Here is a 57,671-nt window from a genome sequence, read left to right as displayed (position 1 = left end):
GCCATGGGGGTCCGGTTGAGCAGACTTTATCTGTTGCGGCATGCCAAAGCCGGCTGGGCGCTGCCCGGCATGCGCGATTTCGACCGCCCGCTCGACGAATCGGGCATGGCCGATGCCGAAGCGATCGGAGAGGCCATGCGGGCCCGCAACTATGTGCCGGACGTCACTCTTTGCTCCAGCGCCAAGCGGGCCAGGCAGACGCTGGAAGGCCTGGCGGGGCGCACCGACACCGGCCGGGTGCTGTTCTTCGACACGCTCTACAGCGAGGATGCGGCCGGCTATCTGGAGATCATCCGCAAAAATCGGGACGCTGGCCAGCTTCTGGTGATCGGCCACAACCCCATGACCGAAGATCTGGCCGTGGCAGTGTCCGGAGATGGCGAGCAGGCGGCGCGCGGCATGATGAATCATGGTTTTCCGACCTCCGGTCTTGCCGTGGTGCGCTTTCCCGGCAACCTTGCCGAAGCGGCCCAGGGCAACGGCTATCTCGAAGCCTTTCTCACGCCGGCCGACCTCTGAGGCCATTTCAAACGCGCGGTGCAGGGCCTATATCGGGCGCTGACGCGCAACCAGAGGCCTGATTTGGCATCATCGCTGACCAGTTTTACCGACGAGGCGAGGATTGCGCTCGACACGTTGTCGGGCCGCGCCGCCGGGCTCTTCTCTCCCTCAATGCGCCTTGGCGTCACCGGCCTGTCGCGCGCCGGCAAGACGGTGTTCATCTCCGCCCTCGTCCACAATCTCATCCATGGCGGTCGCCTGCCGTTGTTCGAGGCGCAGAAATCCGGCCGCATCGCCCGCGCCTTCCTTGAGGAGCAGCCGGACGATGCCGTTCCGCGTTTCCAGTATGAAGATCATGTCGCGGCTTTGGTGAACGAGCGCGTCTGGCCGGACTCGACCCGCGCGATCTCCGAGCTCCGGCTCACCATCGAATATGAGTCGGCTTCCGGCTGGAACCGGTTGTTTTCAGCCGGAAAACTATCTGTCGACATCGTCGACTATCCCGGCGAATGGCTGCTCGACCTGCCGCTGCTCGGCAAATCCTTCGCCGATTTTTCGCGCGAGGCGCTCGAGTTGGCCGCCCTGCCCGTCCGCTGCGACCTGTCGCAGGCCTGGCGTGAGTTGGCCTCCACCATCGATCCCGATGCCGACGCCGACGAGATGACCGCCCGGCGATTGGCCGAAAGCTTTGCCGCCTATCTCAAGGCGTGCAAGCTCGACGACCGCGCGCTGTCGACGCTGCCGCCAGGCCGTTTCCTGATGCCGGGCGATCTCGAAGGCTCGCCGGCGCTCACCTTCGCGCCGCTGACGACGCTGTCGCAAGGCCGGCCGCGCTCCGGATCGCTACGGGCGATGATGGAGCGCCGTTACGAGGCCTATAAGACGCATGTCGTCAAACCGTTCTTTCGCGAGCACATCGCCCGCCTCGACCGGCAGATCGTGCTGATCGACGCCATGCAGGCGCTCAATGCCGGCCCGGCCGCGATGGCCGATCTGGAGCGCGCGGTAACCGAGATCCTGTCCTGCTTCCGGCCCGGACGGGGCAATTTCCTGACCGACTTCTTCTCGCGCCGCATCGACCGCATCCTGGTGGCCGCGACCAAGGCGGACCATTTGCACCACGAAAGCCATGACCGGCTGCAGGCGATCGTGCGCCGGCTGACCGACCGGGCCGTCGCGCGGGCGAATTTCAGCGGCGCCGCCGTCGATGTCGTCGCCATGGCCGCCGTTCGCTCGACCCGCGAAGGCACGGTGAAGCAGGGGCGAGAGACGCTCCCCGTCATCATCGGCACGCCGCTGAAAAGCGAGAGGATCAACGGCGAGACATTCGACGGAAAGGCCGAAACCGCCATATTCCCGGGCGATTTGCCGGAAAAGGTCGACGCGGTGTTCGACGTTTCCGGATCGCCGGCGGACAACGCCGAACCGGCGATCCGCTTCGTGCGTTTCCGCCCGCCGAAGCTTGAACGCACCGCCGAAGGCGTCACGCTGTCCCTGCCGCATATCCGGCTCGACCGCGCGCTGCAGTTCCTGATCGGAGATCATCTGGCATGACCGCGCCCCGCAAACCGGCGGCCTTCCGCATCGAGCCTGAGACCGAAGCGCCGCCGCAGCCACAGCGAAATAGCGCCGCCGAGGAGCCGCCGGCGCGCAGGCCACGTGCCGCGAGAGCGGATATAGCAGTCGTGATCCCCTTGGAAGTCGACGTCTTCGATGAGCCGGATATCGAGGCTGCGGTTCCGCCGCCGACGGCGGCGCCGAGAAAGCGTTCGCTGCTTTCCCGGCTGTTCTTCGGCGCTCTCGGCGTGCTCGTCTCGCTGGCGGTCGGCCTGTGGGCCGACCAGCTGATTCGTGACCTGTTCGCGCGCGCCGAATGGCTCGGCTGGCTGGCGGCCGGCATGGCGGCGATCGCGCTGCTCTCGCTGCTCGTCATCCTGATCCGCGAATTCCTCGCCATCGCCCGCCTTGCCGAAGTCGAAAAGATGCAGAAACGGGCCCTGGATGCCGTGGCGCGCGACGACCCGAAGGCGGCGCACGCCTTGGTCGACGAGCTCTCGGCTTTCGTCGCCGCAAAACCCGAGACCGCCGCCGGCCGCCGTTCCTTGGCCCAATTGCGCGGCGAGATCATCGACGGCGCCAATCTGGTGCGGCTTGCCGAGACCGAGATCCTGTCGCCTCTCGATGCCCGCGCCAAAGTCATGATTTTGGAGGCCGCGAAGCGCGTGTCGCTGATAACGGCGGTCAGCCCTCGCGCGCTGGTCGACATCGCCTATGTCGTGTTCGAAGCCGGGCGGCTGATCCGGCGCCTGTCCGATCTCTATGGCGGCCGCCCAGGCACGCTCGGCTTCTTCCGGCTGGCGCGCAGCGTGCTCGCGCATCTGGCGGTGACCGGCTCGATCGCGGTTGGCGACAGTTTCGTGCAGCAGATCGTCGGCCATGGGCTTGCCGCAAAACTCTCGGCAAAACTCGGCGAAGGCGTCGTCAACGGCATGATGACGGCGCGCATCGGCATCGCGGCGATGGAAACGGCACGCCCCTTGCCGTTCATCGCCGTGAAGCGCCCGGGCGTCGGCGATTTCCTTTCGGCGCTGACGTCGTTCGCGGCACGAAAGGACGGCCAGGACGACCGATAAGGTAAACGCGCGACCCATCGCGGGTGACGAAGCATTAACCAATCTTCTGCATGGTCGATCCGGTCCCAAGAATAGACTCTTTCGTGCCGGGTGTCGTCGATGAGAAGCGTGATCCTGTCCTGCGTCCTGCCTGCCGCCATTGCGATTGCCGCGCCGCTCGGCCTCGTCGAAAAGGCCCTTGGCGCAGAGCCGGACAAGCAGTTTTTCCGCTCCGTCGAAGGCAGATGGGTCGGCCCTGGCGAGATCATCGCCGGCAAGTACAAAGGCACCAAATTCACCTGCGACTTCAATGGCTCGACGCCCGCCAGCAAGCTCGGCATGACGCTTGACGGCGGCTGCAGGGTCGGCGTGTTCACGCAAAAGATGTCCGCCAGCGTCGAGCGCAAGGGCCGCGATGGCTATCGGGGCACCTTCATGGGCGGCTCGACCGAAAGCGGCATGGACATTGTCGGCGGCAATGTCGTCGACGCTCAGAAGGTCGTTTTCACCATCAACCGCAAGCAGTTGAACGGCGTCATGCAGGCGCGTGTCCCCGACGGCAATTCGATGACCGTGACGGTGGCCGTGCGCGTCGACAATCAGCTGGTCCCGGTGATCGGCATGAGCCTGAAGCGGGTCGATTCGGTCGAAGTCGGCGCCATCGCCAAGAACTGATCCGGCGCGTTCCGGCAGTCCGCGTCCGCCACCCGCTACAAGACGGTTCAGGTCAAAGTCGGGAAGTGGCAGGCCACTTTGCGACCCGGACGATATTCTTTCAGTTCCGGCCGCTCGGAACGGCACCGGTCCGCCGCGATCGGGCATCGCGGATGGAAGCGGCATCCGGACGGAGGCTTTAGCGGGCTCGGCACGTCGCCGGTGAGGATGATGCGCTTGCGCGCGCCCGCAGGCGTCGTCTCGACGATGGGAACCGCCGAGATCAACGCCTGGCTGTAGGGATGGGCGGGTTTCGCAAAGACCTCTTCCGCCGGGCCCTCCTCGACGATCGAGCCCAGATACATGACCGCGATGCGGGTCGAGACCTGGCGCACCACGGAGAGATCGTGGGCGATGAAGATATAGGTGAGCTTCAGCTTCTCCTGCAGATCGGCGAGCAGATTGACGATCTGGGCCTGCACCGACACGTCGAGCGCGGAGACCGGCTCGTCCAGCACGACAAGGTCGGGGTTCAACGCGATCGCCCGCGCGATGCCGACGCGCTGGCGCTGCCCGCCGGAGAACTCGTGCGGATAGCGCATCATATGGTCCGGCAACAGCCCGACCAGCTCGAACAGCTCCGCCACCCGCGCGGTGATCTCACGCGCCGAAACCTTGCCATGGATACGCAGCGGCTCGGCGACGAGATCGCCGACGCGCCGGCGCGGATTGAGCGAAGCCGAGGGATCCTGGAAGACCATTTGCAAGCGCCGCCGCAGCGGCCTGAGCTCGGACAGCGATTTCGAGGTGATGTCGTCGCCTTCGAACAGAAGCTTGCCGTCGGTGATGTCGTAGAGCCGAACCAGGCAGCGCGCCAGCGTGGACTTGCCGCATCCGGATTCGCCGACAAGGCCGACAGTCTCGCCGCGCCGCACGCTCAGCGAGACGTTGTCCACCGCATGGACCGTCCGCCTGCCTTCGGCGGAAAAGCGAGTGCCGATCCAAAAGCGTTTTGTCAGCGAACGCGTCTCGATGATCGGCCGATCTGCATCTGTCATCGCTTCGCTCATGCCTGCGCCACCCGAAAGCACGCGGCGGCATGCGCGCTCGCGCCGAGATCCGGCTTGCCGGCCTCGCAGGGCTCGTAGCGGACCGGACAGCGCGGGCCGAAGGCGCAGCCTTCCGGCAGCCGCAGCAAGGAAGGCGGCGAGCCGGGGATCGCCGGCAGGCGGCGCGGTTTGTCGCCGGTCAGCGGCGGGATCGAGCCGAGCAGCGCGCGCGTATAAGGATGTCGCGGATCGGAAAACAGCTCAGTGCGGGTGCCACGCTCGACAACGCGGCCGGCATACATGACCATCACCCGGTCGGCGAGCTCGGAGACCACGCCCATGTCATGCGTGATGAAGACCACCGCCGACTTGTGCTTCGCCCGCAATCTGCGCACGAGGTCGAGAATGCCGGCCTGCACGGTGACGTCGAGCGCGGTGGTCGGCTCGTCGGCCACCAGCAGCGCCGGATCGCAGGACAAGGCCATCGCGATCACCGCGCGCTGCCGCATGCCGCCGGAAAGCTGGTGCGGATAGCGCGACATCGCCTCGTGCGGGTTGGGGAAATTCACCTCCGCCAACAGCTCTTCGACGCGCTCCATCGCCTTGGACTTGCTGACACCACGATGCGCCCGGATCTGCTCGGCGATCTGCCAGCCGATCGTGTAGACCGGCGTGAGCGCCGTCATCGGGTCCTGGAAGATCATCGCGATCTCGTTGCCGCGCAGGCGCCTCAGCTCGCGCGGCGGCAGTCCCACCAGTTCGCGACCCTTGTAGCGGATCGAACCTTCGATGGTGGCGTTCGGGTCGGTAATGAGCCCCATCACGGCGAGCAGCGACACCGTCTTGCCGGAGCCGGATTCGCCGACGACGCCGAGGATCTCGCTTTCCTCGAGATCGAAGGAAATGCCGTCGATGGCCCGTACCGGCCCGTCATGGGTGCGGAAGGACACTTTGAGATCGCGCACCGACAATATCATGATGCCCTCAGGCGCGGATCGAGAAGGATGTAGACGAAATCGACGACCGCGTTGGCGATCACCACGAACATGGACGCATACATGACCGTCGCCATGATCATCGGCAGATCGAGATTCTGCAGCGCGTCATAGGTGAGCTTGCCGATGCCATGCAGGCCGAACACGACTTCGGTCAGCAAGGCCGAGCCGCCCACCAGCGCGCCGAAGTCGAGGCCGAACAGGGTGACGAAGGCGATGAGCGAGGTGCGCAGCGCATGGCGAAACAGGATGCGGGTCTCCGACAGGCCCTTGGCCCGGGCGGTGCGGATATAATCTTCCTGCATGGATTCGATGATGGCCGCGCGCAGCACGCGCCCGTAAATGCCGATATAGAGGATGGCCAGCGTGATCCATGGGATGACCAGCGTCAGGAACCAGCCCTTGGGATCGTCGGAAAAATTCTTATAGCCAAGCGGCGGCACCCAGGAGAATGCCCAGCTGTCGTGATAGCGGCTCTGGGTCATCAGGTTCATCACCTCGCCCAGCCAGTAGACCGGCATGGAAATGCCGAGCAGGCCCAGCGCCATCAAAAGCTTGTCCAGCCAGCTGTCTCGGGTGGCCGCGGCGACGATGCCGATGATGATGGAGACGACCACCCACAGGACCGCGGCGCCGAACACCAGCGAAAGCGTGACGGGGATGGAATCCATGACGGCAGGCACGACCTTCCAGCCGCGGTTGACGAAGGAGGTCAGGTCGCCGGTGACGAAGATCTTCTCCATCATGCGCGTGTATTGCACGTAGAGCGGCTGGTCGAAGCCGAAGCTGTGGCGAACCGCGGCCAGCACTTCCGGCGAAGCGTTGCGGCCGGCGATGCGCGCGGCGGGATCGGCGCCGGGCGTGGCGAAGAAGATCAGGAAGACGATGACCGAGATGCCGAACATCACGAACAGCATCTGACCGAAACGGCGAAGGATCGCATAAAACATCAGTCGCGCCCCAGCCGGACCTTGGAGCGCGGGTCGAGCGCATCGCGCAGGCCGTCGCCGAAGACGTTGAGCGCCATGACGGAAACGGCGATCGCCAGACCGGGCACCAGCGCCACCAGTGGCCTTGTGTAGAGCAGCGCCTGCCCGTCCTGGATGATGGTGCCCCAGCTCGCGGCCGGCGGCTGCACGCCGATCGACAGGAACGACAGCGCCGATTCCGTCAGCATGTTCAGCGCCATCATCAGCGGCACGAACACGATGAGGGTGGTGGTGATGTTGGGCAGGATGTCGCGCCATAGGATGCGCCAGCCCGGCACGCCCAGATTGATCGCGGCGAACACGAACTCGCTGTGGCGCAGCGCCAGGACCTGGCCGCGTATCGGCCGCGCCACATAGGGTATATAGACGATGCCTATGATGATGATGGGCAGCCATAGACTGCCAGATTGGATCTCGATCGGTCCGATCGCGATGCCTTGCGCGATGGTGACGATGGAAAGCGAGATCGCCAGCAGATAGATCGGAAACGCCCAGAGCACGTCGAGCAAGCGCGACAGCACCGTGTCGGTGATACCGCCGAAATAACCCGCGATCAGGCCCGCCATTGTGCCGACGATCAGCGTGAAGATGGTGGCCGCGCCGGAGATCAGCAGCGAGTTCAGGCCGCCATAGAGCAACCTTGCCATGACGTCGCGCCCCTGGCTGTCGGCGCCTAGGAAATAATTGCCGAGCCGCCAGGTCGGACCGATCGGCGTGTAGCCAAGCCCCAGTCCCTCGGTCGACTGTTCCATCACCGGAAAGTCGGCGCCGTCGATCTGGATGACGGCGTCGAGCGTCGAGGCGAACGGGTCCGTGCCCGCCCATTTCGCGTAGAGCGGCGCGCTGAAACAGGCGAGAACGATGATGAGGAACACGGCCAGGGACGCCATGGCGGCCCTGTCCGTTGCCAGCTTCGCAAACGCGACGGCCCAGGGCCCTCGCGTCTTGCGCGGCATGGCGGCGACTTGGCTGGACACGGTATGTGATTCCGCGGTTCGTTACTGCACCCAGGCCCCTTACTGCACCCAGGACTGGGTGATAATCCAGTTGAACTGCGGGTTGAACTTGAAATTGCCGATGCGCTTGCTGACGAAATCAAGCCGCTTCGGCGTGAACAGCCCGACCGCCGGTGCCTTGTCGGTGACCTGCTTGTCGATTGCCGCCCACAATTTGTCGGCCGCCTTCTGATCGGTAACGCCGAGGTCCAGCGCCTTCTGCATCTGGGCGTCGATATCCTTGTCGCAGAAGCCGGAAATGTTGATCGAGGCGTCCGAACCTTCGCGATAGGAAGCGCAGCTGAACAGGATGTTCAGGAAGTCCGACGCCGCCGGATAGTCCTTGTACCATTGGGTGACGGACATCTGCACTTTGTTGTTGGTGTTCTGGATATAGGTGAACTGCAGGTTGGACGAGATCGGCTTGACGTCGGCGACGTAGCCAATGTTGGTCAGCACGCTCTGCAGATAGACGCCGATGGAACGCGAAATGGCGGTGTCCTCGACGATGATGGTCACCTTCTGGCCCTTGGTGCCCGATTCCTCGACGAGCTGCTTGGCCTTCTCGACATCCGGAGCCGACCATTTGGCGCCCGGATTCTTGGTGAAGGGGCAATAGTCCTCATGTCCGGGGAAATCCGGCGGCAGGACCTGGCAGACCGGCGAAGCCAGCACCTTGCCGCCGAACAGCTTGACCAGCGTGTTGCGGTCGACCGCATAGGCGACGGCCTGGCGGGCCTTTTCATTGTCGAACGGCGCCATGCGCGTGTTCAGCGGCGCGTACCACCAGGCCGAAAGCGGCGAGATGTGCAGCTGGTCCATGGACTTGCTGCCGAGTTCGCCGAGGCGGTCGCTGGGCAGGGCGTCGAACATCCAGTCCGCCTCGCCGTTCTGGATCGCCGTCACGGCGGCCTCTTCCGACAGGCCGAAATCATACTGCACGACGTCCGGATAGCCGTCCGGCTGGGCTTCCTCGCTCCACTGCTTGAAATTGGGGTTGCGGGAAACCGTCATGCCCTTGTTCGGATCGAAGGCCGAGATCATGTACGGGCCGGTGCTGGGGATCGGCTTGGAGCCCATATCCTCCGCCGGCGTGTCCGCGGGCAGGATCACAGCATGCGGCAAGGCGAGCTTGTAGAGGATCTCGGCGTCCGGCTTGGTGAGATTGAGGGTGATCGTGCCGGCCGCCTCGTCGGCGACGACGCCGCCTTCCAGCGTGCAGCTCTTGGTGTCGGCCAGGCATTTGTCGGCGCCGACAATGCCGGCATAGAAGGTGCCCGACGTCGGCCCGGAAATCTTGAAGATGCGCTGGAAGGAGGCGACGACGTCCTTCACGCCAAGATCCTGGCCGTTGGAGAACTTGATGCCCTTGCGCAGCTTGAAGGTGAAGGTCTTGCCGTCATTGCTGACCGTGGGCAGCGCCTCGGCCAGGTCGGGAACGATGGAAAAGCCGTCGACGCCCTCGGCTTTGCGGAAGGCGACAAGGCCGTCATAGATCGGCTGGTACATCTGCCAGCCCTGGTCCGTGTAGTTGATATGCGGATCGAGCGTTCCGGCCGCCGATCGGGCGAGAAGGCGAATGGTGCCGCCGCGGTGTTCCTTAAGATATTCGGCCTGTGCCGGAGCCAGCCACGAGCCGGCCAGCAATGCGGCGGCCGACGCCGCCAAAAGCAGTTTCTTCATGTCGTCATTCCCCTTTTCTGTTGTCGTTGTCGTCCAGGAAGTCTCCCACCACACGCATGCAGAGTTCCTGCTCCTCGACATGCGGCATGTGGCTGGAATGCTCGAATATCTGCCAGCGCGATCCCTTGATGCCGTCCTTGAAGGGCTGCACGGTCGCGGGTGTGGCTTCGTCGTGCCGGCCGGAGATGAGGAGTGTCGGAACCTCGATGGCCGGCAGGCGGTCGATGACGCTCCAGCTCTTCAGCGTGCCGATAACGTGGAATTCGTTCGGGCCGTTCATCACATTGTAGACGGTCGGATTGCGCACGATCTGGGCGAAGGTTTCCGTCACCTCGGGCGGGAACGGCACGACCCGGCAGACATGCTGTTCGTAGAACCGCATCGTCGCTTCCTGGTAGGCCGGATCGTCCGTCGTGCCGGCCTGCTCGTGCTTCGTCAGCGTCTCCTGGACTTCCCTGGGCAGGTCGGCGCGCAGCCGGTTGGCCTCCTCGACCCAAAGCTTCATGGATGCCGGCGAGTTGGCGATGGTCAGCGACTTCAGGCCCTTCGGCCTGGTCACGCCATATTCGGCGCCCAGCATGCCGCCCCAGCTTTGACCCAGCACATGGAAGCCGCCACGGATGCCGAGATGGTCGACGAGGTTTTCCAGCTCGTCGATGAAGAGTTGGGGCGTCCAGAAGTCGGCGCCCTTTTCCGGCAGCAAGGTGGAATTGCCGCAGCCCAGCTGGTCGTAGTGGATGACCGCACGGCCGCCCCGGGCAAGAAGCTTGTAGGCATCGACGTAATTATGCGCGGCGCCCGGCCCTCCATGCAGGATGACGACCGGAGCCTTGCCGGCATCGAGCTCGCCGCTGATCCGATACCAGGTTTCATAGGCGCCGAAGCCGGCCCGCCCTTCCTTGCTGACGATCTCGGACGACATCCCGGCTCCCTCAGTGGTTGAAGACATCTCGCTGTCGCCTAGTTCGCCGCCTAGCCGGACTGCACCCACTCTTCCAGCATCTGCACGCCGAAAGCCGTGGCGCCTTCCCGGCCCAGCGGCCGGTCCTTGTCGGCCAGTTCCTTGCCGGCAATGTCGAGATGCACCCAGGGACGATCCTCGGTGAAATTGCGCAGGAAGGCCGCGGCATAGGGCGCGTCGCCGTCTTCCATGTCCTTGGCGTGGTGACGGATGTCGGCGAAGGGCGATTGCAGCCCCTCGTCATAGGCCCGGTCGAGCGGCAGTTGCCAGAACCGCTCGCCGACCTTTTCCCCCGCCGCGATCATGCGCGAGGCGATGGTGTCGTCGGTGCTGAAAAGTCCGGCGAAGACCGAGCCGAGGCCCCGCATCACCGAATAGGTCAGCGTCGCCAGATCGACGATCACCGAGGGATTGAAGCGCGAAGCGGCATAATAGAGGCAGTCGGCCAGGATCAGCCGGCCTTCCGCATCCGTGTCGAACACTTCCACGGTCTGGCCCGACGCCGTCGTGATGATGTCGCGCGGCTTGAGCGCGGTGCCGGACGGCATGTTCTCGGCAATGCCAAGCACGCCGACGGCATGCACCGGGCTGCCTTGCCGGGCAAGCGCGATCAGCAGCCCGACAACGGCGGCCGCGCCGCCCATGTCGGCCTTCATGTCGAACATCTGCTCGCCGCGCTTTATGCACAGACCACCAGAATCGAAGCAGACGCCCTTGCCGACGAAAGCCAGCGGCTGCACGGGAGCGCCCTTGCCGCGATAGCGCAGGACCGCAACGCGCGGCGGTCGCGCCGAGCCGGAGCCGACGGCCAGGATCGCATTCATGCCGAGCTCCTTCAGCCGTGCCCCATCGAGGATCTCGACATCGATACCGGCCTCGCGCAGCGGCTCCAGGTGGTCGTGGAAATTGTCTGGGTGGAGATGGTTCGGCGGCAGGTTGACCAGCGTACGCGCATATTCGACGCCGTCCGCGATGGCATAGACCCGTGTCAGCGCCGCCTTCAGCTCCGGACCGGCCGCGCCGATCAATTGCACCCGCAAAGTGCGGTCGGCGCCTGCTCCCTGACGCCGGTTGCGCATGTCGAAACGATAGCGCCGCAGCCGCATGCCGAGCGCGACCCGCGCCAGTATTTCCGCTGCGGGCAGGTCGACACCTGCGAGCGGGTCCAGCATCAGGGTGGCCGCGCATTCGCCCTTGCCTTCCAGATGCTCCGCAAGCAAACCGCCGGCCCGCGCCAGGGAAAGCGTGGTTACAGCCTCGGCCTTGCCCAAAGCCAGCACCACCACGCGCCGGGCCGACATCGCCTTGGGGGTGATAACATCGACACAGGCGCCGGACTCCTCAAGCGCGGCCGGCTCGGAACACGCTCGGGACAAGATCCCGTCCATTTCAGCATCGAGCGCCGCTGCCCGGAGCCCAAAACCGTTTTGAGCGGTTTGCAGGATCACGACGACCGAGGTTTCCGCGGAAATCTCCTCCGCCGCTTCAAAGACCGGCGCCGGCGACTGAGGCATAGAAGCTCATTCTCCCATTCTGGGGCGCCCCGCCGAGGCTCAGCTGGCGTCATACGCAAAGCTTCGCCGGTCCCCGGCGGAAGCCGGTCATACCGGTTTCCGCCGCTGGTGGAATGGCATCGGAGTGCCCAAACAATCGTTTTCGGATGGCGACTTGGTCGCTCTTGCCTTTTGGGTATCCCCGAACCGGCCAAGCGATCAAACGCCAATTTTGCCCAAGTCGATTGACAAAAACTCAACTGACATTTCATGATCGGCCAATGGCCCTGCCCTCACTCAATGGCATGCGCGCTTTCGAGGCCGCCGCGCGTCTCGGCAGCATCAAGGATGCAGCGGAAGAGCTGCATTTGACGCCCTCGGCCGTCAGCCGCCACATCCGCGCGCTCGAGAAGAACCTTGGCCAGGAGCTGTTCGAGCGCGGCTTTCGCCAGATCACACCGACCATCAGGGGCTCATATTATGCGCGCGGCCTCTCCGAAGCATTCGAGGCTATCTGGCGCGCCACCGACGATGTCAGCTTCGTCCATGGTCACGGCAGGACCCAGCGGGTCAGGGTTCTCTGCGTGCCGGCGGTTTTGAACCTTTGGCTGGCGGACCGGCTGCCGAATTTCCGCAAGCTGCATCCGTCCGTGAACCTGGAGATCTCGACGTCGGGCAAGCGCGCCAACTTCGATTTGGCCATTGTCGACGAGTTCGTCTACAAGGCCGGCCCGGCCCTGACGCTGCTGATCCCGCTCGTTCTGACGCCAGTCTGCGCGCCGTCGCTGCTTGAGGGACCGGTGCCGCTCAGAACGCCCGCCGATCTGGTCAATCATCACCTCATCCACGAATGCGAGAGCATGCGCTGGCGGCGCTGGCTGGAACAGGAAGGCGTTCTGGACGCCACGCCGAAATCCAGCACGACGCTCGATGACTGCACCTTGATCATGCGCGAGGTGATAAACGGCGCGGGGATCGCTTTGGCCGACACCATGATGGCGCAGGACCTTTTGCAGCAAGGCAAGCTTGTCGCCCCGTTCAGCGCCCGCCACACCTATCCCGCCGGAATCTACCTGCACCAGCGCCGCAGCATCGGAAACAAGCCAGGCACCGGCCTGTTCCAGGATTGGCTGCTCGCCGAGATCGCCGACCATAAGCGCACGATGGGTATCGCATAGCGCGTCTCCTCCGAAGCGCCGCGCAAGAAAAAGGCGGCGACCGACCGGCCACCGCCTTCGAATTGTCGACGGCTGGGCTCAACCCTTGATGGTGGCGGTCAGCTCGTCATAGGCCTTGCAGGCTTCGTCGAGCGTCGTGGCGCCCTGATATTTCGTCGTCACAGCCTGCACCTTGGCGGTCAAATCAGCCGCCTTGCTCGGATCCTTGGTGACGGCTTGCTGGAGCGCGGCAGCCATGTCCTGCGCCTTCTTGGCGGCGATTTCCTGCGTGCATTCCGGGCCCTTGGAGCAAGCCGACCCGGCCAACGCCGCAACACCGATGGCAACGAGCAAAAACTTCTTCATGTCAATCATCTCCTCAAAAAAGGCAGCCGCCCATCGCCGCTGCCTCCACTGGCCGAAGCCGAACGTGCCATAACCGCTGATTGTGGCGTGACGCAACGACCGGGCCGCATAAACTTGTGTAATCGGGTTGCAACGTCGCGGCGTCCGTGTTGAGGCCGCCCGATGCATGTCGCCCAAAGCGCGCAGCGGTTTTGGGTCGACGACAGGCATAAAGCAACAAGCTAAAGCGCGTCGTACGAGGCCATTCAGGCGCGACGGCTTTAGAGCAATCCCAGGAAATGTGCGAAACGGTTTTCAGCCCCGAAAACAAAGAGATAGTGCGTCTCACCGTTTTCGTGAAACGATGAGACGCTCCATGTCAGCTGGAGCAAAGTTCACTCGCGAGGCTGTAGCAGCGCCAGCACGACGGTCAATGCGGCAAGGACGGCGGTAAGGGTCAAAGGTCCCGTGGCGCCATGGGTATCCACGACATAGCCGCCGACAACCGCGCCGATGGTGATGGCAACCTGGAAGGAGACGACCATCAGGCTACCCGCAGCTTCCAGCGCATCAGGTGCCGCGCGGGACAGATTGGTCGGCAGCACCACCGGCGCCATGCCGAAGGCCAAGCCCCAAAGCGTGACGAATGTGAACGCGACGCCAATGTGCACGCCCCAAAGCACCAATGCCAGCGCCGCAAACGCCATCAATGCGGCGTTGCCCGCGAGCGCCATGCGGATATTGGCGTCGGCCATACGGCCGCCGGCGACGTTGCCGATCACAGCCGCGATGCCAAATCCGAGCAGGGCCAGGGCAATTGGCCCGGTGGCGAGGAGCGTCACGTGTTCGAGGAAGGGGCGCACATAGACAGAGCCGGCAAAATGCCCCGTCATCAGCAAAAGAATGGCCAGCATGCCGAGTTGGATGCCACGCCGCCGTGTCAGCCGAAATACATCCGCAAGACTATTGCTGGCCGTGGCAGGCAGGGTCGGCAGGCTAACCAACTGCAGCAGCATGGCAATCACCGCCAACCCCGCCGTCAAGGCCATGGCGCTGCGCCATCCCAGCCAGTCGCTGATCAACGCCCCCATTGACGGGGCGGCAATGGTGGCGAGCGAGACGCCGAGGGTGACGATGCCCATGCCCCGACCTGTCGCATTGGCGCCGACCAGCCTGGCCACGACGGCAACCGAGAGTGCCCAGAATGCGCTGAGAGCGATTCCGAGCCCGGCCCTGCCCAGCAGCAACAGCCAGAAATTGGGCGCTAGCGCGGCAAGGAGGTTGGAACCGACCGCCAAGGCGCTGAGGCCAACCAGCACCGTCTTGCGGTTCAATCGTCCGATGAGAACATTGCTCAACATGGCCGTCACGGCGCCGACCGAAGCCGTGGCGGTGACGACCTGTCCGGCGGTTCCTTCGCTGATGCCGAGGTCCCGCGCCATCGGCGTCAGCAGGCCTGCCGGCAGGAATTCGGCTGATACCAGGGCAAAGCTGGTGGCCGCCAATGAAATGACCGCAAACCAGGTGGCTGCGTTCCACGGGGCTGGCGCGGCGTCATCGAGGTCTATCGCCGCGTCTTCAAGCTGTAAAGTTGTGTCTGTCACTGAAAGATCTCCAAAGTCTGGAGGTCTTCAATAGACGAGTCTTCTCGGATGATATGTATCTTATAATCCGAAATTCATGTCCGTTCGTCCGGGAATTGTGCGGCGCACAACGCCTGGCGAGACATTGGTGATGCGTTTGAACGCGCGCGCGAAGGATGCTTCGCTATCATAGCCCAAACGGGTAGCGACCTCGGCAACCGACAGGCCGTTTTGCCCGAGCAACTCGCGGGCAAGCTGCATCCGCAGACGGGCGAGATAGTGGGCAGCGCCCTCCCCTAACACAGCGCTGAAGCGCTCGGCGAAAATCGAGCGCGATTGGCCTGCCAAGGCGGCAAGGCTTTCCAGGGTCCAGTTATGCCCGGGGTCTCGATGCATGGCTGCCAGAGCGCGGCCGATATGGGGGTCGCGGATGGCTGCAAGCCAGCCGGTGGTCGAAGCTCCAGTGCAATTGACCCAGCAGCGGATAAGCCGGGCGGTCAGCAAGTCCGCCATGCGGGACAGAATCGTGGCGCTGCCCATCTGCGGTTGCGCGGCCTCCGCCGTCATAGCCGCCAGCAAAGGACGGACGACCGGATCGTTGCCGGCCACATCGCACCCCTTGATAATAGATGGCATCAACGTGATCAGTGGATTGAGCGCACAGACGCCCAGGGCCATGGAGCCGCAGAAAAGGGTGCTTGTCGCGCCCGTCCCTTCCCGCACCACCTCACAGACATTGCTCCCCAACCTGGTAACCTGGCAACTCTCGAGCGAGTCGTCGACAACGTCCGGCGCACTAGCCAGCCGATGGGCGATGCCTTGCGGCAACAGCACCAGATCGCCATCGCGCAACTCCTGCCAGCCTTCCGCTTCGGTATAAATCCAGCATGGACCCTGGCCGACAAAGTGAAAGCGAAGCAGCTTCTGTTGCGGAAAGGCGATGCTCCATGGATGCCGGAGCTCGCAGCGGCCATAGTTGACCCCACTCAAACGAAAGTCCTGTAGGACTTCGCTGAGCGCATCCATCGGGATATGCAGAGGCGGGCGGGACGAATAGTCAGGCATTCGGCTACTGTATATGCCGAACGTCCGGCAGGCAAGCGGAGGCCGCTTCAACGGCACCCTACCCTTCAAGTCAGTCCGCCCGCCCTTGCCTCTCGCTCCCGGGGCATGCAAGGAGTGCTTCGAGCAACGGGACGACAGGCATGGCAGTTGAAGCGTCGAGTAGCGATCTGGTGCAGGTTGTGGCGCTGCTCGCCGCGGGCGTCGTCGCTGTGCCGATCTTCAAGCGCATGGGACTGGGCTCGATCCTCGGCTACCTCGCCGCCGGCGTGGTCATCGGTCCGTTCGGCCTGCGCATCTTTTCTGAATCGGAAGCAATCCTCCACGTCGCCGAGCTCGGCGTCGTAATGTTCCTGTTCATCATCGGGCTGGAGATGCAGCCGTCGCGGCTCTGGGGCCTGCGTCGCGAGATTTTCGGCCTGGGTGCCTTGCAGGTCGGCGTCTGCGCGGTGCTTTTGACACTGGTCGGACTGGCCGGCGGCTTTCCCATCGCGCAGTCCTTCGTCGCCGGCGCCGGCTTCGTCCTGACCTCGACGGCGATCGTCATGCAGTTGCTCGAAGAGCGCGGCGAGATCGCCACGCCGAAAGGCCAGCGCATCGTCTCCATCCTGCTGCTCGAAGACCTGATGATCGTGCCGCTGCTCGCGCTTATCGCATTCCTTGCACCCGGCGGCGCCGAAACCAGCCTTTCGGAGCGGCTGACCGAAGTCGGGATCGGCATCGCCGCGATCGTGGGACTGGTCGTGGCCGGCCGTTACCTGCTCAATCCGCTCTTCCGCATCCTGGCCGATGCCCGCGCCCGCGAGGTCATGACCGCCGCGGCGCTGCTGGTGGTGCTGGGATCGGCCCTGGCCATGCAGCTCTCCGGCCTGTCGATGGCGATGGGCGCCTTCCTCGCCGGCGTGCTGTTGTCGGAATCGACCTTCCGCCACCAGCTCGAAGCCGATATCGAGCCGTTCCGCGGCATCCTGCTCGGCCTGTTCTTCCTCGCCGTCGGCATGTCGCTCGACCTTGGCGTCGTAGCCCAGAACTGGCGGCTCATCGCCATCTATGTCGTCGCCTACATGGTCATGAAGGCATTCGGCATCTACGTCGTCGCGCGCATTCTGAAAAGCGGCCATCGCGAGGCGCTCGAACGCGCCGTCTTCATGGCGCAGGGCGGCGAGTTCGCCTTCGTGCTCTATTCGTCCGCTGCCGCAGTCGGCATCATCGACGGCCAGGCCAACGCCACGCTGACTGCCATCGTCATCATCTCGATGGTGCTGACGCCGCTCGCGATCTTGGCGCTGCGTTACCTCACCCCGCGCGACGAGCAGTCCCTCGACGGCGTCGACATCGCCGACGGCCTCACCGGCAGCGTGCTGATCATCGGCTTCGGCCGCTTCGGCCAGATCGCCAGCCAGCCGCTTTTGCTGCGCGGGATGGACGTCTCGATCATCGACAACGAGGTGGAGATGATCCAGGCGGCGGCCGATTTCGGCTTCAAGGTCTATTACGGCGACGGCACGAGGCTGGACATCCTGCATGCGGCTGGCGCCGGGCGCGCCCGCGCGGTGCTGATCTGCGTCGACAAGCCCGACGCCGCCGTGCGCATCGCGCAGCTTATCAAGGCCGAATTTCCACTGGTCACCATCCTGGCGCGCGCCTTCGACCGCGGCACCGCGCTGCAGCTCGTGCGCGCCGGCGTCGACTATCAGCTGCGCGAGACCTTCGAATCGGCGCTGGTCTTCGGCGGCTCCGCGCTGGAGGCGCTTGGCGTCGATCCCGAGGAGGTCGCCGAAGTCATTGAGGATGTGCGACGCCGCGACGAAGCGCGCTTCGAGACGCAATTGGCCGAGGGCGTGCGCGCCGGCCAGCGTTTCCTCAAGGGCAATATCGGCACGCCGATCCCGACGCCGCTCACGCAGCCACGCCGCGCCGGCCGCGCGCTGAACCAGGAAACCGCCGTCGTGCTGAACCAGGCAGAGACCAAGAACTGAGAGGCAAATATGGCAGAGCTTGATCCGCGAGCGCTTTCGGTCATCGCATTCTGGCGCGACGCCGGCGAGGACGCCTGGTTCGAAAAGAGCGACGCCTTCGATGCCGATTTCCGCGGCCGCTTTCTCGAGCTGCATTACGCCGCTGCGCGGCGCGAATGCGACGACTGGAATGCGCATGCCGAAGGGTCGCTGGCGTTGATGATCCTGCTCGATCAGTTCCCGCGCAACTGCTTCCGCGGCACCGGCCACATGTACGCGACCGATCCGCTCGCCAGATACTTCGCCGACAGGGCAATCGCCGCCGGTCAGGACCTCAAGCTGGAAGAACCGGTTCGCGTCTTCCTCTATTTGCCCTTCGAGCATTCCGAATTGCTGGCGGATCAGGAACGGTCGGTGGAACTCACCGCCAAGCGAGCGCCGGACTATCTTAAATACGCCAATGAGCATCTGGAGATCATCCAGCGCTTCGGTCGCTTTCCGCACCGCAACCGCATGCTCGGCCGCGCGACGACGGCCGAGGAGCAGGCTTTTCTGGACGGCGGCGGGTTTTCCGGCTAACCGGCCGGCTGACCTAAGCGAGCCACCATTCGCGGCCCGAAGGCAGCCGCTCGATGCCGGACGTATCGACGGCTTCGAGCCGCTCCGATACGCTTCTGCCGCCGACGGAAAGCCCTGGCGCGATCTCGGCCAGCGGCGCCAGCACGAAGGCGCGTTCTAGCATGCGCGGATGCGGCACTTCGAGGCCGGTCTCGTGGATCACCCGGTCGCCGAACACCAGGATGTCTATATCGATGAGGCGCGGCCCCCAGCGCTCCTCGCGCACGCGCTTCAGCCGCTTCTCGACATCGAGGCAAAGCCCAAGCAGCGCGCGTGGCGAAAGCGCCGTCTCGATCGCGGCGGCGGCATTGAGGAAATCGGGCTGGTCGAGCTTGCCCCAAGGAGGCGTGCGGTAGAGCGACGAGACGGCGGTGACGCGCGTCGCGTCGTCGCCGTCCAGCATGCGCAATGCCGCGCCCATGGACTTCGCCGGCTCGCCGAGATTGCCGCCGAGACTGAGGTAGACGGCGCTATTCTGGCCAGACAACGGTCACCTCGACATGATCGAGCACGCCCGGCACCGGGGCGTTCGGCTTGCGCACGGTGATCGCGGCTTTCCTGATCTGCGAGAATCGCGCTGTCAGCGCCTTCGCCACCTCCAGCGCCAGCGCCTCGATCAGGAAGCGGCGATGTCCGGTCACGATCTTTTCGATAACCGAGAAGGCGACGCCATAATTGACGGTGTCTTCGATGGAATCCTCAGTCAGCGGCCGGCTGGGCTCGACCGTCAGCTCGGCATCGACGTAGAAACGCTGGCCAAGCGTCTCCTCCTCGTCCAGCACGCCGTGGCGGGCGAAGAAGGCGCAGTTCTTCATGCGGATGAGGTACATGATCAGTGTCCGGGAGGAAGCTCGGTTTCGCGTTGAAGCATAGCATCGGTGACCGCCAGCGCATCCACGTTGATTGCGACATCGTGGACGCGAAACAGGTCGGCTCCCTTCAAGCGCAGGATGACACTGGTGGCCGCCGTGCCGGCAGCCCGTTCCGCGGGATCGCGCCCGGTGGCGGTGCCGATGAAGCGCTTGCGCGAGGTTCCGGCCATCAACGGGTAGCCGAGCGCCTGAAGCTCGGAAAAACGCGCCATCAGGTCGAGGTTTTCCTCCGCCGTTTCCTTGGCGAAGCCGAAGCCGGCATCGAGCACGATCTGGCTGTCGGCGACATTGCCGGCGCGCGCGATCTCCAGCGATTTGCGCAGGAACAGGAACTGGTCCTCGATCACGTCGGGCAGCTTCTGCCGTTCGCGCCCGGTATGCATGATGACGAGCCCGGCGCCTGTCTCGGCCGCGACGCGCGCGATGCCCGGCTCACGTTGCAGCCCCCAGACGTCGTTGACGATATGGGCGCCGGCGGCGACGCCAAGCCGCGCGGTGTCCTCGCGATAGGTGTCGACCGAGATCAGCGCCTCGCCGGAAGCGGCGAGCGCCGCGATGACCGGCAGCACGCGCGCCTGTTCTTCCTCGGCGGAGATCGGGGCGAAACCGGGCCGCGTCGATTCCCCGCCGACGTCGATGATCGCCGCGCCCTGCTTCACCATGCGGTGCGCCTGCTCCAGCGCCTTCTCGGGCGCGATGAACAGGCCGCCGTCCGAAAAGCTGTCGGGCGTCACGTTGAGGATGCCGGCGACGACCGCCTTCGGACCGAGGTCGAGATAGCGTCCATGCGCCAGCTGCCATCGCCTTGTCGTCATTGTCCATCAACCATGCGTGATCCGCGCGAAATCAATTCCGTTGCGCTGGCGACGGCCCTAAAGCAAGGTGCGTGAAGAGGCAATATGATGAACCGCTCCCTGCTCTGCGCCCTGATGCTCTCGCTCACTGCCCTGCCGGCGGGCGCGGCCAGTCTGGTCAAGACCTACAGCTATTTCAGCGTCGGCGGCCGCACGCTCGACGATATCCAGAACCAGCTGTCGAGAAACGGCCCCGAGGTGAAGAGCACCGGCTCGCGGCATCCCGGCGCCACGCAAATGGCCTTCACCACCCGCATCAGCTACGCGCAGAGCGCCGGGTCCTGCCGCATCGCCGACGCGGCCGTCACCTTGAAGGTCAAGGTAATCCTCCCCGAATGGCGGCGCCCGCGCAAATCCGATCCCGGCGTCAGGCTGGTCTGGGACACGCTCTCGGCCGACATCAAGCGGCATGAGGAGCGCCATGTCGAGATCGCCAAGAACCATGCGCGCCTGCTCGAGGATGCGCTGAAGGCACTCCCACCGCAAAAGACCTGCGAGCAGGCGAAGCTCAACGCCGCCGCGGTCCAGGCAGCCGAGCTCGCCAGGCACGATCAGGACCAGGTCCGCTTCGACCGCGTCGAGAGCGTCAATTTCGAAAGCCGTATCCTTCGGCTGATGCGCTACCGGATGGAGCGTGTCGAAGCCGGCCAGCTGCCGCCGCCTTGACTTGAGAGCCGAGCCCTGTCCGGGGCCAATTTCATCCAAGCATGGTGCCAGACCGGAAAAACTTTCGAGTGATGGTCGAAATCGGCCTATATCGAACGACATAATGCGGGTTCGAAGCGCCAAAGCCTCGGGTCCACGATGAGAAATGACAGGTGCGTCCGGCCAAAGCCGTCTTGGCGCACCAAGCACCAGCCTTTGAAAGAATGACGCATGGACCAGACCGTCGAGAACCAGGCGATGGCGCCGAAAGCCGCGCCGATGATGAGCGAGAGCGAGAAGAATGCCATCATCGGCGGCGTGCTGTTGTCGATGCTGCTGGCGGCCCTCGATCAGACCATCGTAGCCCCTGCCCTGCCGACGATCGCCGGCGCGCTCGGCCATGCCGAATATCTGCCGTGGATCGTCACCGGCTATCTTCTGACCGCGACCGCGATGGCGCCGCTCTACGGCAAGATTTCCGATGTCTACGGGCGCCGCCCTGTCATCTACGCCGCCATCCTCGTCTTCCTGCTCGGGTCGCTGGTCAGCGCGCTCGCTCCCAACATGCTGGTGCTGGTCATCGGCCGCGCCATCCAGGGCGCCGGCGGCGGCGGTCTCTTCGCGCTGGCCCAGACGGTCATAGGCGACCTCGTGCCGCCGCGCGAGCGCGCCCGCTATGCGGCCTGGATCGCAGGCACATGGGCGGTCGCCAGCGTCGCCGGCCCGCTGCTCGGCGGCGTGTTTGCCGAGCATCTGCACTGGTCGCTGATCTTCTGGATCAACCTGCCGATCGGCTTCCTGGCCATGGCCATCGTCAACAACCCGCTGAAGAAGCTACCGATCGCGGCCAAGAACCATCGCATCGACGGCTTGGGCGCCGTGCTGCTGGTTATCGCCACAACGCTTCTGCTCCTGGCGCTCAGCTGGGGCGGCAGTGCCTATCCCTGGTTTTCCCGCGAAATCCTTGGGCTGGTTGCCTGTTCGGCGGTGTTCTGGGCCTTCTTCGCGCTCAGGCTGCTCAAGGCGGCCGAGCCTTTGATCTCGCTCGAAGTCTTGGGCAACCCGATCGTGCTCGCCGGCACGTTGTCGATGTTCCTCTTGCAGGCCGCAAATATCGGCGCCTCGGTATACCTGCCGGTCTATCTGCAATCGGTCGTCGGGCTTTCGGTCAGCGAATCCGGCACCGCGATGCTCGGCCTCCTGCTCGGCACGGTCGCCGGCGCGACCTTCAGCGGCCGCACGATCCCGCGCTTTGTCCACTACAAGCGCATCGCGATGATCGGCGTCGGCCTGGCCATCGTCTGCATCGGCGTGCTCAGTGCCATTGCGGAACACGCCTCGCTGCTCGAGGTGGAAATCCTGACCACTCTGATCGGCCTGGGCAGCGGAACGACATTCCCGGTTGCCACCGTCTCGGTCCAGAATGCCGTCGATCGCGCGCATCTCGGTGTCGCGACGGGCGTTCTGACCTTCCTGCGCACGCTGGGCGGCGCGCTCGGCGTGGCCATGCTCGGCGCCGTCGCGCTCGGCTACGGCCTGCCATTGTCCTCAGAAGGCTCGCACACGCATATCCATCAGGCATCGGCGTTGCCGTTCGTGATGATCTTCGTCGCCGCCGGAGCAACGCTCGTTCTGGCGCTGATCACGCTGGGCTTGATGCCCGAAAAGGAACTGCGCGGCCACGACGAGCAAACCGCGCCCGCGCTTGCGGAGTAGATCGCTTGAAGGTGTGTTGAGATTCAGGTCAGGCCGAGTCGAGAAGGGCAGTTTCCGAGAACCGGAGCGGAGCGTACTTGAAGTACGTGAGCACCGGAAGCGCAGGAAGCTGCCGTTCGCAGTCCGGCATCACCTGAATATCTATACGCCTTAATCATGCACGCCGAGCTTCTTCTGCAGGCTGGTCGACGAGGTCGTATACTGAAAGACGATGCGCTCGCCCGGGCTGACGATCCGCTTGGCGGCCTGCGCCATCAGCGCCACCTCATGGAAGCCTGACAGGATCAGCTTGAGCTTGCCCGGATACCAGTTGATGTCGCCGACGGCAAAGATACCCGGGATCGACGTCTGGAACTTCTCGGTGTCCACGGGGATCAGGTTCTCGTGAAGGTTGAGGCCCCATTCGGCGATCGGCCCGAGCTTCATGGTGAGGCCGAAGAATGGCAGCATGCGGGTGCACGGCACCTCGACGTCGCCATCCGGGCCGCCCTTGATGGTCGCCGACGACAGCTGACCGCCGCCGCCCGCAAGGCCGCTGACCTGGCCGACCAGGAATTCGAGCTGCTTCATCTCATGCATGGCATACATCTTGTTGACGCTGTCGGGCGCGGCCCGGAATTCCGGGCGGCGATGCACCAGCGTCACGCTCTTGGCGATCGGCTGCAGGTTGAGCGTCCAGTCGAGCGCCGAATCGCCGCCGCCGACGATGACGAGATCGTGGCCGCGAAATTCCTCCATGCGTCGGACCGAATAGAAGACGCTCTTGCCTTCGTACTCCTCAATGCCCGGAATGGGCGGACGCTTGGGCTGGAACGAGCCGCCGCCAGCGGCGATCACCACCACCTTGGCCTCGGACAATTCACCTTCGTCGGTAGCGACGCGGAAACTGCCGTCCTCCAGCTGTTCAAGGCTCGACACCATGCGGTTGAAGGTGAAGTCCGGCTTGAACGGATGGATCTGCTCCATGAGCTTGTCGACCAGGCCTTGCGCGGAGATCATCGGCCAGCCTGGAATGTCGTAGATCGGCTTTTCAGGATAGAGCTCGGCGCATTGGCCACCGGGACGATCGAGAATGTCGATCAGATGGCATTTCATGTCGAGCAGACCGAGCTCGAACACGGCGAACAGGCCGATCGGCCCTGCCCCGACAATGAGAACGTCCGTTTTGATGGTATCGGTCATGCGCTGCGCCCTGATTGGGAATGCGGCGAGACTGCATGAGCTATGGGCCGCTGCCAAGCTGCCGGCGCGAAAGAATATTGGGAAGCAGCCAAGGTGTGACGAGATTCAGGTCAGGCCGAGTCGGAGTCGAAGACGGGCGCAAAGCGACCATACTGGGTGACGTCCGAGAACCGGCCTACGCCGGCCGTAGCTTATTTTAACCGCCACGCCATTCGTGAGTGCTTCGGCCGGCAAAGGCCGAAGCGCAGGAAGTCGCCATTTGCAGGCCGGCCTCACCTGAATATCGACGCGCCTTAACCCTGGCGCGCGGGGACCCGAACCACCAGCCCGTCCAGCGCGTCGCGCACCTTGATCTGGCATGAGAGGCGTGAGTTCGGCTGGACCTCGTAGGCGAAGTCCAGCATGTCCTCCTCCATCGCCTCCGGCTCGCCGACCTCCGCTGTCCATGCTTCGTCGACATAGACATGGCAGGTCGCGCAGGCACAGGCGCCGCCGCATTCGGCTTCGATGCCGGGCACCGCGTTGCGGATTGCATTTTCCATCACCGTCGAGCCGTTTTCGGCTTCCACGTCAAATCGGGTCCCGTCATGGGCGATGTAAGTCAGCTTGGTCATTAAGTCACCTGAGGAGTCGCAGCCGAGATAATCACTCTGCCGGACAAGTCAACTGCGGCGCGAAAGCGCCACGAAATGACGTTTTTCAGAAAGGCGGGATACTAGCGGCTGATGCCGGCGATGAAGTCGCGCACTTCCTCGATCAGCGTGCTGAGCCGCTTGAGCGCCCGGACGTCTTCCGGCTGGGTTTCAATGATCGCCGCGCAGTCGGCCACCGCAAAGGCGCCGATACCGCGCGCCGAGCCTTTCAGGCCATGCGCCAGAAGCACCCTTTGCCTCGCGTCGGCATCCGCGATCTGGTCACGGACCGACAGCGACTGGTGCACGAACAGCGCCAGCACCTCGCGTTCGAGGTCGCGGTCGCCCATTGTCTGGCGTGCCAGATGGCCGAGATCCACCGGTCGGGCTCCAGCCGTTCCGGAGGCGTCGCCCCCCGGCATGGAAAACGCAATACCACTTTCGCCACGCATACGCACTGCAACTCCATCAAGCGGGCAGACGGGCCCACGAAAATAGGCGCTCCCGGTCGCCAACGGGTTAACGACTGCAGGGAAAAATGTTGTCACGGAGGCAGCCGGATCACGTCTCCGTTAACCTTATATTTAAAGTTTTACGTATCGCCTGGAATGCATGTTTTCTTTACCCCTGTGTGTCATTACGATACGAAGGTCCATTTTTCAGCCTCCTGCGCGGGATAGACAAGCCAGAATCGGGCCAGAATCAGGCCAAAATCATAAGTCCCGCGGCAGCTAGTACAGGGTAGCGAAGGCATGGCTAAGAAACCAACGACGACGAAGTCTCTCGAGAATGACGTGGCCGCGGAACTGGAAAAGGCGCTTGACCTTGACCTTAACGGCGACGAAGGCGGCCTCGACATGGCGGCGTCGATGGAGGATCTCGAGGCGCAGATTTCGGCGGCGGCCGACGAGCTGGCGCGCGAAGGGCGCAGCCATAGGACGGAGCCGGCAAACAATCCCCAGCCTGCCAACCCCCAGCCTCCGAGGGCGCCCGCTGCAAAGCCGGCCGAGTTGCGCCCGGTCGAGCCGCGCAATGGGCAGCCGTCCGGCTTTACGCCTCCAGCCGGCTTCACGCCCGCCAATGATGACCGACAGAAGGACTACAAGACGCTGCTGCACAGCCTCAATCGCCGTGCGTCCAGCACCGTCTACTGGGTGATCGCCTTTATCTCGCTGGCCTGGATCGCCGGCGCCGGCGGCCTGGCCAACCTGTTGTTCGGTCCCGGCATCTGGAAGATCCGTACCGTCGACCAGTTCTTCGCCCGTCCCGAGTTGATCGGCCTGGCGGTTGCCGCGATCGTTCCGGTCATCCTGTTCTGGGCTTTCGCCGCCATGATCCGGCGCGCGCAGGAAATGCGCCTCGCCGCGCAATCCATGACCGAGGTCGCCTTCCGCCTGGCGGAGCCCGAAAACCTCGCCCAGGACCGTGTCATGATGATCGGCCAGGCCGTTCGCCGCGAGGTGGCGGCCATGGGCGAAGGCATCGAGCGCACCCTGGCCCGCGCGGTTGAGCTCGAAACGCTCGTCCACGGCGAAGTCAGCCAGCTCGAACGCTCCTATTCCGAGAACGAGGCCCGCATCCGTTCGCTGGTCGACGGTCTCGGCAGCGAGCGCGAGGCGGTCGTCACCCATGCCGAGCGCGTGCGCGCCTCCATCGCCAGCGCTCACGAGACGCTGCGCGACGAGATCGGCTCGGCCAGCGACATCATCCGCGACTCGATCCTCAACGCGTCGACCAAGCTGTCGATGACGATCAACAATTCCGGCGACACGCTGATCGACCGCATCAATGAAAGCTCGACGTCGATCTTCGATTCGGTGGAATCGCGCCTTGACAACATCACGGACCGTCTTTCGACCTCCGGCGAGGCCTTCGCGAGCCTTCTCGACACCCGTATCGCCAAGCTCACCGACACCACGGACGGCCTGACACGCTCGCTGACCGACCTGCTCGACGACCGCACCAACGGCATGGTCTCGCTACTCGGCGGCGCGGCGCGTACCTTGAGTTCGGAGTTCGAGACGAGCCTCAGCGGCATCGAACGGACCCTGGCCGAACGCGGTCAGGCGCTGATCAGCGAATTCCAGACCCGCGCCGAGGCGCTCGACACCGGTACGCAGAAACTCAACGCCGCCCTCGAAGCCCGCGCCCGCCAGATCAACGAGACGCTGGTCGAGCGCGCCCGCGAGATCGCGCACACCTTCGCCGAGAGCAAGGACCAACTGTCGTCGATGATCGACCAGGGCAAGACGCAGATCGGCGCCGACATGGCGGACATCATCTCGTCGACCTCTTCCATGCTCGAAGCCCGCGCCACCGACTTCGCCGGACGCATGGAAGCGGCCCGGCATGTCGTGTCGCGCTCATTCGATTCCGACATCCAGCGGCTGGCCGATGCCCGTGTCGGCATCGAGGAAGCCGTCGAGAACCACAGCCGCGCGCTTTCGGAGAGCCGCGAGCGCATGGCGGCCGCCATGCAGGAGGACCTGGCGAAATTCGCCGAAGGCCGCGTGGCAATCGATGCCGCCGTCACCAACCAGGTGCAGAAGCTGGCAGAAGGCCGCAGCCTGATCTCGCGCGCGCTGGAAGAAGACCTGCGCAAGGTCAACGAGTCGCGCGCTGCCATCGATGCGTCGCTGGGCAGCCATCTGGAGCGGCTCGAAGAAGGCCGCAACCGCCTGTCCCAGGTCTTGAACGAAGACTCCGGCAGGCTCGTCCAAGCTCGTACTATGATTGACGAAATGGTCGCCGGCCATGTCGGGAAGCTGGCCGAAGGCCGCAACATCCTGGCGCGCGCCCTGGAGGCCGATCTCAACAAGCTGCAGGACAGCCGCGCCTCCATCGACGGCCTTGTCGCCGGTCAGGTCGAGAAGATCGCCGAGGGCCGCGCGGTGCTCGCCAAAGCGCTCGAGACCGACATCATCGGCATCCGTGGCCTGATCGAGACCCACTCGACCAAGCTCGCCGAGGACCGCGGCGAGCTCAGCCGCGCCCTTGAAAGCGATCTGAGCGGCATCCGCGGCCTGATCGACAGCCACGCCGGCAAGCTCGCCGAGGACCGCAGCCTGCTGTCGCACACGCTGGAAGCCGACCTCGCCAAGCTCGCCGAAAGCCGCGCCTCGATCGACGGCCTTGTCGCCGGCCAGGTCGAGAAGCTCGCCGAAGGCCGCGACATCCTCAAGCGTGCCCTGGAAGCCGACCTCAACGCCATCAAGGGTGCCATCGCGGGACATTCGGACAAGGTGCTGGAAGATCGCTCACAGCTTTCGAAAGCGCTTGAAACCGACCTGCAGGCCGTCAGCGGCGCCATCGCCGACCATCAAAACAGGCTCGTTCAGGACCGTTCCGTGCTGTCGAAGTCGCTGGAGGACGATCTCGCCAAGCTGGCGGAGAGCCGCTCCAGCATCGATGGGCTGGTCGCCGGCCAGGTCGAGAAGCTCGCCGAAGGCCGCGACATCCTCAAGCGCGCGCTGGAGGCCGACCTCAACACAATCCAGTGCGCGATCGTCGATCATTCGCAGAAGATCACCGACCATCGCGCCGAGCTTTCGCGTGCGCTGGAGACCGATATGGCTAATGCCAGCGGCCTCATGCAGACCCATGCCGACCAACTGTCGCAGAACCGGGCGACGCTGTCCAAGGCGCTCGAGGACGATCTTGCCAAGCTCGCCGAGAGCCGCGCCGGCATCGACGGCCTGGTCTCCGGCCAGGTCGAGAAGCTCGCGGAAGGCCGCGACATCCTCAAGCGTGCGCTGGAAGCCGACCTCGCCAAGCTCGCCGAAAGCCGTTCCTCGATCGACGGCCTGGTCGCCGGCCAGGTCGAGAAGCTCGCCGAAGGCCGCGATATCCTTAGGCGCGCCCTCGAAGCGGACCTTCAGAAGCTGACGGAAAGCCGCTCGGAGATCGACGACGTCATCGCCGGCCATGTTGGCAAGCTGTCCGAGGGCCGCAACATGCTGGCCAAGGCCCTCGAGGACGATCTCGTCAAGCTTGCCGATGCGCGCAAGGACGTCGACCGTTCGGTTTCCGGCCATATCGACCAGATCGCTGCCCGAAGCAGCGATATCTCGGCGGCGATTGCCGCCGATGTCGAGAAGATCGAGCAGGCCTTCAGCCGGCAGACCGGTGTCATCGAGGAGCGCGCCGGCACCATGGAGCGTGCGCTGTCGACCGGCGTCGACAATGTCCGCGGCGTGCTGGAAAAGACCGCTGTGTTCGTGGCGGGCGCGCTGCGCGACAAGGTCATGGAGATCACCAGCACCCTGCACGAGCAGGCCGGTGCGGCTTTCAGCGACGCCGACCGCAAGATCGCCGAACGCGCCGAGCAGACGTCCGCCGCGCTGCTTGCCAGGGCCGAGGACATCGCGCAGGCTTTCGAGGCGGCGGACCGCCGCCTGCACGAGCGCGCCCAGGATACTTCCAACATGCTGATGGCGCGAGCCGACGACGCCTCCAACTCGCTCATGGCCCGCGCCGAGGAAACCGCCGACAAGCTGGCCGCACGCGCCGGCGACATCGCCAACACCTTCGATGCAGCCGACCAGAAGCTGGTTGCCCGCGCCGTCGAGACGGCGCAGTCGCTGGCCGCCCGTGCCGGCGACATCCTGCGCAACTTCGAGGGCGCCGACGAGCGGCTTTCGATGCGCATCAGCGAATCGGCCGAAGCGCTGGCCGCCCGCGCCTCGGACCTCGGCCGCATCTTCGACAGCGCCGACCAGCATCTGATCTCGCGTATTGCCGAGGGCTCGGAGGCACTGTCGTCGCGGGCGTCCGAAATTGCCCGCATCTTCGACGACGCCGACAGCCGTTTGGTGTCGCGTATCGCCTCGAGCACCTCGACCATCGGCGAGCATGCCGACACGATCGTCGGTGCCTTCGCCGCGACCGAACAGCGCGTCGCCGACCGTGCCCGCCAGACCGGGCAGGAGCTTGCCGTGCATGCCCGCGAGATCGAGCAGGCGCTGGCGGGAGCCGACGAGCGGCTGGCCGCAAGCGCCTCGGCCGCGGCCGCCCGTGTCGAGGACCAGGTGGCGAGCGTGGAAAACCGCCTCGCCTACAGCGCCGAGACCATGGGCCAGAAGCTCAACGAGCAGGTCTCCAGCGCCGAGGCCCAGCTCATCTCGCGCGCCAATGTCATCGCCGAGACCTTCACGGCGGTCGGCCAGCATATCGGCCAGAGCACCAACGAGGCCGCGCGCACGATCGGCGCCAACACCCGCGAGCTCAACACCATGCTCGCGGCGCGTTCGGCAGAGATGGCGAAAATCCTCGACGAGACGGCCAAACCGCTGGTCGAGCGCTTCGCCCAGGGCGGCTCCGAGCTGCAGCGCAGCATGGAAGAGGTCACCGAACGGGCGGCCGAGAAGCTGCGCAGCGAGAACACGAACCTCGTCAACGCTCTCGCCAGCCGCACGGCCGAGACGCTGTCGGCCGTCGAAGGCGCCCGCTCGTCGCTTGCCGACAGCGTGGCCGATCTTATCGGCCGCATGACGACCTCCAGCGCGCAACTCGGCCAATTGATCGACCAGGCTGCCGTCAATCTCGGCCAGGTCGAGGAGCGGCTCTCCGGCAGTACGCAGAGCTTCGCCGCGACCACGGAGAAGGCCGCCCAGACTTTCGCCAGTTCGGCGCGTCTGGTCGATTCCAACACGACACGGCTCACCGACCTGTCCTCGGCGACGCTGCGCGAGGTGGCCTCGATCGCGACCAAGTTCGACGAACACAGCCGGTTGCTCTCCAGCGCCTCGAATTTGCTCAGTTCCGCGCAAAGCAATCTTGAGCACACGCTGGAGCGTCAGTCCTCGCTGGAAGACCTCGCCGTCGGCCTGGTCAAGAAGTCGGAAGACCTCGAGAAGGTGATGCGCTCCTTCGAAAACCTCGTCGGCCAGACGATGCAGACTGCGGAGGGCCGCACGATGGAATCGGCGGAAAAGATCCGCGCCGCCATCGCCGACGTCGTCGATTCGGCGACACGGCGCTTTGCTGACGCGACCGAAGAGATGCGTCGCACCGCAGGCTCGATCAAGAGCGAGCTCGACCTTACCCGCGCCGAGCTGAAGAAGGGCGTGATCGAGATGCCGGAGGAGGCTAAGGAATCGACCTCGGCCATTCGTCGCGCTGTCGCAGAGCAAATCAATGCGCTCAAGGAACTGTCGGATATCGTTGCGAAATCCGGTCGCAGCGGCAGCAGCGAACAAGGCGAGCCACGCGGCCTGCGCCCTGCTCCGCAGGCGCCGGCCCGAGCCGCCGAACCGCCGCTGCGCCGTCCCCCGGCCCCGCAGCCACAGCAGCAATCGCAACCAACGGCCCGCGCTCCGCAGGCGCCGCTCGCGGAGACCACGCTGCGCGGCACGCTCGATCTTGAACGCCCCGCCGAGGCGCCGCGCCGCGATCCGAACGGCAAGCCCGCGCAGGGCGGATGGGTGCGCGACCTCCTGACCAATGCGTCGCGTGAGGAAGAGCTGCGGCCGGCAACGCCGGCGGAAGCGCCGCGCGCGACGCCTGCCCAGCGCTCGCCGCTGCATGTCATGGAGTCGCTCAACTCGCTCTCCGTCGACATCGCGCGGGCCATCGACCATGACGCCTCGATCGAGCTCTGGAACCGCTACCGGCGGGGCGAGCGCGACGTCTTCACCCGTCGCCTCTACACGCTGAAGGGCCAGCAGACCTTCGACGAGATCCGCCGCAAGTATCAGGCCGAGGCGGAATTCCGCGCCGCGGTCGACCGTTACTGCGAGGATTTCGAGAAGCTGCTCAAGGATGTCTCGCGCAACGACCGCGACAACATCATGGCGCAGACCTATCTGACGTCCGACACAGGCAAGGTCTACACGATGCTGGCCCATGCCAGCGGCCGGCTGCAGTGAGCGGCCGACAAGTCTGACAAAAAAGGCGGGCCTCGGCCCGCCTTTTTCTTTTGTCCGTTGATCGATGGAATTGGTTTCCCGGCGCCTTGGCGCCCGCTGTCAGATCGTCGAATCCGTCCAGCGGACGATGTCTGCCGCCGCCTGGCCGAAGGCGCTGTCCAGCGCGCCGACGTAAGCCGCATTTCCGCCGCCTGAGACCGGGGCGCTCGCGGTGAAGTTCTTCGAGGCGCGCACCTCGCCGTTACGGTCGTTCAGGATGCGCACGAAGAGATCGACATCGGCATGCTCGCCGCCATTGACGCGCACCTCGAAGGAGCGCACCTCGACGATGATCTGGTAGTCGATGGCCAGTCCCTCGCCCGGCTTTCCGACACCGGCAAAGCTGCCGGAGCGCTGGAAGGTTTCGGCCAGCCTCGCCTGCACGATCAGCGGCAGCCGGTCCGCCCATTGCGCGCCCTTGAGGAACTGGATCGACCGGTCGGAAGGCCTGATGACGATGTTCTGGCTGTCCAGCGCCTTGAGCGCCGACGGCTGGGCGATCAGGATCTGGCGACGGCTGTGGGCACGCACATCGAGCGACGGCGCGGACAAATCAAACGTGTCGAGCGGCGCCGGCTTGCCGCCCAGTGCCGCGCAGCCGGCAACCGCAAGCACCAGCAACGCTGCGGCGGACGATCTCAAACTACCCGCAACCACCCCGATCGACTTCACGCGTGATCCCCGCTGTCCCCGGATCTTACGATCAACCCGCATTTGCGGTTCATTTCTTGACGGTCGCGACGGCCGAAGTCAACGCCGTGCCCTTCCATCGAACTGCCGGACCTCGCCGGCGCCGCCGGACAGAATGCGCTGTGGGTTGCGGCTGAGATCGGTCACCGCTTCCTCGATGCGGTTGATCGAGCGCCGGCTGTCCTGCACCAACCCCTCGACGTTCTGCAGGCCCTGTCCGGAGAAGCGCGACAGGTTGTCGACGATTGTGCCGAGGCGGGAGTTCAGCGTGTCGGCCACCTGCTTGAATGATTTCAATGTCGCCCTGGCATCGGCCATGACGCCGTTGGCCTCGCCGGAGCCGAGGAGCTTGTCGACCTTGACCAGGATTCCGTCGACGCGCACCGAGGCGTCGTTGAGCCGCTGCGCGAGCTGGCGAGCGTCCTTGATGGTCTCGTTGATGTCGTCGGAACGGTTGGCGATCTTGTCGGTGACCTTGGCGATGTCGGACGCCGCCTTGTCGGCGTTGGCGCTGGCCTTCTGGATGTTGGCCAAAGCGGCCTTGACGTCGGCCGGATCGATGCCGTCGAGCACGCTGTTGACCTTGGCCAATGTCCCTTGCGTCTGCTTGGCGAAATCGTTGATCGAGCCGACCGCCGTGTTGACGTTGTCGATGACGGTATCGAACTGCTTCGACGTCTCTTTCAGGTTCGTCGTCACCGTGTCGACATTGGCCACGATGCTCTTGATCTGGTCCTTGTCGACGGAATTGAGCAGGCCTTCGGCGGCCTTCAGCGTGCTGTCGAGCCGGCCCGAGACATTCTTCAGCTGATCCGAAAGCGAGCTCACCGCCGACAGGAACTTGTCGATGCCGTCGGAATTCTTGGCCAGCGCGTCCGAGAAGGTCTCGACGTTCTTGACCGTCTGCGTCAGCGGACCGCGAACGTCCTTGGTGAAGCCTTCGAGCTCGCCAAGCACCTTGTCGGCGCGGGTAAAGATGTTCTGCGCCGTCTGCAAAAGGTTGGTGACCGCGGACGGATTGGCGACGATTTCGGCGACCTTGCCTTCCTTCTCCGCTTCGTCGAGCAGCCTGGTCTCCTTCGGATCGGCGCCCTTGAGCTCGATATTGGCCTGGCCGCTGAGGCCGGTCAGTCCGATATCGGCCTGCGTCGATTTGGTGATCGGCGTCCAACGGGCGATTTCGGTGTCGGCGATGGCGACGGTCGGATCGTCGCCGTCGATATAGACGTTCTTCACGTCACCCACCCTGACGCCGTTGAACAGCACAAGGCTGCCGCGGCTGAGGCCGGAGGCCGAGCCCGGGATGCGCACGCGCAGCATCGCCGTTTCGCCCCTGTCGCCGATGGCGGCCGTCCAATAGACGAAGGCGAAGGCCGCCAGGATCGCGCCAAGCGTGAAGATGCCGACAATTATGTAGTTGGCTCTTGTTTCCATCGCCCCACTTATGGCTATGCGCGCGCCGCAAGATCAAGTTGCCGGGCGCGTTTTCCGCGGAAATAGGATTTCACCCACGGCTCGTCGCTCTTCAGCATGTCGTCGATCGTGCCTTCGACCAGCACCTTCTTCTTGCCGAGCACGGCAACGTGATCGCAAGCGGTGAACAGCGTGTCGAGATCATGCGTAACCATGTAGACGGTCAGATCCATCGTGTCGCGCAGCTTGACGACAAGCTCGTCGAACTCGGCGGCGCTGATCGGGTCGAGCCCCGAGGTCGGCTCGTCGAGAAAGACGATGTCGGGATCGAGCGCCAGGGCGCGCGCCAGCGCCGCGCGCTTGATCATGCCGCCGGACAGTTCGGACGGGAATTTCAGCGCGGCGTCGGGAGGCAATCCGACCAGCTCGATCTTGAGCAAGGCCAGTTCGTCCATCAGCGCCTTGGGCAGGTCGAGATATTCGCGCATCGGCACCTGCACGTTTTCCATCACCGTCAGCGCTGAAAACAGCGCGCCATGCTGGAAAAGAACGCCAAGCCGCATGTCGATGCGCAGGCGATCGGCGTCGCTGGCCTTGTCGACGTCGACGCCGAACAGGCTGATCGTCCCCGATTGCTTCGGCATCAGCCCCAATATGGTGCGCAACAGTACCGATTTGCCGGCGCCCGAAGCGCCGACGAAGCCGAGGATTTCCCCACGCTTGATATCGAGCGAGAGCTTGTCGAGGATCACCTTGTCGCCGATCGCGACGGTAACGTCGCGAACCGAAAGCACGATTTCGTCGTCATTCGTGTCCTGCGCTGCCGTGGCGCCGTTGCCGTTCGCCATCTCAGAACCCGATCGCTGCGTAGAACATGGCGAAAAGCCCGTCGAGGATGATGACGACGAAGATCGACTTCACCACCGACGCGGTCACGTGCAGGCCGAGCGATTCGGCGCTGCCGCCGACCTTCATACCCTCGACCGACGCGATGATGCCGATGATGAGGGCCATGAACGGCGCCTTGATCAGGCCGGCAAAGATGGTGCTGAGGTCGATGGCGACGCGCAGCCTGTCGATGAACGCGGCCGGCGGGATATCGGAATAGAGCCAGGCAGCGACGATGCCGCCGCCAAGCGCGGCAAAATTGGCGATGATCGTGAGGCATGGCAGGCCGATCACCAGCGCGACGAGCCGCGGAAAGACCAGCACGCCGATCGGATTGAGGCCGATCACCTTCAGCGCGTCGACCTCCTCGCGCATTTTCATCGAGCCGATCTCGGCGGTGATGGCGCTGCCCGAACGGCCGGCGAGCATGATCGCCGTCATCAGCACGCCGAGCTCACGCAGGATCAGCACGCCGACGAGGTCGACCACGAAGATGTTAGCGCCGAAATAGCTGAGCTGGTAGGCGCCCTGCTGGGCGACGATGGCGCCGACAATGGCCGACATCAGCACCACCACCGGTATCGCGCCGACGCCCATCCGATCGATCTGGTTGAAGATCGCGGCCGGGTTGACCGCGTGGCCGCGGCCGAGCTTCATCTGCGCGCCGCGGATCGTGGCGCCGAGGATGTTCATGGAGGCGAAGAAATCGTCGCGCATCTCGTAGACACGCCGGCCAACCAGCTCCAGCGCGCGCAGGATGATGTTGGGCGGCCCGGACGGACCCGATTCGGGCTCCCGGCGAACCGCATCGCCGACCGCGCCGAGCAGGATCGAAGCGATCTCGCTCTGCCCCTGCAAATGGACCTCGACGCCTTTCTTCTCGAAGGCGCTGGCCAACCGGTCGATAAGCCATGCGCCGGCGGTGTCCATCTTTTCGATGTGGGAAAGGTCGAGCATCAGCTGTTTTGCGCCGCTTCTCTGCTCGATCTTGCGCATGTCGGCATCGACCAGCGCCACGGTGCGCGTCGTCCACACGCCGGAAAAGGCGCAGCCCAGCACGCCCCCTTCCTCGCCCACGGCAATGCGAGGCCGGTGCTCGGCGTCCTTGGCCTCGCCGCTTGCGTCGCGTTTGCGGATGGTCAACATGGCGTCCTGTTTAGCGTGACCGGACTGGTGTGTCGATTTGCCGGCAGACCGGTGTCGCACAGCCGGAGAAGAAAATTATGGCGCGTGTCATTTCGGTCGAAATGGAGCGATTCCCGATCGCCGGCACCTTCACCATCTCACGCGGATCCAAAACCGAGGCCGAAGTCATCACCGTAACGATCGCTGACGGGGGACGTTCCGGGCGCGGCGAGTGCGTGCCGTACAGGCGCTACGGCGAGACCATGGAGGGGGTGCGCGCGGCCATCGAGGCCATGCGCGATCCGGTCGTCTCCGGCATCGACCGGACCGCCTTACTCTCAGCCATGCCCGCGGGCGCCGCACGAAACGCCATCGACTGCGCCCTTTGGGACCTGGAAGCCAAGCTGACCGGAACGCCGGTGGCGGCGACCATCGGGGCGCTTCCGACGAGGCCACTGGAAACCGCCTACACACTGTCGCTCGCCGAACCGGACGCCATGGCGGCGCAAGCACGCGCCAATGCCGCGCGACCCCTCCTCAAGGTCAAGATCGGCGGCGATGGCGACATGGCAAGGATCCGCGCGGTGACGGAAGCCGCTCCCGAAAGCCGCATCATCCTGGATGCCAACGAGGGCTGGACCGACGAAAATGTCGAGGCGAACCTCAGCTTCGCCGCGCAGCACGGCGTCGCGCTTGTCGAACAGCCGCTGCCGGCGGGCAAAGACGATATCCTGCGCCGGATCGCGCATCCGGTGCCGGTCTGCGCCGACGAAAGCGTGCATGCGGCAAAGGACCTCGATGCGCTGACCGGGCTCTATGACGCCGTCAACATCAAGCTCGACAAATCCGGCGGCCTGACCGAGGCGTTGAAGTTGCGCGACCGCGCGCGCGAAATCGGCTTCGGCATCATGGTGGGCTGCATGGTCGGCACCTCGCTTGCCATGGCCCCGGCGGTGCTGCTCGCGCACGACGCCGACTTCGTCGACCTAGACGGTCCGCTGCTGCTGGCACGAGATCGCGAGCCCGGTCTCGTCTACCGGGGATCGCTGGTTTCACCCCCCGACAGGGTGCTTTGGGGCTGAACGGGAAGCTAGGCCTATCAGCACCATGCCGACGACTGCGATCGGGATCATCGCCCAGAAACCGTCGACGCCCAAACGGTCATAGAGCGGGCCTGAAGCGAGCGTCACCGCCGCCATGAAGAAGCCGTTGAAGAAATAGGCGATGCCTTGCGCGGCGCCCGTGCGCTCTTCGGAGACCGTTTCGCCGATCATCTTCTGCAGGCCGATCAACACCATCGCCACCGATACCGAATGCAGCGTCTGGACGCCGAAGAAGCCGACGACGCCCAGACCGAGCGGCCAGACCAGCGGAAAGGCGATCCAGCGCACGATCGAACCGATGCCGGCGATCACCATCACCCTGGCGACCGAGATGGAAGCAAAAATACGGTTGAAAAACAGAAACATGCACACTTCCGACACTACGCCCCAGGCCCATAGCAGGCCAACGACGGAATCGCCGATTCCGATCGATTTCCAGTAGATCGAGACGAAGCCGTAGAGGAAGGCATGGCTGGCGGTGATGATTCCGACGCCAAGTGTGAAATAAAGGAAATAGGCATTGAACAGGCTCGGCGCCTTGTGCTGGATCTCGGTCGCCGACAGCGGCGAGGCCTTGCGCGGCCGCCCCATGCGCGGCGACAACAGCGCCGCGACCAGGGCCGCGCCGAGCGCGATGAAGATGATGACCGGGACCGCCTGCGGACCCGTGGCCGCCAGGATGAACCCGCCCACGACATTGGCGCACAGATATGAGATCGAGCCCCATTTGCGCATTGCCGTGTAGTTCGAGCCGAAACGGCGCACGCCCGAAAGCGCCAGCGAATCGGCCATCGGCGAATGCGGCGTCCAGACGATCGTCAAAAGCAGCGACACGGCGAGCACGACGGCATAGGTGGCCGGCAGGAAATAGCCGGCAGAGATGACCATGGAGGCCGCAACTACCGCGATATAGACATCGGCGCGATCGCGGGCCCGGTCGGCAAGCGCCGTCAGCATCGGCGTCGTCAACACGCGCAGGAACATCGGCGCGGCCAGGATGACCGCAATCTGCTCGGCATGAAAACCTTTCGCCTGCAGCCAGAGCGGAAAGTAAGGCAGATGCGTGCCTTGCGAGACGAACAAGGTCGCGAAGATCAGGCTCATGCGCAGTTCGAAATGGCTCGGCTTGACAAGCTGTTCGGGCGATAGCGGCGGCAGCGACATGAATCGATCCAATTTCGCTGCATTCGACTCCCATGCAACGTGTCTCGATCCCTAACATGCGGCAAAGCGCGACGGAACCGGCTGGACCAATCGATCGAGGGCTAGGCTGTTGAAGGACGGGGCCTTCGAGCGAGCGCTGCGCCAACGCGAAGGCAGCAGGCTGAGCCGGGGAAAGGCGGCCGGGCTCAAGCCGCCTGAGCCGCCCTGCCCTTGAGGTCGATGATATCGACCGGCACCAGCGCTTCATTGCCGGTCGAGACCTCGGGCAACACATGCGCCCAGGTCAGGATTTCCATGCGGCCGTCGAAATGCTCGACCACCGCCGTGCAGCTTTCCACCCAGTCGCCGGTGTTGATGTACTGCACATCGCCGTAGTTCTCGATTGCGGCGTGATGGATGTGGCCGCAGATCACGCCGTCGACATGCGAGCGCCGCGCCTCTTCCGAAAGCACGGTCTGGAACGAGCCGATGAAGTTCACCGCCTTCTTCACCTTGACCTTGGCCCATGACGAGAACGACCAGTAAGGCAGGCCGAGCAGGTGGCGCAGCTTGGTCACGACACGGTTGACCAGCATTGCCGCGTCATAGGCATAGTCGCCGAGATAGGCCAGCCAGCGCTGGTTGTGCACCACCGTGTCGAACTGGTCGCCATGGATGACCAGCAGGCGCCGGCCGTCGGCGGTCTCGTGGATGGCGCGGTCGGCGACGACGATGCCGCCGAAATGCACGCCCTGGAACTGGCGGGCGAATTCGTCGTGATTGCCGGCGATATAGGTGATCGAGGCTCCCTTGCGCGCCTTGCGCAGCAGCTTCTGCACCACGTCGTTGTGGCTCTGCGGCCAGTGCCAGTTGCGCCGCAGCCGCCAGCCGTCGACGATATCGCCGACCAGATAGATGATTTCGGCGTCGTGATGACGCAGGAAGTCGATCAGGAAATCGGCCTTGGCCGCTTTCGAGCCGAGATGCACGTCGGAAATGAACAGGGCGCGGAAAGTGCGGGGCTCTGGGTCTGACATCACGATTTTACCCTTTGCTTTCGCGTGCCTATGCCCCGATTCATGCAACAACCGTATGACGGTTGCGGTTGGTCCAGCTCAGGCGCTAGCTTGCGCGCGACACAATCAGGAGAAAAACGTCATGGATCTCGGCATTCGCGGCAAGAAGGCCATCGTCTGCGCCTCGAGCAAGGGACTGGGGCGAGGCTGCGCCATGGCGATTGCCGAAGCCGGCGTCGATCTCGTCGTCAACGGCCGCAACGCCGAACTCGTGGCCAAGACCGCCAAGGAGATCCGCGACCGGTTCGGCGTCGATGTCATCGAAGTTGCCGGCGACGTGTCGAAGCCCGAGGTGCAGAAAGCGATGCTCGCCGCCTGCCCCGATCCCGACATTCTGGTCAACAACAATGGCGGCCCGCCGCTGCGCGATTTTCGCGAGCTCGACCGCACCAAGATCCTCGAGGGTGTGACGCAGAACATGGTCACGCCGATTGAGCTCATCCAGGCGGTGATCGACGGCATGGCCAAGCGCGGCTTCGGCCGCATCGTCAACATCACCTCGCTGTCGGTCTATGTTCCGATCCCCGGTCTCGACCTGTCGTCCGGCGCTCGCGCCGGCCTGACCTCGTTCCTCGCCGGCGTGGCGCGCACGGTCATCGACCGCAACGTCACCATCAACAGCCTGCTGCCCGGCAAGCTCGACACCGACCGGCTGCGCGGCCCGCATGAGGCCGGCACTCCGGAAGACCCAGCCGCGGCGGCCGCGCGCAAGGCCCGCATAAGCGCCGACGTGCCGGCAAAACGTCTCGGCACGCCGGAGGAATTCGGCCAGATCTGCGCCTTCCTGTGCTCGGTCCATGCCGGCTATCTCACCGGCCAGAACATCCCGGTCGACGGCGGCCTCTACGTCAGCGCGTTCTGACGAGCCGCTATTCATCCGCCCGAAACTTTCATGCCAACCGACTGGAATCGTTTGATTATTTACGCTCCGGCATTGTGAAGGCCGGAGTCCGAGATTTTGGCGTCGCGAAATCGTCGACGCATGCTAAAAGGCTCCAAACCAGTATCGCAGGGAGGGGCCGCAATGGACGGCGAGAACAAGAAAACGGCCCGGTCGGACCTCGACGAGGCCGCCCTCTTCTTCCACAAGCACCCGACGCCGGGAAAGCTCGAGATCCAGGCGACGAAGCCGCTCGGCAACCAGCGCGACCTGGCGCTTGCCTATTCGCCGGGCGTGGCGGCGCCCTGCCTCGAGATCCGCGACGATCCAGCCACCGCCGCCGACTACACCGGCCGCGCCAACCTCGTCGGCGTCGTCTCTAACGGCTCCGCCGTGCTGGGGCTCGGCAATATCGGTCCGCTCGCCTCCAAGCCGGTCATGGAAGGCAAGGCGGTGCTGTTCAAGAAGTTCGCCGGCATCGACGTCTTCGACATCGAGATCGACGCGCCCGAGATCGAGCGGATGGTCGAGACGGTTGCGGCGCTCGAGCCGACCTTCGGCGGCATCAACCTCGAGGACATCAAGGCGCCTGAATGTTTCGAGGTCGAGGAGCGGCTGAAGGCCCGCATGGGCATTCCGGTCTTTCACGACGACCAGCACGGCACCGCGATCATCGTCGCCGCCGCGGTGCTCAACGGGCTCGAATTGGCCGGCAAGGCGATTTCCGACATCAAGATCGTCACGTCCGGCGCGGGTGCGGCAGCACTCGCCTGCCTCAACCTTTTGGTCTCGCTCGGCGCCAAGGTGGAAAACATCTGGGTCACCGACCGTTTCGGCGTCGCCCATAAGGGTCGCGTCGAAGAGATGGATCGCTGGAAAGATCCCTATGTGAAGGACACCGAGGCGCGCACGCTGGCCGACGTCATCTCCGGCGCCGACGTCTTTCTCGGCCTTTCTGCCGCCGGCGTGCTGAAGCCGGAGCTTTTGCAGCACATGGCGCCGAAACCGCTGATCCTGGCCTTGGCCAACCCCAATCCCGAGATCATGCCGGAAGTGGCACGCGCCGCGCGGCCGGACGCCATGATCTGCACCGGGCGCTCGGATTTTCCCAATCAAGTCAATAATGTACTGTGCTTTCCTTACATCTTCCGCGGCGCGCTCGATTGCGGCGCCAGCGCCATCAACGAGGAGATGAAGATGGCCGCCGTACGGGCGATCGCCGCCCTTGCCCGCGAGGAGCCTTCGGATGTCGCGGCGCGCGCCTATTCCAGCGAGACGCCGATTTTCGGCCCCGATTTCCTGATCCCCTCGCCCTTCGATCCGCGCCTTATCCTGCGCATCGCGCCGGCGGTGGCGAAAGCTGCCTGCGACACCGGCGTCGCGACGCGGCCGATCGCCGACTTCACCGCCTATATCGACAAGCTCAACCGCTTCGTCTTCCGCTCCGGCCTGGTAATGAAGCCGGTGTTCTCCTCCGCCAAAACCTCGAGCGCCAAGCGTGTCATCTATGCCGACGGCGAGGACGAGCGCGTGCTGCGCGCCGCGCAGGTGGTGCTGGAGGAAGGCATTGCCGAGCCGATCCTGATCGGCCGTCCGCATGTCGTGGAGGTCCGGCTGAAGCGTTACGGCCTGCGAATCCGTCCGGGCGTCGATTTCGGCCTGATAAACCCGGAAGACGATCCGCGTTACCGCCACTATGTCGACCTCCTGATCGAGCTTGCCGGCCGCCGCGGCATCACGACGGAAGCCGCCCGCACCATGGTGCGCACCAACAATACGGTGATCGCCGCTCTTGCGCTGAAGCGCGGCGACGCGGATGCCATGATTTGCGGGCTCGAAGGCCGCTTCGAGCGGCATCTGCGCAACGTCACGCTGATCATCGGGCCTCGCGCCGGCATCAAGGACCGCGACCTGTCGACATTGTCGATGCTGATCTCGCAGCGCGGCATCATCTTCCTCACCGACACGCATGTCTCGGTCGATCCCACAGCGGAAGAAATCGCCGAAATGACTGTGCTCGCGGCCGAGGAAATCCAGCGCTTCGGCATCGAGCCGAAGGCAGCGCTTCTGTCGCATTCGGATTTCGGCTCACGCGATTCACCCGGCGCGCTGAAGATGCGCCAGGCCGCGGCGATCCTGGCTCGCATCGCCCCGGAACTCCAGTGCGATGGCGAGATGCATGCCGACTCCGCTCTTTCAGAACATCTGCGCCAGCGCGTCTACCCGCATTCGCGGCTGAAAGGCGAAGCCAATCTGCTGGTCTTCCCGAACCTCGATTCGGCCAACATCACGCTGACGGCGCTGCGCGCCATGATGGACGCGCTGCATGTCGGGCCGATCCTGCTCGGCACCGACAAGCCCGCGCACATATTGACGCCGTCCGTAACCTCGCGCGGCGTCGTCAACATGACCGCGCTTGCGGTAGTCGAGGCGGCGCATAAGGCGCAGGCGCTCGTCGACTTGAACTGACGTGACGCGACAAAGCGCAATTGTGCCGGGTTGCAGACTAGGGAACAGTTAACCACGAACGCGGTAGTTTTCCGGCCACGGGCAATCGGGATTCCAGGCGGATGAAAGGGTCGAAGCTGACGCATCTCGCGGCGCTGTTTACAGCGCTTGCAGGTTCAGCGGTCGCCGTCGCTGAAACCCAGGCGGCCTCTCGCATATGCCGGCAGCTCGAAGCTGAACTCGCCACCGCCCGCGGCGGTGGCGGAGGCCCAGGCATCGTGCGCAAATATGACGATGCCATCCAGCGCCAGAGCGAGCAGCTTGCCAAGGCCCGCGGCCGGGCAAGCGACGCCGGTTGCGGCTTCACGCTGTTTTCGCGCAATGTCAGCCAATGCGCCGCGATCAACGCCTCGATAGAGCGCATGAACGCTAATCTCGACACCTTGCAGGGAAAGCGCGAGCGGCTGGCCGCCGGCGGCACGCGGCGCGGCCGCAGCCGCATCCTGGCGGCGCTCGATGCCAATGGCTGCCGTGACGACGAGATCGCACCGCGTCGCGCCCCGCTGCGGGAGGCGGCCCGCGACAATGGCGGCGGCAATCTATTCGAGCAGCTTTTCGGCCGCCAGGACCAGCAGCTCGAAACGCCCGATGCTCCCGATATCCCGGACTCGGCGGACGTGCCGCCCGATGATGCGAGCGTGCGCAACATTCGCCGCGTCATCAACCAGCCGGACGGCATGGACCTGCCCCGGCTGGGCGGCGAGTTCCATACGATGTGCGTGCGCACCTGCGACGGCTATTTCTTCCCGATGTCGAATGCCGCTTCCATCGGTGACTTCGAGCGCGACCAGAAGAATTGCGAGTCGAGCTGCCCAGGTACCGAGATGCAGGTCTTCTATTCGCGCGGAATGGACGACGATTCTGGCTCGATGACCTCGTCGGCGACAGGTCAACCCTACAGCGAGCTGCCGACCGCCTATCTCTACAAACAGGCCAATTACTCGCGCCCGCCCACCTGCGGCTGCAATGCGCAGGCCGGCAATTTCACGATCATCGGCGGCAACCCGCCTGATCCTGAACAATCGCAGCCGAACGGCGAGGCAGCGTCCTTCATACCGATGCCGGCGTCCAAGCCCGATCCGGGCGCCGATCCGGAAACGCTCGCCAATGCCGAAGGCAGGCTCGACCTAGATGCGATCAGGCGGCTGACCACCAAGGTGCCGGTGTCGCCGGTCTCGGCGCTGCCGCCCGATCAGCGTAAGGTCAGGGTCGTCGGGCCAGCGTTCCTTCCCGACCTATCAGCGGCAATAGATCTGAAAGCTCCGGCCCCGAAGTCCGCCCGGTAAGGGCCAGCCTCAGCGGCATGAACAACGGCTTGCCCTTGCGCCCGGTGGCTTCCTTGATCTTGCCGGTCCAGTCCTTCCACACCGTGCCGTTCCACGGCTCCTCGGGGAGAACGTCGAACGCCTGATTGAGGAAATCGCGGTCTTCGCCGGAAAATTCCGCCGGCTCCTGCGGACCCTCGCTCAGGATACGCCACCACGCGACCGCATCCGACAGGCGGTCGAGATTGCCGCGCACGGCAAGCCAGAAGGGCTCGGCCTTGTCGCCGGAAATGCCAAGCACCATCAGCCGGTCGCGCGCTTCCTCGAACGACATGCGATGCATCAGCGTGCGGTTGAGCACGAAGAGCTCGTCCGGGTCGAATTTGGAGGCGGACTTGGACGTCGCAGCCGGGTCAAAATGGCCGGCAAGCTCGTTGAGATCTTGCGCGGCGGTGACATTTTCCGACGTGCCGACAAGCACCGCCAGCGAAGCGACGGCCATCGGCTCGATGCCGTCCTCGCGCAGGCTTTCGATCGAAAGCGCGCCGGTGCGCTTCGACAACCCCTCGCCCGACACGGTGGTGAGCAAATTGTGGTGGCCGAAGACCGGCGGCTCGGCGCCCAGCGCCTTGAAAATGGCGATCTGCACCCCGGTGTTGGTGACATGGTCGTCGCCGCGGATGACATGGCTGACACCCATCTCGATGTCGTCAACCACCGAGGGCAACGTGTAGAGATAGGTGCCGTCCTCGCGCACCAGGACGGGATCCGATAGCGAGGCGAGGTCGACCGTCTCCTCGCCGCGCACCAGGTCGTTCCAGCGCACCTCGGTGCGCTCGGGCTGCAGCGGGTCGTTGGTGTAGTTGGGCAGCAGGAAGCGCCAATGCGGCCGGCGGCCATCCGCCTGGTACTCGGCTACCTGCTCCGGCGTCAGCGTCAGCGCCTCGCGGCCATAAACCGGCGGCAGGCCGCGCGTGCGGCGCACCTTGCGGCGCAGGTCGAGCTCTTCCGGCGTCTCGTAGCAGGCATAAAGCACCCGCGCCGCCTTCAGCCGCTCGACCGCCGCGTCATAAATCTCGAAGCGGCGCGACTGGTATTCGGTGACATCCGGGAAGATGCCCAGCCAATGCAGGTCGTAAAGAATGGAATCGGCATATTCCTGCGTCGAGCGGGCAATGTCGGTGTCGTCGAAGCGCTGGATGAAACGGCCCTTGTTGTTCATGGCGAAAAGCCAGTTGAACAGCGCGGTGCGCGCATTGCCGATATGGATGCGGCCGGTCGGCGATGGGGCAAAACGTACGGTAACTGTCATGAGCGGGGCGTAGCGGATGCTTTTGGTGTTGACAAGGCGCGCCCCCGCGCGAACGCAACAGATAGTGCAAGCCAGCTAAAATGAAAAGCCATCGGCCCGACACGGCTTCCGGCCTGGCCGGTCGCCGCGTCAAGCGCCTGCAAAGCCGGGCTTCTTATGTCCCCGTTATCCACATATGTGACACACAAGATGTTGGGGTCATAAAAGCTACGCAAACGAATCCTTGACGGGTCGGAACGAGTCGCTTTTTATAGGCCATGCGCTCCTGTAGCGGGCGCGACCGGAGAGTTCTGAGGCCGGTCTTTTTTCCCGGATTTTGTGCGTTTTGCCCGGATTTCCGCCTGTTCACGAGGCCGGCGGAAGCGTTGGGATCGTTAGGGCTTGGGTGGGCGAAAGGGAGAATTGTCGGCCTGGAAAAAATGTTCTGTTAACACTATATTTAGTGTTTGCAGGCAGGCTCGACGCTAGATAGTGTGAACCTCCCTCTGCGGGGGGAATCGACAAAAGTTTCAGTTCGAGGGACCCGCGGGTCGGCCGGCAACCTGGGTAAGCGCCTGGAAGGGCGTTTGCTTGTCTGCATGGCAGCGCCCGCGACGAGGAGAGTGTCGGCGTCGCCCGCGATGCTGGCAAACGGCGGACTGCGCTTTCGCCATGTGGGGCAGCAATCCCTTGGGAAAGGCGCTATATATAGACACAAAGGAACGGGACCAATGCGCATCGAGCGTCGCTTCACCAAGCCAGATCAGTCCGCCTATGCGGAGATCGAATTCCGCAAGGCTTTGTCGGAGATCAAAAATCCCGACGGCTCGGTGGTGTTCCGCCTGGACAATATCGATGTGCCGGCGCAGTTCAGCCAGGTCGCGGCCGACATCCTGGCCCAAAAGTATTTCCGCAAGGCCGGCGTGCCGGCGCGCCTGAAGAAGGTTGAGGAGAACGACGTTCCCTCCTTTCTGTGGCGTTCGGTTGCCGACGAGGCCGAGCTCGCCAAGCTGCCCGAGGCCGAGCGCTATGGTTCGGAAACCGACGCGCGCCAGGTTTTCGATCGCCTCGCCGGCACATGGACCTACTGGGGATACAAGGGCGGCTACTTCAAATCCGAGGATGACGCGCGCGCCTTCCGCGATGAGCTCGCCTATATGCTCGCCACCCAGCGCGTCGCGCCGAACTCGCCGCAATGGTTCAACACCGGCCTGCACTGGGCTTATGGCATTGACGGCCCGAGCCAGGGCCACTTCTATGTCGATCCCTTCACCGGCAAGCTGACCAAGTCGAAGTCCTCCTACGAGCACCCGCAGCCGCATGCCTGCTTCATCCAGGGCGTGCAGGACGACCTCGTCAACGAGGGCGGCATCATGGACCTGTGGGTGCGCGAGGCGCGCCTGTTCAAATACGGCTCCGGCACCGGCTCGAACTTCTCGATGCTGCGCGGTGAGGGCGAAAAACTTTCCGGCGGCGGCCGCTCGTCCGGCCTGATGAGCTTCCTCAAGATCGGCGACCGCGCGGCGGGCGCCATCAAGTCGGGCGGCACGACGCGCCGCGCGGCGAAAATGGTCATAGTCGACGCCGACCACCCGGATATCGAGGACTTCATCGACTGGAAGGTCAATGAGGAGCAGAAGGTCGCCTCGCTGGTGACCGGTTCCAAGATCGTCAAGAAGCATCTCGAAGCCATCATGAAGGCCTGCGTCAATTGCGAAGGCCATGGCGACGACTGCTTCGACCCGGCGCTGAACACCGCGCTGAAGCGCGAGATCAAGGCGGCCAAGAAGGACGCCGTGCCGGAGAACTATATCTACCGCGTCATCCAGTTCGCCCGCCAGGGCTACACCTCGATGTCGTTCAAGACCTACGACACCGACTGGGATTCGGACGCCTATCTCACCGTCTCCGGCCAGAACTCCAACAATTCGGTGTCGCTGAAGGACAATTTCCTGCGCGCCGTCGAGGCCGATGGCGACTGGCAGCTCACCGCCCGCAAGGACGGCAAGGTGCTGAAGACGCTGAAGGCGCGCGACCTGTGGGAAAAGATCGGCTACGCCGCCTGGGCTTCCGCCGATCCGGGCCTGCACTTCAACACGACGATGAACGACTGGCACACCTGCGCCTCCGCCGGTGCGATCCGGGCTTCCAACCCGTGCTCGGAATACATGTTCCTCGACGACACGGCCTGCAATCTCGCCTCGATCAACCTTTTGCCCTACCGCCGCGAAGACGGCACGATCGACATCGCCGCTTACGAGCATACCGTTCGGCTGTGGACCATCGTGCTCGAAATCTCGGTGATGATGGCGCAGTTCCCGTCCAAAGAGATCGCCAAGCTCTCTTACGAATACCGCACGCTCGGCCTCGGCTACGCCAATATCGGCGGCCTGCTGATGACCTCGGGCATTCCCTACGACTCCGACGAGGGCCGCGCCATCTGCGCCGCGCTCACCGCCATCATGACCGGCGTCGCCTACTCGACCTCGGCCGAAATGGCCGCCGAGCTCGGCGCCTTCCCGGACTATGACCGCAACGCCCAGAACATGCTGCGCGTCATGCGCAATCATCGCCGCGCCGCTTACGGCGACAAGGACGGCTACGAGAAACTCGCCGTCAACCCGGTGCCGCTGGTCGCCTCCGACCTGAAGCAGCAGGCGCTGGCCGAGCATGCCCGCGCCGCATGGGACCGCGCCATCGAGCTCGGCGAGGAGCATGGCTACCGCAATGCGCAGGCAACCGTCATCGCGCCGACCGGCACGATCGGCCTCGTCATGGATTGCGACACAACCGGCATCGAGCCCGATTTCGCGCTGGTGAAGTTCAAGAAGCTCGCCGGCGGCGGCTATTTCAAGATCATCAACCGCGCCGTGCCGGAAGCGCTGCGCACGCTGGGCTATTCCGAGAGCCAGATCGCCGAGATCGAGGCCTATGCGGTCGGTCACGGCAACCTCAACCAGGCGCCCGGCATCAACCCCTCCTCGCTGAAGGCCAAGGGTTTTAGCGATGAGAAGATCGCGGCGCTGAATGCAGCGCTGAAGTCGGCCTTCGACATCAAGTTCGTATTCAACCAGTGGACGCTCGGCGCCGACTGGGTGAAGGAGACGCTCGGCTTCACCGACGAGCAGCTCGGCGACATCTCCTTCGAGATGCTGCCGGCTCTCGGCTTCTCGAAGAAGGACATCGACGCCGCCAACATCCATGTCTGCGGTGCGATGACCTTGGAAGGCGCGCCCTTCCTCAAGGCCGAGCATCTGCCCGTGTTCGATTGCGCCAGCCCCTGCGGCAAGATCGGCAAGCGCTCGCTCTCGATCAACAGCCACATCCTGATGATGGCGGCAGCGCAGCCCTTCATCTCGGGCGCCATCTCCAAGACCATCAACATGCCGAACGAGGCGACGGTCGAGGACGCCAAGAACGCCTATATGCTGTCGTGGAAGCTGGCGCTGAAGGCCAACGCGCTTTATCGCGACGGCTCGAAACTGTCGCAGCCGCTCAACGCCTCGCTGCTCGTCGACGACGACGAGGACGAGGACGAGGCGGTCGAACAGCTGATCGCGGCACCCGCCGCGCAGCGTGCCGTGCAGGTGACGGAAAAGATCGTCGAGCGCGTCATCGAGCGGCTTTACCGCGACCGCGAGAAACTGCCGAACCGCCGCAAGGGCTACACCCAGAAGGCAGTCGTCGGCGGCCACAAGGTGTATCTCCGCACCGGCGAGTTCGACGACGGCCGCCTGGGCGAGATCTTCATCGACATGCATAAGGAGGGCGCCGCCTTCCGCGCGATGATGAACAACTTCGCCATCGCGATCTCGCTCGGCCTGCAGTACGGCGTGCCGCTCGATGAATATGTCGAGGCCTTCACCTTCACCAAGTTCGAGCCGGCCGGCATGGTGCAGGGCAACGATGCCATCAAGAACGCGACGTCGATCCTCGACTACGTGTTCCGCGAGCTCGCGGTCTCCTATCTCGGCCGCCACGACCTCGCCCATGTCGACCAGTCGGACTTCGACAAGACCGCGCTCGGCCGCGGCATCACCGAAGGCAAGGCGACGCCCTTCTCCAAGGGCCTCTATCGCGGCGCCTCGCCGGTGAAGCTGGTGTCCGCTGCTGGTTCAGACCCGAAGGGTTTCGGCGGCTCTGGGCCGTCGACCGCCCCTGCCCGCGCTGCGCCGACGGCCTTCTCAGGCTCCAACGTGCTGGCGCTGAAGCCGGCAAGCGACGAGGCTATCGCCTACAAGCGCGACTATGAGGAGCGCGCCAGGGAACTGGCCGAGGATATGGTGGAAGAAGAAGCCGAAGCCGCCGGCGGCGCCGAGGCGTTATTCACCGACGCTGCCGCCAACGAGGCGGCCGAAGCGAAAAAGCTCGCCGCGACAAGGCGCCAGCAATCGCTTCTCCAGGGCTACACCGGCAACGAATGCTCCGAGTGCCACAACTTCACCATGGTGCGGAACGGCACCTGCGAGAAGTGCGACACGTGTGGAAGCACGAGCGGATGCAGCTGAGAGCTTAGATGCCGCCTCGGCTTACAGTCCGCGAAGTTATTCGCATGCTGGAGGCCGACGGCTGGTATTTGGTTGCAACCAAAGGCAGCCATCGCCAATATAAGCATAAGACCAAAGCCGGCCGCGTCACCGTGGCCGGCAAGCCGTCTGAAGAGGTTGCACCAGGAACGTTGAACAGCATCCTCAAGCAGTCCGGCCTGAGGAGTGATGGTATGCGCTACGCCGTGGTGATCGAAAAAGCCGGAAATAACTTTTCTGCATATGTGCCCGACCTGCCAGGCTGCATCGCTACCGGAGCGACGGTAGCTGAGGTGGAAACCGAAATCCGTGATGCGATCCGCTTCCACATCGAAGGTTTGCGTGCTGACGGGCAGGATGTGCCGAAAGGCGTCAGCCTGGCGGAGTATGTAGAGGCATAGCTGCCGCCAGCTACGCCTACCGTGCCTAAGGCCTCGCTGCCAAACATATCCATCGACGACAATGATCGACCACATCACCATCGAAGTGAGCGACCTCGACAAGAGCAAGCTCTTCTACGAAAAGGCTTTCGCGCCGTTAGGCTATCGCCTCTCCTTCGGCAAGGAAGGCGTGTTCTGGGCCTTCGATGTCGGCAATGGTTGCCTGTTCGAGATCCAGCGCACGGGCGAGAAGCCGCCGCTCACCCATCTGCATGTCGCCTTCCGGGTGAAGAGCAAGGCGGAGGTCGATGCGTTTTATCGGGCGGCGCTCGATGCAGGCGCGGCGGGCAATGGGGCGCCCGGACCGCGTCCGGATTATGCGGAACATTACTACGCCTGTTTCGTGTTCGATCCCGACGGCTATAATATCGAGGCGATGATCAACGGGGGGTAGGTGGCGATGCCCCTTCTGCTTCGTCATTCCAGGGCGGAGCAAGGAGCGAAGCGACGCGCGCAGACCCTGGAATCCATTCCGTGACTTTGAAGCGTTGCAGCGATGCAGAATTCTGCTCCGTTTTGCACGCTTCACCGTGGTCGGGCCGAGGCATGAGCGCCCTCTCCTTCTCCCCTTGTGGGAGAAGGTGGATCGGCGCGACAGCGCCGAGACGGATGAGGGGTGTTCCAGCGGAGTGAGAGGCTGGCGATCTTGCTGCGGCGCCCCCAACCGGCAAGGCTTCCATCAAGCTGGAACACCCCTCATCCGGCCGCTTCGCGGCCACCTTCTCCCCCAGGGGGAGAAGGAGAAGAGCGCTCAATCCTTGAACGCGATCCCGTATTTCGCCGCCTGTTCCTTCGGCATATCCGCCAGCGCCTGGCGCACCGTGTAGCCGCCATAGACGTCGCCGCCGTTGCGGATCATCCAGTCCTCGACGTCGGCCTCGGCCACCGTCATGCGATCGCCCATCTTGTACTGGTTGCCATTGACCGGCTTGTCGGCCAGCAGGCCGACGAAGCGGCCGTCGCTGAAAGCCACAAGCTGCATCCAGATATGCTCGGTGGCGCCGTTCTGGGTCAGCGGAAATTTCACGGTGTAGGTGCCAGGCGTGCGTGCGGCTATCAGTTCATGGAAGCGCGGCAGCGTCGAATGGCCCTTGGCCTTGGCGCCCTGCATCGCCGCGTCGGTGGTGGAGTAGGCGACCACATTGTCCTTGGGCTCGCTGCCCCGCATGTGCGAGTTGAAAAATCCGTAGCCGACGGCGGCTACCAAAGCGGCAGTAACAATCAGTTTGCGCATCGAAACCTCTCCGAAATGCGATCACGGACACGTTACCGGAAGCCCGTTGCCGCACCTCTAAGAGACAGGGTGAGCGCATGGTTAGCGAAATGCCGAAATTGCCATCGACCTCACCGGCCGACGCCCGCGCGTGAGGCGCCGGTGCTTCCCCTCCTCCCCTTATGGGAGAATGCGGGTCGGCGCGCAGCGCCGAGACGGATGAGGGGTTCCAGCGGAGTGAGATGCTGGCGATCATCAGTCGTTTGCGAAGGTCTGCATCAAGCTGGAGCACCCTCATCCGGCCGCTTCGCGGCCACCTTCTCCCGCAAGGGGAGAAGGGAAAACTCCGGCTCAATCCGCGTCGGCCACCATCTGCCCGCCGCCCAGCCAGGCGCGCCATTGGCGCTCGTCGCCGTGGAAGACGTTGAGGTCGATGCGGCCGCTGACGCCATGCGACAGGCCGGAGCCGGAATACTGCCAGAACAGCCACCTGCGGCCCGGATAAACCTTTGACGGGTGCGCGGCCACAGCGCGCAGCCAGAACGGGTAGTCCTGGAAGGCACCGCGCAGGTTGTCGCGATAGAAGTCGGGGCTGGTGTAGATGATGGGTCGCTGGCCGTAGTGGCGCTCCAGCCTGTCCATGAACACCTGCATCTTCTCCAGTACTTTTTCACGCGAAGGCCGCCGCTTGCAGGAAGACTCGCCGTTCCACTCGACGTCGATGACCGGCGGCAGCGCGCCGTCGACCTTCGGCACGTTGCGGATGAACCAGTCGGCCTGCTCGCCCGCGGTGCGGCACCAGTAGAAGAAATGATAGGCGCCCCGCTTCAGCCCGGCGGCATCGGCGTTGCGCCAGTTCTTCATGAACATCGGGTCGAGATGGTCGCCGCCGTCAGTCGCCTTGATATAGGCGAAATTGGCGCCCTGGGCGCGCAGCTTCCCCCAATTGATGTTGCCCTGCCAGCGCGAGACGTCGACGCCGTGAACGGCAAGGTGGCGCGGTGAGGAGCGGCCGAAATTGATCGGCTTGGCGTCGCGGAACGCATAGCGGGTGACCGGACCGGCGAGCATCGCGGGCGCGGCGCGCGACAGCCGCTTCGGCGGCGAGACGAGTGCTGCCTCCTGCACCGGCGGCTCGACGCTGTCCGGCAGATCGGCCGCCGGGAAGTTCACCGTCTCCTCCTCGGCAAGGCCGAAGGGGCGCGAATTCTCGTCGCCGAGGCGCGAGTTCTCGTCGCCGGGGCTCGCGTTACCTTCGCCAAGCAACGGCGCCGGCGGCTTGATGCGCGCGGCGTCCGACATCGATGCGGTCTCGACGGTTCTTTCGGCGACGGCTGTCCTCGCGCCCTTCGACACCGGCGCGCTTGGCCGCACGACCGAGCTCGTCGTCTCATTGGACGGCATCTGCAAGGCATCGACGCCGGACGTAGACGAGCAGCCGCCGAGGCAAAGCGATGCGAGCATGAAACTGACGACGCCGAAAATCCGCATCTTGACCTGTACGCTAAACAAAACAGACCGAAGGCAGGGACAGCGCCGCCGGAAACCCCATTCCTAATGAGAAATTACCAACAAAGTTTGAATCAAAATTTACCTTTGGCGCTACCGAATGATTCGGAGTGGCGCCGAAGCGGTTCTCGGCTAGCGCCTGAACACGCCGATCATCGGCCCCAGATTCCAGAAATCGTCGTTGCGGCCGATCCCGGGCGCATAGAGGCTCGAGATCGAGCCATCGAGGAAGAGCGCGTTCGGGCAGCCGAGCCGGTCGCGGAACAGCCGCGCGAATTGATGGAAGGTCACGACATCGTTCGAGATCGCGAAGACCGCAACCCCGTCGGCGCGCACGCCGACGCCATCGCGGATCTTGCGCGACGTGCCGTCGTAACGGAATTTCGGATGCAGCTTGCCATCGATGACCAGCATCGGCCCGGACTGCGTGGCATAGTCGACGCGCGGCGGGCGCTTCAGATAATCCTTGGTCGCGCGAACCCCGGCCTTGCCGGCGCTGATATAGAAGATGCCGTTGGGCTGCATGGAGAAATTGCCGGTGCCCGATCCGGTCCTGGCTGGCGTGACCTGCTTGCCGCGCTCGACATAGAGGCCGACCGGCGCGAGGTTGGGATGATACATGCCGGCATTGATGCCGAAGAGCATGGTGCGCCCCGTCGCCTGCTGCGCGCTTCGCAGATTGTGCAGCGATCGGTAGAGATCGCCGTCCTTGTTCTTCCAGAACAGCTCGATGGAAAAATGCTTCGGGTCGGCTTCGCAGACCAGATAGGTCGCGCTCTCAAAAACCTGGTTGCGGCAGGGCGGCAGCGCCGCCAGCCATTGGCCGAGGCCCATGCCGGCGCCAATTGCCGCCGGCGCCGCCGATTTCACCAGCGTCGCAAGCAATGGCACGGATTGCAGCAGAGTCCCAAGATCCATCAGCACACCCGGGCGTCGGCGTCGATATAGCGGAGTGGGCCGAGACCTCTAGATAAGCCAGCCGGTCGCGACGCCGATCAGCAGCACCACGCCGAGCAGGCCGCGATAGATGACGAACGGCCAGGCGGAGAAGCGCTCGAGCACGCGCATCAGCCCCCAGATCGCGAAGAAAGCCGAGATCGAGGCAACGACAAGGCCGACGGCCAGGATCGACCAGCCATGCGCATCGAGATGCACCTTGTGCAGTTCATAGAGCTCCTTGAGGCCGGCCAGCGCGATGGCCGGCAGGCCGAGCAGGAAGGACAGGCGCGCCGCCTCCGGCCGGGCGAAGCCCAGCCCCATCGCCGCCGTCAGGGTCGAGCCCGAGCGGGAGACTCCGGGAATAAGCGCGCCGACCTGGGCGACGCCTACCAGCAGCGCGTCGAGGATCGATGCCTGGCGCAGCACGAGCTTGTGGCTGGCGAATATCTCGGCGAGCGCCAAAAGGATCGCCATGGCGATACAGGCCCAGCCGATGACGGCCAGCCCCCGCAGCGGCGAGTTGCAGGCGTTGAGCACGCCGGAAAGCGCGAGGCCTACAATGACGATCGGGACGGTGGCAAGCACGATGCTGATCGCCAGGCGGAAATAGCGGTCGCCGAAATCGCGTCGCGAGATCGCCGCAACCGAACCGAACAGCACGTCCCTGACATCGCTCCAGAAATAGCTGACCACCGCCGCCAGCGCCGCCAGTTGCATGGCGGCGGAGAAGGCCGAGCCGGGGTCCTGCCAGCCGAGCACGGCCGGCACGATGCGCATATGCGCGGTCGAGGAGATCGGCAGCAATTCGGTGATGCCTTGCACGATGCCGAGAAATGCCACCTTGGCATAACCCAGGCCGACAAAGCCGGTATCCAGTCCTTGCGTGCAGACGTCGGTCATCCCGGTCCTTTCCCCGTGCCCCTATCGTTCTTGGGGGCAAAAAGTGAATCGTCATTCGAAAAGCCTGGAGGACAGGCTTAGCCTCACGATAGCGTGATTCCAACTCACGGATTTGTAAGGTGCCGCTAATCCTGCTTGACAACTGGCACCGCCATATTATTCTCCGCTAATCTTACACTGTAAGGCAAATCGGAGGAGCATCACAATGTCGACCGCCGCCCTGTCGGAATTGGAGCCGGTCACGCCGCCGGAAACGCATGCTGCCGAAATTGCGATCGAGGAGGTGTCGCGCGATACCAGCCGCGCCATCGAGCGCGCCGAGGTCGCTGCCTGGCTCGACCTCTACGAGGCGGCGCCGGCGGATTTCGCGGCCCGGCAAGGGCTGACGATTGACAAGGACGGCGATCTTGTCTGGACCACCTGCACGACGATCCCGTTCATCCATTTCAACTGCGTGAAGAATATCGGCGTCGATGGTCCGGCGACGGAAGAACAGGTCGACACGTTGCTCGCGCATTACCGCGATGCCGGCATCAGGCGGCCGTGGTTCTATACCAATCCACACACTGAGCCGTCGCGGCTGAGATGCTGGCTGGAAGCGCGCGGGATGCAGCAGCAAGGCGGCTGGGAGCGCATCTATCGCGACGCGACGCCGCTGGCGGACGAACCGCTTTTCCCGAGCGACCCGCTGATCCCGGTTGACGATCTGGTGATCGAGGAGGTCACGCCCAGGACAGCTTCGGAATGGGCATCTTTCATCGATGCCAAATACAGGCTCCCCACCTCGCCCTGGCTGATGGCGCTTGTCGATCGCAAGGGCTGGCATCATTACATGCTGAAACGCAGGGGCGCGGTCGCCGCCGTGCGCTCGCTCTTCATCTCAGACGGGGCCGCCTGGACCGGCATCGACGCGCCGGTACCGGGCATCATGGCGCCAAGCTTCGATCTTGACGCCATGCTTGGCGAAAGGCTGGTCCGCGACGGCATAGCCGCCGGTGCGAAATTGTTTGTCGCCGATATCGAGGCGCCGCGCCCCGACCGCGACGGGCCGGCCTATCGCAACTACGACCGGCTCGGCTTCAAGCTCGCCTATTTGCGTAGCCATTACAGTTACTTGCCCGCGAATTCGAGCTGACCAATTTCCCTGGAGTTGCCTCAGCGGTACAACCACTGCTTCAGGCAGCTTCTTGCCACCACATGCGCCGGCGGCACCGAAGCCTGATCGATGCGGGAATCATCGCTTGCCCTGTCGCGAGCCTTTTCCAGAAGCAGGCGAAGCTCGGCCGGGCGCACGCGGTCGCGCGCCATCACGAGTTGGACCATCGGGTCGTTCAAAAGCTCGTCCAGGGTGTTGATGCTCTCGCTCATCCGTCGCCTCCTCGATGCCTTCCCGCATAGCGCGTAGATAGGCAGCCAAAGATGGCCCGCCAATGACGCTTTGCCGGCTATGTCATGAATCGAAGATGAAATTTTTGTGCAGGCCTTCTTCCTTCTCCCCTTGTGGGAGAAGGTGGATCGGCGCGCAAGCGCCGAGACGGATGAGGGGTATTCCAGCGGAGTGAGACGCTGGTATTCTCTGGAACACCCCTCATCCGACCGAGCTTCGCTCGGCCACCTTCTCCCACAAGGGGAGAAGGAAGAAGCTACGCCGGCGGCGCGCCTTCATATTGAGGCAGGCCATCGTCAAGCATCACCCAGGGCTGCTTCGACGCGGTCCAGAAATGCATGTCGGGCTTGAACAGCGACGGGTCGTCGAGCGAGCCGGAGGTGATGCCGAGAATGCCCCTGGAATCGCGGCGTGAGAACAAAGTCGTGCCGCAAACCGGACAGAAGCCGCGCTTGAGGTCTGGCGTGGAATTGATCGTCGCCACCGGTCCTTCGATGGTCACATCGTCGATGCGAAACAGAAGTCGCGCATTGAAGGCGGCGCCGATCGCTCTCTGGCAGATGCGGCAATGGCAGATGCGTTCGTTGATCGGCTCGGCCTCGGCCCTGTAGCGCACCGCGCCGCAAAGGCATCCGCCCTCATACTTGGTCATCACCAGACACCTGCCTCGAGGAAATGCCGGGCACCGTAGTGGCCGGCATGGCAGGGTCAATCAAAAAACATTGATGGGATACGATCGCTTGAGCTGATGCCGCTGGCCGGCTGCGTTAGGCGGCCAGCGGCCAGGATTCATTCGCTGACGATCTCGTCCCAGGTCTTCACCTTGGTGACACCGTCGAGGAACGGCAGCGTGCTGGCGACCAGTTCCGGCGCGAAGAACACGTCGTAATGCGTGCGGTTGGGGATGATCGCCAGCCGGTTCTGCGACAGGTGCTCGCGCATCCAGCCGGCGTCCTTCAATCCGCCGCCGAGCATCTGGAAGAACTTGATCTCATGCTCGGGCTTGTACATGTCGCTGTCGCCGTAGACGAGCATGACGGGCATCTTCAGCTTCGGCACGTCGGCCGAGAAATCATAGTCCTTGCGCATGAAGGCGCCGAGCGCATCGAGCAGTTTTGGGAAATCCTCGGGCTTCGGCGCCACGGCGACATAGGATTTGTACATCGGCGTGTCCTTCATGAACTCGGCGGCCGCCGCGCTCACCTGCGCCTGCTGCGGACGCATCTCGTCATAGAAGCCGTTGGCGGCGTAGCCGGTCGACACCATGACCAGCCGACGCACCGCTTCGGGATGCTGGACGGCCATGCGGAAGGCGACGCCGCCGCCAAGCGAATAGCCCATGACGTCGACCTTGTCGTAGCCGAGCGCCTTGACGATGGCCGCCATGTCGTCGCCCATCGCCTCAAGGCCTAGAGGCCGTTCGCCGAGCGCGGTGCGGCCATGTCCCTGCAGGTCGACGGCGATCACCGTGCGATGTTCGGCAAATTTCGGCAGGATCGGCGCGAACATGTCGCTCGAACCCAGGCCGCCATGCAAAAGAAGCAGCGGCTCGCCCTTGCCGTAGACGGCGTAGTAGTAGTTCACGCCGTCGATCGGCAGCAGGCCGGATTTTTCCGGCTTCAAGAGAGCTTTGGTTTCACTGGTCATGACAGGCTTGGTATCCTCGGATTGTGCGCTCGGCGAGGCTATGAGGGTCATTGCCGAAGCAAGGATGGCGAAAAACAGGGTCTTGGGCATTTCAGTCTCCTCTCCGCTTGCGTTGCCTCAAGGACGCGGTGGCAGAACCCAAGCCGACATGGCCCGCTAAATAATTCGAGGGAGAGTGGAAGCGCCTCGGCAGGCGACTCCAAAGAAGAAGGATCAGTGGCGCTTGGCCTGCACGAGATAAGCGTCGATCATGGTCTCGCCGAGCCA

General features: G+C 64.2%; 49 protein-coding genes and 1 pseudogene (1 of these 50 running past the window's edge). 19 read left to right on the top strand and 31 right to left on the bottom strand.

The genetic code is table 11. The annotated features are described in order from the left end of the window. Positions 1-15 precede the first annotated feature (15 nt). The 4 genes from LB520_RS03490 (at position 16) to LB520_RS03475 (ending at position 3,788) form a co-directional block, all read left to right on the top strand. Positions 16-519, top strand: coding sequence for a SixA phosphatase family protein (locus LB520_RS03490; protein WP_224636440.1), 504 nt, complete (start codon positions 16-18; stop codon positions 517-519). Between the two features lie 63 nt (positions 520-582). Continuing rightward, entirely contained in the window at positions 583-2,055 is a 1,473-nt protein-coding gene (locus tag LB520_RS03485) for a YcjX family protein (protein WP_224636438.1), read from the top strand. Then, complete coding sequence (locus LB520_RS03480; RefSeq protein ID WP_224636437.1) at positions 2,052-3,134, top strand: YcjF family protein; 1,083 nt, start codon at positions 2,052-2,054, stop codon at positions 3,132-3,134. Before LB520_RS03485 ends, LB520_RS03480 begins: the two co-directional genes overlap by 4 nt. Before the next feature lie 99 nt (positions 3,135-3,233). Then, entirely contained in the window at positions 3,234-3,788 is a 555-nt protein-coding gene (locus tag LB520_RS03475; protein ID WP_224601314.1) for a hypothetical protein, read from the top strand. A 47-nt stretch (positions 3,789-3,835) separates the two neighbouring features. On the opposite strand, the gene LB520_RS03470 is transcribed toward LB520_RS03475, so the two are convergent. The 7 genes from LB520_RS03470 to LB520_RS03440 are packed head-to-tail and all read right to left on the bottom strand — an operon-like array spanning position 3,836 to position 11,953. Next, the gene (locus LB520_RS03470; RefSeq protein ID WP_224631971.1) at positions 3,836-4,825 is read right to left on the bottom strand and encodes an ABC transporter ATP-binding protein; all 990 of its coding nucleotides are present in this window, start codon (positions 4,823-4,825) and stop codon (positions 3,836-3,838) included. Positions 4,826-4,833: 8 nt separating this feature from the next. After that, positions 4,834-5,793, bottom strand: a complete 960-nt coding sequence (locus LB520_RS03465) for an ABC transporter ATP-binding protein (protein WP_224631970.1) — start codon at positions 5,791-5,793, stop codon at positions 4,834-4,836. Next, complete coding sequence (locus LB520_RS03460) at positions 5,790-6,761, bottom strand: ABC transporter permease (RefSeq protein ID WP_095765266.1); 972 nt, start codon at positions 6,759-6,761, stop codon at positions 5,790-5,792. The genes LB520_RS03465 and LB520_RS03460 overlap by 4 nt, the downstream gene beginning before the upstream one ends. Next, the gene (locus tag LB520_RS03455) at positions 6,761-7,756 is read right to left on the bottom strand and encodes an ABC transporter permease (protein WP_224636536.1); all 996 of its coding nucleotides are present in this window, start codon (positions 7,754-7,756) and stop codon (positions 6,761-6,763) included. The genes LB520_RS03460 and LB520_RS03455 overlap by 1 nt, the downstream gene beginning before the upstream one ends. 60 nt (positions 7,757-7,816) lie before the next feature. Continuing rightward, on the bottom strand, positions 7,817-9,478 hold the full coding sequence (locus tag LB520_RS03450; protein WP_224636436.1) for an ABC transporter substrate-binding protein: 1,662 nt from the start codon (positions 9,476-9,478) through the stop codon (positions 7,817-7,819). A 4-nt stretch (positions 9,479-9,482) separates the two neighbouring features. Beyond that, on the bottom strand, positions 9,483-10,400 hold the full coding sequence (locus tag LB520_RS03445) for a proline iminopeptidase-family hydrolase (protein ID WP_224636435.1): 918 nt from the start codon (positions 10,398-10,400) through the stop codon (positions 9,483-9,485). A gap of 50 nt (positions 10,401-10,450) precedes the next feature. Next, positions 10,451-11,953, bottom strand: a complete 1,503-nt coding sequence (locus LB520_RS03440; RefSeq protein ID WP_224636434.1) for a leucyl aminopeptidase — start codon at positions 11,951-11,953, stop codon at positions 10,451-10,453. Positions 11,954-12,213: 260 nt separating this feature from the next. On the opposite strand from LB520_RS03440, the gene LB520_RS03435 reads away from it, so the two are divergent. Next, on the top strand, positions 12,214-13,110 hold the full coding sequence (locus LB520_RS03435) for a LysR substrate-binding domain-containing protein (protein WP_095765261.1): 897 nt from the start codon (positions 12,214-12,216) through the stop codon (positions 13,108-13,110). A gap of 78 nt (positions 13,111-13,188) precedes the next feature. On the opposite strand, the gene LB520_RS03430 is transcribed toward LB520_RS03435, so the two are convergent. The 3 genes from LB520_RS03430 to LB520_RS03420 form a co-directional block, all read right to left on the bottom strand. Further along, entirely contained in the window at positions 13,189-13,455 is a 267-nt protein-coding gene (locus LB520_RS03430; RefSeq protein WP_224636433.1) for a hypothetical protein, read from the bottom strand. Positions 13,456-13,829: 374 nt separating this feature from the next. Beyond that, complete coding sequence (locus LB520_RS03425) at positions 13,830-15,038, bottom strand: MFS transporter (RefSeq protein WP_224636432.1); 1,209 nt, start codon at positions 15,036-15,038, stop codon at positions 13,830-13,832. A gap of 60 nt (positions 15,039-15,098) precedes the next feature. Next, a complete protein-coding gene (locus LB520_RS03420) occupies positions 15,099-16,082 on the bottom strand; it encodes an AraC family transcriptional regulator (RefSeq protein WP_224636431.1) in 984 nt (327 codons plus the stop codon). 140 nt (positions 16,083-16,222) lie between these two features. Between LB520_RS03420 and LB520_RS03415 the strand changes: the two genes are divergently transcribed. Together LB520_RS03415 and LB520_RS03410 are read left to right on the top strand one after the other, a co-directional pair. Next, complete coding sequence (locus LB520_RS03415) at positions 16,223-18,058, top strand: monovalent cation:proton antiporter-2 (CPA2) family protein (protein WP_224532037.1); 1,836 nt, start codon at positions 16,223-16,225, stop codon at positions 18,056-18,058. A gap of 9 nt (positions 18,059-18,067) precedes the next feature. Further along, positions 18,068-18,616, top strand: a complete 549-nt coding sequence (locus tag LB520_RS03410) for a DUF924 family protein (RefSeq protein WP_224636430.1) — start codon at positions 18,068-18,070, stop codon at positions 18,614-18,616. Positions 18,617-18,629: 13 nt separating this feature from the next. Here LB520_RS03410 and folK read toward each other — a convergent pair whose 3' ends face one another. From folK to folP, 3 genes are read right to left on the bottom strand one after another with little or no spacing between them, the layout of a single operon-like run. After that, positions 18,630-19,142, bottom strand: a complete 513-nt coding sequence (gene folK, locus LB520_RS03405) for a 2-amino-4-hydroxy-6-hydroxymethyldihydropteridine diphosphokinase (RefSeq protein ID WP_224636429.1) — start codon at positions 19,140-19,142, stop codon at positions 18,630-18,632. Beyond that, complete coding sequence (gene folB / locus LB520_RS03400) at positions 19,126-19,485, bottom strand: dihydroneopterin aldolase (protein WP_095765255.1); 360 nt, start codon at positions 19,483-19,485, stop codon at positions 19,126-19,128. The genes folK and folB overlap by 17 nt, the downstream gene beginning before the upstream one ends. A gap of 2 nt (positions 19,486-19,487) precedes the next feature. Next, positions 19,488-20,342: a dihydropteroate synthase gene (gene folP / locus LB520_RS03395; protein WP_224532040.1), complete on the bottom strand. Its 855-nt coding sequence runs from the start codon at positions 20,340-20,342 to the stop codon at positions 19,488-19,490. A gap of 84 nt (positions 20,343-20,426) precedes the next feature. Here folP and LB520_RS03390 point away from each other — a divergent pair, with 84 nt between their 5' ends. Both LB520_RS03390 and LB520_RS03385 read left to right on the top strand, forming a co-directional pair. Then, positions 20,427-21,047, top strand: a complete 621-nt coding sequence (locus LB520_RS03390) for a DUF922 domain-containing Zn-dependent protease (protein WP_095765253.1) — start codon at positions 20,427-20,429, stop codon at positions 21,045-21,047. Positions 21,048-21,257: 210 nt separating this feature from the next. Beyond that, positions 21,258-22,742 carry an MDR family MFS transporter gene (locus tag LB520_RS03385; protein ID WP_224636428.1) on the top strand — a complete coding sequence of 495 codons (1,485 nt, stop codon included), beginning with the start codon at positions 21,258-21,260 and terminating at the stop codon, positions 22,740-22,742. Between the two features lie 150 nt (positions 22,743-22,892). On the opposite strand, the gene LB520_RS03380 is transcribed toward LB520_RS03385, so the two are convergent. The 3 genes from LB520_RS03380 to LB520_RS03370 form a co-directional block, all read right to left on the bottom strand. Beyond that, entirely contained in the window at positions 22,893-23,924 is a 1,032-nt protein-coding gene (locus LB520_RS03380) for an NAD(P)/FAD-dependent oxidoreductase (RefSeq protein WP_224636427.1), read from the bottom strand. A 293-nt stretch (positions 23,925-24,217) separates the two neighbouring features. Continuing rightward, a complete protein-coding gene (locus LB520_RS03375) occupies positions 24,218-24,538 on the bottom strand; it encodes a 2Fe-2S iron-sulfur cluster-binding protein (RefSeq protein ID WP_095765250.1) in 321 nt (106 codons plus the stop codon). 101 nt (positions 24,539-24,639) lie between these two features. Further along, positions 24,640-25,008 (bottom strand): Hpt domain-containing protein, encoded by a 369-nt coding sequence (locus LB520_RS03370; protein WP_140542794.1) that lies wholly within the window; start codon positions 25,006-25,008, stop codon positions 24,640-24,642. A 300-nt stretch (positions 25,009-25,308) separates the two neighbouring features. Here LB520_RS03370 and LB520_RS03365 point away from each other — a divergent pair, with 300 nt between their 5' ends. After that, entirely contained in the window at positions 25,309-31,422 is a 6,114-nt protein-coding gene (locus LB520_RS03365; protein WP_224636426.1) for a kinesin, read from the top strand. Between the two features lie 99 nt (positions 31,423-31,521). On the opposite strand, the gene LB520_RS03360 is transcribed toward LB520_RS03365, so the two are convergent. From LB520_RS03360 to LB520_RS03345, 4 genes are read right to left on the bottom strand one after another with little or no spacing between them, the layout of a single operon-like run. Beyond that, positions 31,522-32,175 (bottom strand): ABC-type transport auxiliary lipoprotein family protein, encoded by a 654-nt coding sequence (locus LB520_RS03360; protein WP_224636425.1) that lies wholly within the window; start codon positions 32,173-32,175, stop codon positions 31,522-31,524. Positions 32,176-32,211: 36 nt separating this feature from the next. Beyond that, positions 32,212-33,585, bottom strand: a complete 1,374-nt coding sequence (locus LB520_RS03355) for an MCE family protein (protein WP_224602486.1) — start codon at positions 33,583-33,585, stop codon at positions 32,212-32,214. 14 nt (positions 33,586-33,599) lie between these two features. Then, positions 33,600-34,412: an ABC transporter ATP-binding protein gene (locus tag LB520_RS03350; RefSeq protein ID WP_140694926.1), complete on the bottom strand. Its 813-nt coding sequence runs from the start codon at positions 34,410-34,412 to the stop codon at positions 33,600-33,602. A gap of 1 nt (position 34,413) precedes the next feature. Further along, positions 34,414-35,598 (bottom strand): ABC transporter permease, encoded by a 1,185-nt coding sequence (locus LB520_RS03345; protein WP_224532047.1) that lies wholly within the window; start codon positions 35,596-35,598, stop codon positions 34,414-34,416. Positions 35,599-35,675: 77 nt separating this feature from the next. On the opposite strand from LB520_RS03345, the gene dgcA reads away from it, so the two are divergent. After that, positions 35,676-36,659, top strand: a complete 984-nt coding sequence (gene dgcA / locus LB520_RS03340; RefSeq protein WP_224636424.1) for an N-acetyl-D-Glu racemase DgcA — start codon at positions 35,676-35,678, stop codon at positions 36,657-36,659. Here dgcA and LB520_RS03335 read toward each other — a convergent pair. Both LB520_RS03335 and LB520_RS03330 read right to left on the bottom strand, forming a co-directional pair. Continuing rightward, the gene (locus LB520_RS03335; protein ID WP_224636423.1) at positions 36,630-37,844 is read right to left on the bottom strand and encodes an MFS transporter; all 1,215 of its coding nucleotides are present in this window, start codon (positions 37,842-37,844) and stop codon (positions 36,630-36,632) included. The genes dgcA and LB520_RS03335 overlap by 30 nt on opposite strands. Before the next feature lie 185 nt (positions 37,845-38,029). Beyond that, complete coding sequence (locus tag LB520_RS03330; protein ID WP_095765242.1) at positions 38,030-38,860, bottom strand: UDP-2,3-diacylglucosamine diphosphatase; 831 nt, start codon at positions 38,858-38,860, stop codon at positions 38,030-38,032. A 121-nt stretch (positions 38,861-38,981) separates the two neighbouring features. Between LB520_RS03330 and LB520_RS03325 the strand changes: the two genes are divergently transcribed. The 3 genes from LB520_RS03325 to LB520_RS03315 all read left to right on the top strand — a co-directional run bounded on the left by LB520_RS03325 (position 38,982) and on the right by LB520_RS03315 (position 43,573). Next, positions 38,982-39,761, top strand: coding sequence for an SDR family oxidoreductase (locus tag LB520_RS03325; RefSeq protein ID WP_224636422.1), 780 nt, complete (start codon positions 38,982-38,984; stop codon positions 39,759-39,761). A 162-nt stretch (positions 39,762-39,923) separates the two neighbouring features. After that, the gene (locus LB520_RS03320) at positions 39,924-42,248 is read left to right on the top strand and encodes an NADP-dependent malic enzyme (protein ID WP_224636421.1); all 2,325 of its coding nucleotides are present in this window, start codon (positions 39,924-39,926) and stop codon (positions 42,246-42,248) included. A gap of 101 nt (positions 42,249-42,349) precedes the next feature. Beyond that, a complete protein-coding gene (locus LB520_RS03315) occupies positions 42,350-43,573 on the top strand; it encodes a DUF2865 domain-containing protein (protein ID WP_224636420.1) in 1,224 nt (407 codons plus the stop codon). Here the strand turns inward: LB520_RS03315 and gltX are convergent. Next, positions 43,491-44,864, bottom strand: coding sequence for a glutamate--tRNA ligase (gene gltX / locus LB520_RS03310; RefSeq protein WP_224636419.1), 1,374 nt, complete (start codon positions 44,862-44,864; stop codon positions 43,491-43,493). The genes LB520_RS03315 and gltX overlap by 83 nt on opposite strands. A gap of 710 nt (positions 44,865-45,574) precedes the next feature. Between gltX and LB520_RS03305 the strand changes: the two genes are divergently transcribed. From LB520_RS03305 to LB520_RS03290, 4 genes and pseudogenes are all read left to right on the top strand, one after another. Beyond that, positions 45,575-49,351, top strand: coding sequence for a vitamin B12-dependent ribonucleotide reductase (locus tag LB520_RS03305; RefSeq protein WP_140841096.1), 3,777 nt, complete (start codon positions 45,575-45,577; stop codon positions 49,349-49,351). An 8-nt stretch (positions 49,352-49,359) separates the two neighbouring features. After that, positions 49,360-49,554: pseudogene (locus LB520_RS03300) on the top strand (type II toxin-antitoxin system HicA family toxin); the annotation flags it as partial. Between the two features lie 9 nt (positions 49,555-49,563). Next, positions 49,564-49,770 (top strand): type II toxin-antitoxin system HicB family antitoxin, encoded by a 207-nt coding sequence (locus tag LB520_RS03295; RefSeq protein WP_224636535.1) that lies wholly within the window; start codon positions 49,564-49,566, stop codon positions 49,768-49,770. 61 nt (positions 49,771-49,831) lie between these two features. Beyond that, a complete protein-coding gene (locus LB520_RS03290) occupies positions 49,832-50,203 on the top strand; it encodes a VOC family protein (RefSeq protein WP_224636417.1) in 372 nt (123 codons plus the stop codon). A 357-nt stretch (positions 50,204-50,560) separates the two neighbouring features. Here the strand turns inward: LB520_RS03290 and LB520_RS03285 are convergent, their stop codons facing one another. From LB520_RS03285 to LB520_RS03270, 4 genes are all read right to left on the bottom strand, one after another. Then, positions 50,561-51,043 (bottom strand): DUF2314 domain-containing protein, encoded by a 483-nt coding sequence (locus LB520_RS03285; RefSeq protein ID WP_095765235.1) that lies wholly within the window; start codon positions 51,041-51,043, stop codon positions 50,561-50,563. A 330-nt stretch (positions 51,044-51,373) separates the two neighbouring features. Further along, positions 51,374-52,513 carry a GH25 family lysozyme gene (locus tag LB520_RS03280; RefSeq protein WP_224636415.1) on the bottom strand — a complete coding sequence of 380 codons (1,140 nt, stop codon included), beginning with the start codon at positions 52,511-52,513 and terminating at the stop codon, positions 51,374-51,376. A gap of 150 nt (positions 52,514-52,663) precedes the next feature. Further along, positions 52,664-53,449, bottom strand: coding sequence for a phosphodiester glycosidase family protein (locus tag LB520_RS03275; RefSeq protein WP_224636413.1), 786 nt, complete (start codon positions 53,447-53,449; stop codon positions 52,664-52,666). A gap of 48 nt (positions 53,450-53,497) precedes the next feature. Continuing rightward, the gene (locus LB520_RS03270) at positions 53,498-54,370 is read right to left on the bottom strand and encodes an undecaprenyl-diphosphate phosphatase (RefSeq protein WP_224636411.1); all 873 of its coding nucleotides are present in this window, start codon (positions 54,368-54,370) and stop codon (positions 53,498-53,500) included. A gap of 205 nt (positions 54,371-54,575) precedes the next feature. Here LB520_RS03270 and LB520_RS03265 point away from each other — a divergent pair, with 205 nt between their 5' ends. Further along, a complete protein-coding gene (locus LB520_RS03265) occupies positions 54,576-55,505 on the top strand; it encodes a hypothetical protein (protein WP_224636410.1) in 930 nt (309 codons plus the stop codon). A gap of 20 nt (positions 55,506-55,525) precedes the next feature. On the opposite strand, the gene LB520_RS03260 is transcribed toward LB520_RS03265, so the two are convergent. The 4 genes from LB520_RS03260 to LB520_RS03245 all read right to left on the bottom strand — a co-directional run. Further along, positions 55,526-55,738 carry a hypothetical protein gene (locus tag LB520_RS03260; protein WP_095765230.1) on the bottom strand — a complete coding sequence of 71 codons (213 nt, stop codon included), beginning with the start codon at positions 55,736-55,738 and terminating at the stop codon, positions 55,526-55,528. Positions 55,739-56,013: 275 nt separating this feature from the next. Next, complete coding sequence (locus tag LB520_RS03255) at positions 56,014-56,409, bottom strand: GFA family protein (protein WP_095765229.1); 396 nt, start codon at positions 56,407-56,409, stop codon at positions 56,014-56,016. Positions 56,410-56,546: 137 nt separating this feature from the next. Continuing rightward, positions 56,547-57,494 (bottom strand): alpha/beta fold hydrolase, encoded by a 948-nt coding sequence (locus tag LB520_RS03250; RefSeq protein ID WP_224636409.1) that lies wholly within the window; start codon positions 57,492-57,494, stop codon positions 56,547-56,549. Positions 57,495-57,617: 123 nt separating this feature from the next. Beyond that, a protein-coding gene (locus LB520_RS03245) for a ParB N-terminal domain-containing protein (protein WP_042644583.1) crosses the window boundary here: on the bottom strand, positions 57,618-57,671 show its 3' portion. 195 nt of this gene lie beyond the right edge of the window; 54 of the gene's 249 nt are visible here — the last part of the coding sequence; its start codon lies beyond the right edge, outside the window; its stop codon occupies positions 57,618-57,620.

Source organism: Mesorhizobium sp. CA12, from assembly GCF_020165255.1.
Taxonomy (GTDB): Bacteria; Pseudomonadota; Alphaproteobacteria; order Rhizobiales; family Rhizobiaceae; genus Mesorhizobium.
Note: the sequence above shows the minus strand (reverse complement) of the source record. Positions and strands in the feature narration are given on the sequence as shown.

Coding starts and splice junctions, on each gene's coding strand:
- LB520_RS03480 (WP_224636437.1), top strand. CDS start 2,052: ATGACCGCGCCCCGCAAACCGGCGGCCTTCCGCATCGAGCCTGAGACC.
- LB520_RS03475 (WP_224601314.1), top strand. CDS start 3,234: ATGAGAAGCGTGATCCTGTCCTGCGTCCTGCCTGCCGCCATTGCGATT.
- LB520_RS03470 (WP_224631971.1), bottom strand. CDS start 4,825: ATGACAGATGCAGATCGGCCGATCATCGAGACGCGTTCGCTGACAAAA.
- LB520_RS03465 (WP_224631970.1), bottom strand. CDS start 5,793: ATGATATTGTCGGTGCGCGATCTCAAAGTGTCCTTCCGCACCCATGAC.
- LB520_RS03460 (WP_095765266.1), bottom strand. CDS start 6,761: ATGTTTTATGCGATCCTTCGCCGTTTCGGTCAGATGCTGTTCGTGATG.
- LB520_RS03455 (WP_224636536.1), bottom strand. CDS start 7,756: ATGCCGCGCAAGACGCGAGGGCCCTGGGCCGTCGCGTTTGCGAAGCTG.
- LB520_RS03450 (WP_224636436.1), bottom strand. CDS start 9,478: ATGAAGAAACTGCTTTTGGCGGCGTCGGCCGCCGCATTGCTGGCCGGC.
- LB520_RS03445 (WP_224636435.1), bottom strand. CDS start 10,400: ATGTCGTCCGAGATCGTCAGCAAGGAAGGGCGGGCCGGCTTCGGCGCC.
- LB520_RS03440 (WP_224636434.1), bottom strand. CDS start 11,953: ATGCCTCAGTCGCCGGCGCCGGTCTTTGAAGCGGCGGAGGAGATTTCC.
- LB520_RS03435 (WP_095765261.1), top strand. CDS start 12,214: ATGGCCCTGCCCTCACTCAATGGCATGCGCGCTTTCGAGGCCGCCGCG.
- LB520_RS03430 (WP_224636433.1), bottom strand. CDS start 13,455: ATGAAGAAGTTTTTGCTCGTTGCCATCGGTGTTGCGGCGTTGGCCGGG.
- LB520_RS03420 (WP_224636431.1), bottom strand. CDS start 16,082: ATGCCTGACTATTCGTCCCGCCCGCCTCTGCATATCCCGATGGATGCG.
- LB520_RS03415 (WP_224532037.1), top strand. CDS start 16,223: ATGGCAGTTGAAGCGTCGAGTAGCGATCTGGTGCAGGTTGTGGCGCTG.
- LB520_RS03410 (WP_224636430.1), top strand. CDS start 18,068: ATGGCAGAGCTTGATCCGCGAGCGCTTTCGGTCATCGCATTCTGGCGC.
- folB (WP_095765255.1), bottom strand. CDS start 19,485: ATGTACCTCATCCGCATGAAGAACTGCGCCTTCTTCGCCCGCCACGGC.
- folP (WP_224532040.1), bottom strand. CDS start 20,342: ATGACGACAAGGCGATGGCAGCTGGCGCATGGACGCTATCTCGACCTC.
- LB520_RS03390 (WP_095765253.1), top strand. CDS start 20,427: ATGATGAACCGCTCCCTGCTCTGCGCCCTGATGCTCTCGCTCACTGCC.
- LB520_RS03385 (WP_224636428.1), top strand. CDS start 21,258: ATGGACCAGACCGTCGAGAACCAGGCGATGGCGCCGAAAGCCGCGCCG.
- LB520_RS03380 (WP_224636427.1), bottom strand. CDS start 23,924: ATGACCGATACCATCAAAACGGACGTTCTCATTGTCGGGGCAGGGCCG.
- LB520_RS03375 (WP_095765250.1), bottom strand. CDS start 24,538: ATGACCAAGCTGACTTACATCGCCCATGACGGGACCCGATTTGACGTG.
- LB520_RS03370 (WP_140542794.1), bottom strand. CDS start 25,008: ATGCGTGGCGAAAGTGGTATTGCGTTTTCCATGCCGGGGGGCGACGCC.
- LB520_RS03365 (WP_224636426.1), top strand. CDS start 25,309: ATGGCTAAGAAACCAACGACGACGAAGTCTCTCGAGAATGACGTGGCC.
- LB520_RS03360 (WP_224636425.1), bottom strand. CDS start 32,175: ATGCGGGTTGATCGTAAGATCCGGGGACAGCGGGGATCACGCGTGAAG.
- LB520_RS03355 (WP_224602486.1), bottom strand. CDS start 33,585: ATGGAAACAAGAGCCAACTACATAATTGTCGGCATCTTCACGCTTGGC.
- LB520_RS03350 (WP_140694926.1), bottom strand. CDS start 34,412: ATGGCGAACGGCAACGGCGCCACGGCAGCGCAGGACACGAATGACGAC.
- LB520_RS03345 (WP_224532047.1), bottom strand. CDS start 35,598: ATGTTGACCATCCGCAAACGCGACGCAAGCGGCGAGGCCAAGGACGCC.
- dgcA (WP_224636424.1), top strand. CDS start 35,676: ATGGCGCGTGTCATTTCGGTCGAAATGGAGCGATTCCCGATCGCCGGC.
- LB520_RS03335 (WP_224636423.1), bottom strand. CDS start 37,844: ATGTCGCTGCCGCCGCTATCGCCCGAACAGCTTGTCAAGCCGAGCCAT.
- LB520_RS03330 (WP_095765242.1), bottom strand. CDS start 38,860: ATGTCAGACCCAGAGCCCCGCACTTTCCGCGCCCTGTTCATTTCCGAC.
- LB520_RS03325 (WP_224636422.1), top strand. CDS start 38,982: ATGGATCTCGGCATTCGCGGCAAGAAGGCCATCGTCTGCGCCTCGAGC.
- LB520_RS03320 (WP_224636421.1), top strand. CDS start 39,924: ATGGACGGCGAGAACAAGAAAACGGCCCGGTCGGACCTCGACGAGGCC.
- LB520_RS03315 (WP_224636420.1), top strand. CDS start 42,350: ATGAAAGGGTCGAAGCTGACGCATCTCGCGGCGCTGTTTACAGCGCTT.
- gltX (WP_224636419.1), bottom strand. CDS start 44,864: ATGACAGTTACCGTACGTTTTGCCCCATCGCCGACCGGCCGCATCCAT.
- LB520_RS03305 (WP_140841096.1), top strand. CDS start 45,575: ATGCGCATCGAGCGTCGCTTCACCAAGCCAGATCAGTCCGCCTATGCG.
- LB520_RS03295 (WP_224636535.1), top strand. CDS start 49,564: ATGCGCTACGCCGTGGTGATCGAAAAAGCCGGAAATAACTTTTCTGCA.
- LB520_RS03290 (WP_224636417.1), top strand. CDS start 49,832: ATGATCGACCACATCACCATCGAAGTGAGCGACCTCGACAAGAGCAAG.
- LB520_RS03285 (WP_095765235.1), bottom strand. CDS start 51,043: ATGCGCAAACTGATTGTTACTGCCGCTTTGGTAGCCGCCGTCGGCTAC.
- LB520_RS03280 (WP_224636415.1), bottom strand. CDS start 52,513: ATGCGGATTTTCGGCGTCGTCAGTTTCATGCTCGCATCGCTTTGCCTC.
- LB520_RS03275 (WP_224636413.1), bottom strand. CDS start 53,449: ATGGATCTTGGGACTCTGCTGCAATCCGTGCCATTGCTTGCGACGCTG.
- LB520_RS03270 (WP_224636411.1), bottom strand. CDS start 54,370: ATGACCGACGTCTGCACGCAAGGACTGGATACCGGCTTTGTCGGCCTG.
- LB520_RS03265 (WP_224636410.1), top strand. CDS start 54,576: ATGTCGACCGCCGCCCTGTCGGAATTGGAGCCGGTCACGCCGCCGGAA.
- LB520_RS03260 (WP_095765230.1), bottom strand. CDS start 55,738: ATGAGCGAGAGCATCAACACCCTGGACGAGCTTTTGAACGACCCGATG.
- LB520_RS03255 (WP_095765229.1), bottom strand. CDS start 56,409: ATGACCAAGTATGAGGGCGGATGCCTTTGCGGCGCGGTGCGCTACAGG.
- LB520_RS03250 (WP_224636409.1), bottom strand. CDS start 57,494: ATGCCCAAGACCCTGTTTTTCGCCATCCTTGCTTCGGCAATGACCCTC.